General features: G+C 64.8%; 48 protein-coding genes and 5 tRNA genes (1 of these 53 cut by a window edge). 19 read left to right on the top strand and 34 right to left on the bottom strand.

Going from position 1 to position 56,770, the window contains the following annotated elements; all coding sequences use genetic code 11:
- Positions 1-518, bottom strand: partial view of a TerB family tellurite resistance protein gene (locus EJV47_RS19145; protein WP_126694784.1) — the 5' portion only. Its footprint begins 391 nt before the window's first position; the window shows 518 of its 909 coding nt (coding positions 1-518); it begins with the start codon at positions 516-518; its stop codon lies off the left edge, out of view.
- 12 nt (positions 519-530) lie between these two features.
- Between EJV47_RS19145 and EJV47_RS28130 the strand changes: the two genes are divergently transcribed.
- From EJV47_RS28130 to EJV47_RS19115, 7 genes are all read left to right on the top strand, one after another.
- Positions 531-692, top strand: a complete 162-nt coding sequence (locus EJV47_RS28130; RefSeq protein ID WP_165903830.1) for a hypothetical protein — start codon at positions 531-533, stop codon at positions 690-692.
- A gap of 104 nt (positions 693-796) precedes the next feature.
- Positions 797-874: transfer RNA gene (locus EJV47_RS19140), tRNA-Val, on the top strand.
- Positions 875-958: 84 nt separating this feature from the next.
- Positions 959-1,033 (top strand) — tRNA-Val (locus EJV47_RS19135).
- 195 nt (positions 1,034-1,228) lie between these two features.
- On the top strand, positions 1,229-3,328 hold the full coding sequence (locus tag EJV47_RS19130) for a PAS domain-containing sensor histidine kinase (RefSeq protein WP_126694783.1): 2,100 nt from the start codon (positions 1,229-1,231) through the stop codon (positions 3,326-3,328).
- A gap of 103 nt (positions 3,329-3,431) precedes the next feature.
- Positions 3,432-3,851, top strand: a complete 420-nt coding sequence (locus EJV47_RS19125) for a response regulator (RefSeq protein WP_126694782.1) — start codon at positions 3,432-3,434, stop codon at positions 3,849-3,851.
- A 309-nt stretch (positions 3,852-4,160) separates the two neighbouring features.
- Positions 4,161-6,431: an ATP-binding protein gene (locus tag EJV47_RS19120; RefSeq protein WP_126694781.1), complete on the top strand. Its 2,271-nt coding sequence runs from the start codon at positions 4,161-4,163 to the stop codon at positions 6,429-6,431.
- Between the two features lie 231 nt (positions 6,432-6,662).
- A complete protein-coding gene (locus tag EJV47_RS19115) occupies positions 6,663-7,139 on the top strand; it encodes a carboxypeptidase regulatory-like domain-containing protein (protein WP_126694780.1) in 477 nt (158 codons plus the stop codon).
- Between the two features lie 65 nt (positions 7,140-7,204).
- On the opposite strand, the gene EJV47_RS19110 is transcribed toward EJV47_RS19115, so the two are convergent.
- A complete protein-coding gene (locus tag EJV47_RS19110; RefSeq protein WP_126694779.1) occupies positions 7,205-8,503 on the bottom strand; it encodes a hypothetical protein in 1,299 nt (432 codons plus the stop codon).
- Positions 8,504-8,592: 89 nt separating this feature from the next.
- Between EJV47_RS19110 and EJV47_RS19105 the strand changes: the two genes are divergently transcribed.
- A complete protein-coding gene (locus tag EJV47_RS19105) occupies positions 8,593-10,209 on the top strand; it encodes a hypothetical protein (RefSeq protein WP_126694778.1) in 1,617 nt (538 codons plus the stop codon).
- Here the strand turns inward: EJV47_RS19105 and coaE are convergent.
- The 9 genes from coaE to EJV47_RS19060 all read right to left on the bottom strand — a co-directional run bounded on the left by coaE (position 10,169) and on the right by EJV47_RS19060 (position 17,378).
- Positions 10,169-10,804 carry a dephospho-CoA kinase gene (gene coaE / locus EJV47_RS19100; protein ID WP_126694777.1) on the bottom strand — a complete coding sequence of 212 codons (636 nt, stop codon included), beginning with the start codon at positions 10,802-10,804 and terminating at the stop codon, positions 10,169-10,171. The two genes, EJV47_RS19105 and coaE, sit on opposite strands and share 41 nt — an antisense overlap.
- A 3-nt stretch (positions 10,805-10,807) precedes the next feature.
- On the bottom strand, positions 10,808-11,782 hold the full coding sequence (locus tag EJV47_RS19095) for a YbbR-like domain-containing protein (RefSeq protein WP_126694776.1): 975 nt from the start codon (positions 11,780-11,782) through the stop codon (positions 10,808-10,810).
- 36 nt (positions 11,783-11,818) lie between these two features.
- The gene (gene yajC / locus EJV47_RS19090) at positions 11,819-12,139 is read right to left on the bottom strand and encodes a preprotein translocase subunit YajC (protein WP_126694775.1); all 321 of its coding nucleotides are present in this window, start codon (positions 12,137-12,139) and stop codon (positions 11,819-11,821) included.
- A 92-nt stretch (positions 12,140-12,231) separates the two neighbouring features.
- On the bottom strand, positions 12,232-12,756 hold the full coding sequence (locus EJV47_RS19085; RefSeq protein ID WP_126694774.1) for a DUF1573 domain-containing protein: 525 nt from the start codon (positions 12,754-12,756) through the stop codon (positions 12,232-12,234).
- Positions 12,757-12,968: 212 nt separating this feature from the next.
- Positions 12,969-13,970 (bottom strand): isocitrate/isopropylmalate dehydrogenase family protein, encoded by a 1,002-nt coding sequence (locus EJV47_RS19080; RefSeq protein ID WP_126694773.1) that lies wholly within the window; start codon positions 13,968-13,970, stop codon positions 12,969-12,971.
- Between the two features lie 111 nt (positions 13,971-14,081).
- Complete coding sequence (locus EJV47_RS19075) at positions 14,082-14,396, bottom strand: YtxH domain-containing protein (protein ID WP_111479524.1); 315 nt, start codon at positions 14,394-14,396, stop codon at positions 14,082-14,084.
- Between the two features lie 165 nt (positions 14,397-14,561).
- Positions 14,562-14,846 carry a hypothetical protein gene (locus tag EJV47_RS19070; protein ID WP_126694772.1) on the bottom strand — a complete coding sequence of 95 codons (285 nt, stop codon included), beginning with the start codon at positions 14,844-14,846 and terminating at the stop codon, positions 14,562-14,564.
- Positions 14,847-14,993: 147 nt separating this feature from the next.
- Entirely contained in the window at positions 14,994-16,184 is a 1,191-nt protein-coding gene (nusB, locus tag EJV47_RS19065) for a transcription antitermination factor NusB (protein ID WP_126694771.1), read from the bottom strand.
- A 102-nt stretch (positions 16,185-16,286) separates the two neighbouring features.
- Positions 16,287-17,378, bottom strand: a complete 1,092-nt coding sequence (locus EJV47_RS19060; protein WP_126694770.1) for a Glu/Leu/Phe/Val dehydrogenase dimerization domain-containing protein — start codon at positions 17,376-17,378, stop codon at positions 16,287-16,289.
- 287 nt (positions 17,379-17,665) lie between these two features.
- On the opposite strand from EJV47_RS19060, the gene EJV47_RS19055 reads away from it, so the two are divergent.
- Positions 17,666-19,450, top strand: coding sequence for an ABC transporter ATP-binding protein (locus EJV47_RS19055; RefSeq protein WP_126694769.1), 1,785 nt, complete (start codon positions 17,666-17,668; stop codon positions 19,448-19,450).
- Between the two features lie 162 nt (positions 19,451-19,612).
- Here EJV47_RS19055 and EJV47_RS19050 read toward each other — a convergent pair whose 3' ends face one another.
- The 3 genes from EJV47_RS19050 to EJV47_RS19040 form a co-directional block, all read right to left on the bottom strand.
- Positions 19,613-20,002, bottom strand: coding sequence for a hypothetical protein (locus EJV47_RS19050; RefSeq protein WP_126694768.1), 390 nt, complete (start codon positions 20,000-20,002; stop codon positions 19,613-19,615).
- A gap of 217 nt (positions 20,003-20,219) precedes the next feature.
- Positions 20,220-21,359: an NAD(P)/FAD-dependent oxidoreductase gene (locus tag EJV47_RS19045; protein WP_126694767.1), complete on the bottom strand. Its 1,140-nt coding sequence runs from the start codon at positions 21,357-21,359 to the stop codon at positions 20,220-20,222.
- Positions 21,360-21,466: 107 nt separating this feature from the next.
- Complete coding sequence (locus EJV47_RS19040; protein WP_126694766.1) at positions 21,467-21,841, bottom strand: T9SS type A sorting domain-containing protein; 375 nt, start codon at positions 21,839-21,841, stop codon at positions 21,467-21,469.
- 218 nt (positions 21,842-22,059) lie between these two features.
- Between EJV47_RS19040 and EJV47_RS19035 the strand changes: the two genes are divergently transcribed.
- The 3 genes from EJV47_RS19035 to EJV47_RS19025 all read left to right on the top strand — a co-directional run bounded on the left by EJV47_RS19035 (position 22,060) and on the right by EJV47_RS19025 (position 23,114).
- A tRNA-Pro gene (locus tag EJV47_RS19035) sits at positions 22,060-22,133 on the top strand.
- Positions 22,134-22,213: 80 nt separating this feature from the next.
- Positions 22,214-22,287: transfer RNA gene (locus EJV47_RS19030), tRNA-Pro, on the top strand.
- Positions 22,288-22,613: 326 nt separating this feature from the next.
- The gene (locus EJV47_RS19025; RefSeq protein ID WP_126694765.1) at positions 22,614-23,114 is read left to right on the top strand and encodes a hypothetical protein; all 501 of its coding nucleotides are present in this window, start codon (positions 22,614-22,616) and stop codon (positions 23,112-23,114) included.
- Positions 23,115-23,125: 11 nt separating this feature from the next.
- Here the strand turns inward: EJV47_RS19025 and thrC are convergent, their stop codons facing one another.
- Complete coding sequence (gene thrC, locus EJV47_RS19020) at positions 23,126-24,448, bottom strand: threonine synthase (protein ID WP_126694764.1); 1,323 nt, start codon at positions 24,446-24,448, stop codon at positions 23,126-23,128.
- Positions 24,449-24,566: 118 nt separating this feature from the next.
- On the bottom strand, positions 24,567-25,499 hold the full coding sequence (locus EJV47_RS19015; protein WP_126694763.1) for a homoserine kinase: 933 nt from the start codon (positions 25,497-25,499) through the stop codon (positions 24,567-24,569).
- A 166-nt stretch (positions 25,500-25,665) separates the two neighbouring features.
- Here EJV47_RS19015 and EJV47_RS19010 point away from each other — a divergent pair, with 166 nt between their 5' ends.
- The gene (locus EJV47_RS19010; RefSeq protein ID WP_126694762.1) at positions 25,666-25,953 is read left to right on the top strand and encodes a hypothetical protein; all 288 of its coding nucleotides are present in this window, start codon (positions 25,666-25,668) and stop codon (positions 25,951-25,953) included.
- 72 nt (positions 25,954-26,025) lie between these two features.
- Here the strand turns inward: EJV47_RS19010 and EJV47_RS19005 are convergent, their stop codons facing one another.
- The 8 genes from EJV47_RS19005 to thrA all read right to left on the bottom strand — a co-directional run bounded on the left by EJV47_RS19005 (position 26,026) and on the right by thrA (position 38,414).
- Entirely contained in the window at positions 26,026-26,436 is a 411-nt protein-coding gene (locus EJV47_RS19005; RefSeq protein WP_126694761.1) for a hypothetical protein, read from the bottom strand.
- 124 nt (positions 26,437-26,560) lie between these two features.
- Positions 26,561-27,136, bottom strand: coding sequence for a helix-turn-helix domain-containing protein (locus EJV47_RS19000; RefSeq protein ID WP_126694760.1), 576 nt, complete (start codon positions 27,134-27,136; stop codon positions 26,561-26,563).
- A gap of 194 nt (positions 27,137-27,330) precedes the next feature.
- On the bottom strand, positions 27,331-28,026 hold the full coding sequence (locus tag EJV47_RS18995; protein WP_243651225.1) for a M48 family metallopeptidase: 696 nt from the start codon (positions 28,024-28,026) through the stop codon (positions 27,331-27,333).
- Complete coding sequence (locus EJV47_RS18990; RefSeq protein ID WP_126694759.1) at positions 28,023-31,208, bottom strand: type I restriction endonuclease subunit R; 3,186 nt, start codon at positions 31,206-31,208, stop codon at positions 28,023-28,025. The genes EJV47_RS18995 and EJV47_RS18990 overlap by 4 nt, the downstream gene beginning before the upstream one ends.
- A gap of 166 nt (positions 31,209-31,374) precedes the next feature.
- On the bottom strand, positions 31,375-32,667 hold the full coding sequence (locus tag EJV47_RS18985; RefSeq protein WP_126694758.1) for a restriction endonuclease subunit S: 1,293 nt from the start codon (positions 32,665-32,667) through the stop codon (positions 31,375-31,377).
- Positions 32,664-34,223, bottom strand: coding sequence for a type I restriction-modification system subunit M (locus tag EJV47_RS18980; RefSeq protein ID WP_126694757.1), 1,560 nt, complete (start codon positions 34,221-34,223; stop codon positions 32,664-32,666). Before EJV47_RS18980 ends, EJV47_RS18985 begins: the two co-directional genes overlap by 4 nt.
- A gap of 221 nt (positions 34,224-34,444) precedes the next feature.
- Positions 34,445-35,890, bottom strand: a complete 1,446-nt coding sequence (locus EJV47_RS18975; protein ID WP_126694756.1) for an ATP-binding protein — start codon at positions 35,888-35,890, stop codon at positions 34,445-34,447.
- Positions 35,891-35,960: 70 nt separating this feature from the next.
- Complete coding sequence (gene thrA / locus EJV47_RS18970) at positions 35,961-38,414, bottom strand: bifunctional aspartate kinase/homoserine dehydrogenase I (protein ID WP_126694755.1); 2,454 nt, start codon at positions 38,412-38,414, stop codon at positions 35,961-35,963.
- A 334-nt stretch (positions 38,415-38,748) separates the two neighbouring features.
- Here thrA and EJV47_RS18965 point away from each other — a divergent pair, with 334 nt between their 5' ends.
- Together EJV47_RS18965 and EJV47_RS18960 are read left to right on the top strand one after the other, a co-directional pair.
- Positions 38,749-39,492 carry a hypothetical protein gene (locus EJV47_RS18965; RefSeq protein WP_126694754.1) on the top strand — a complete coding sequence of 248 codons (744 nt, stop codon included), beginning with the start codon at positions 38,749-38,751 and terminating at the stop codon, positions 39,490-39,492.
- A gap of 160 nt (positions 39,493-39,652) precedes the next feature.
- Entirely contained in the window at positions 39,653-40,360 is a 708-nt protein-coding gene (locus EJV47_RS18960; protein WP_126694753.1) for a hypothetical protein, read from the top strand.
- Between the two features lie 101 nt (positions 40,361-40,461).
- Here EJV47_RS18960 and EJV47_RS18955 read toward each other — a convergent pair whose 3' ends face one another.
- The 5 genes from EJV47_RS18955 to EJV47_RS18935 form a co-directional block, all read right to left on the bottom strand.
- Positions 40,462-40,977, bottom strand: coding sequence for a hypothetical protein (locus EJV47_RS18955; RefSeq protein ID WP_126694752.1), 516 nt, complete (start codon positions 40,975-40,977; stop codon positions 40,462-40,464).
- Positions 40,978-41,094: 117 nt separating this feature from the next.
- Positions 41,095-42,792 carry an ABC transporter ATP-binding protein gene (locus EJV47_RS18950; protein WP_126694861.1) on the bottom strand — a complete coding sequence of 566 codons (1,698 nt, stop codon included), beginning with the start codon at positions 42,790-42,792 and terminating at the stop codon, positions 41,095-41,097.
- Positions 42,793-43,205: 413 nt separating this feature from the next.
- A complete protein-coding gene (truA, locus tag EJV47_RS18945; RefSeq protein ID WP_126694751.1) occupies positions 43,206-44,045 on the bottom strand; it encodes a tRNA pseudouridine(38-40) synthase TruA in 840 nt (279 codons plus the stop codon).
- A gap of 172 nt (positions 44,046-44,217) precedes the next feature.
- Complete coding sequence (locus EJV47_RS18940) at positions 44,218-44,775, bottom strand: GNAT family N-acetyltransferase (protein WP_207895931.1); 558 nt, start codon at positions 44,773-44,775, stop codon at positions 44,218-44,220.
- Entirely contained in the window at positions 44,775-45,974 is a 1,200-nt protein-coding gene (locus EJV47_RS18935) for a thiolase family protein (protein ID WP_126694750.1), read from the bottom strand. The genes EJV47_RS18940 and EJV47_RS18935 overlap by 1 nt, the downstream gene beginning before the upstream one ends.
- A 79-nt stretch (positions 45,975-46,053) precedes the next feature.
- Between EJV47_RS18935 and EJV47_RS18930 the strand changes: the two genes are divergently transcribed.
- Positions 46,054-46,521, top strand: coding sequence for a DUF4293 domain-containing protein (locus EJV47_RS18930; protein ID WP_126694749.1), 468 nt, complete (start codon positions 46,054-46,056; stop codon positions 46,519-46,521).
- Positions 46,522-46,674: 153 nt separating this feature from the next.
- Here the strand turns inward: EJV47_RS18930 and EJV47_RS18925 are convergent, their stop codons facing one another.
- The 5 genes from EJV47_RS18925 to EJV47_RS18905 all read right to left on the bottom strand — a co-directional run bounded on the left by EJV47_RS18925 (position 46,675) and on the right by EJV47_RS18905 (position 53,230).
- On the bottom strand, positions 46,675-47,625 hold the full coding sequence (locus EJV47_RS18925; RefSeq protein ID WP_126694748.1) for a proline and serine-rich protein 1 family protein: 951 nt from the start codon (positions 47,623-47,625) through the stop codon (positions 46,675-46,677).
- 239 nt (positions 47,626-47,864) lie between these two features.
- Positions 47,865-49,916, bottom strand: a complete 2,052-nt coding sequence (locus EJV47_RS18920) for an OmpA family protein (protein WP_126694747.1) — start codon at positions 49,914-49,916, stop codon at positions 47,865-47,867.
- Positions 49,917-50,041: 125 nt separating this feature from the next.
- A complete protein-coding gene (locus EJV47_RS18915) occupies positions 50,042-50,536 on the bottom strand; it encodes a hypothetical protein (protein WP_126694746.1) in 495 nt (164 codons plus the stop codon).
- 264 nt (positions 50,537-50,800) lie between these two features.
- Positions 50,801-51,658, bottom strand: coding sequence for a (Fe-S)-binding protein (locus tag EJV47_RS18910; protein WP_126694858.1), 858 nt, complete (start codon positions 51,656-51,658; stop codon positions 50,801-50,803).
- A 198-nt stretch (positions 51,659-51,856) separates the two neighbouring features.
- A complete protein-coding gene (locus EJV47_RS18905; protein ID WP_126694745.1) occupies positions 51,857-53,230 on the bottom strand; it encodes a 4Fe-4S dicluster domain-containing protein in 1,374 nt (457 codons plus the stop codon).
- A gap of 166 nt (positions 53,231-53,396) precedes the next feature.
- Between EJV47_RS18905 and EJV47_RS18900 the strand changes: the two genes are divergently transcribed.
- From EJV47_RS18900 to EJV47_RS18890, 3 genes are all read left to right on the top strand, one after another.
- Positions 53,397-53,469, top strand: a tRNA-Phe gene (locus tag EJV47_RS18900).
- 360 nt (positions 53,470-53,829) lie between these two features.
- Positions 53,830-54,216 carry a hypothetical protein gene (locus tag EJV47_RS18895; RefSeq protein ID WP_126694744.1) on the top strand — a complete coding sequence of 129 codons (387 nt, stop codon included), beginning with the start codon at positions 53,830-53,832 and terminating at the stop codon, positions 54,214-54,216.
- Positions 54,217-54,312: 96 nt separating this feature from the next.
- Entirely contained in the window at positions 54,313-56,727 is a 2,415-nt protein-coding gene (locus EJV47_RS18890; protein ID WP_126694743.1) for a TonB-dependent receptor, read from the top strand.
- Positions 56,728-56,770 lie beyond the last annotated feature (43 nt).

The raw sequence follows: 56,770 nt of genomic DNA, 5'->3' as shown, positions 1-56,770 counted from the left end.
GCGGCTACGGCCAGCAAGCCGCCCAGGGCCGCCTGCGGCGGAATACCCACCGAACGCAGCTTGTCGCCGAGCGAGTCCATGAGGCCCTGCGGGGCTTCGTCGGGCTGTTGGGCGTGGGCCTGCTGGGTCTGGTGCACCACGTTCTCGATGGTTTGCACCTGCTGCTGATTGACGCCCAAATACTGCGAAATCTTGTTGACCATAGCTTCCTCGTCGTTGGCGTAGCTACCGTCGGCCCGGGCAAAGCTGACCAGGTCCGTCACCAGGGAGTAGCGCAGGTTGCTGCCCTTCAGCTGGTCGAGGTTGGCTTTGATGCTTTCGTTGGAGGCGTCCTGCGCAGCGTGCTGCACCTGCTGAATGCCCTGGGGTGAGAGGCCCATTACCTGAGCCATCTGGCTCAAAAACTCGCCTTCGGCCTGCGAGGCTTGCCGGTCGGCCGTAGCCACGCTGGCAATGACACTGAGGTAAGCCGTCTTTTCGGCTTCGGAATACTGGCTGAATACTTCTTCGGGCTGCATGGTAGTAGGTGTTTGGAAAAGGAGGAAGGAAGCGGCAACGCTGCCTACAACGAAGCCCAACCGCTAAATGTTGATGCGGCGCGTTTATTTGGTGCCGCCCTGCTTCTGGCCGCGCCTTCTGTTTTTCGGTTTTACCCGTATTTTTTAGCCTTGATTCTGAAAACGTTGCCGTAGCATTCAGCTAAAACTTGCCTGGAATTGCGAAGGTGGTATTGTGTTTTCTAAAAACACCTGCCATATTTGCATCCACAAACGGGGTAGCTGCCCCGGATGTAGCCGGGGGATTAGCTCAGCTGGTTCAGAGCATCTGCCTTACAAGCAGAGGGTCGGCGGTTCGAACCCGTCATCCCCCACCACTGAAAGTCAGCCACTTAGTATTGCTACTGAGTGGTTTTTCTTTTCCTTGCGAATCGCGTCCGCTCCGGCTGGCGGTATTCTTCGGGAGGTTAGCTCAGTTGGTTTAGAGCGCTTGCTTCACACGCAAGAGGTCGAAGGTTCGAATCCTTTACTTCCCACTATTGGTTCGGCCACTCCGTTGCAAAACGGAGTGGCTGTTTTGCTTTGTACCACTTGCGGCTCGTACGCGCTCCGCGCCGGCGTAGCCGGGCAGGCCCGCGGCGCCGGCCTGCCCCGCTGCAGTAAAATTCCGGGTCGAATCAGGAACTTGCGGTGTTGCCCGCCATGTACAGTGGTGTCCTTGTCCCGCCGCTATGCCCGCCCGACCGACGCTTTCTGACGCCCCCGGCTTTCCTGACTCGATTTACACCGCTGCGCTGGACCTGTCGCTGGCGGCCATTGTGTACTACACGCCGGTCATCGATGCAGCCGGGGAAGTCACGGACTTTGCCTTTGCCTACCTCAACCCGGCCGCCCAGCAGCTGCTCCGGCTGCCGGCCCGGCCGGCTACCACCTTCGCTCAGCAGTTTCCGCAGGCCCTGAGCAACGGCACCTTCGCGTTTCACCGCGACGCTTACCTCAGCGGGGAGCCGCGCGAACTACGCACCGCCCACCGCGCCGACGACCAGGAGTTTATCATTCAGCTGGCGGCCTGGCGGGTGGCCGATGGCCTGCTGGTCAGCTTTACGGCCCTCGGCAACGTGGCCAGCAGCGCGGTGGAGCAGGCGCTGCGCCAGAGCGAGGAGCAGGAGCTGGCCGCCTACGGCGAAGCCCTGCGGCAGCGGGAGCGGCTGTACCGCATCCTGGACCAGGCCCCGGCCATGATTTGCGTGTTCGACGGGCCGGAGCACGTGTTTCAGTTCGTCAACCCGGCCTACCAGGCGCTGGTGGGGCCGCGGCGGCTGCTGGGCCTGCCCATTGCCCAGGCCATGCCCGAGCTGCACGGCCAGCCCATCTTCGGCCTGCTCGACCGCGTGTACCAGACCGGCGAAACCTTCTACGCCAACGAAATGCTGGTGCAGCTCGACCACCAGAACGAGGGCCGGCGGGCCCTGGCCGAGCTGGAAAAGCGCTACTACAACTTCATCTACCAGGCCCGCCGCAACCACCTCGGCCGCATCGACGGCATTGTCGTCTTCGCCTACGACGTGACGCCGCAGGTGCAGGCCCGCCAGCTGGTGCAGCGCCAGAATGACGAGCTGGAGGCCCGCGTGGCCGAGCGGACCCGCGCCCTGGAAGAAGCCCGGCTGCGGGCCGAGCAGCAGCGCCAGCAGCTCGACCAGCTCTTCATGCAGGCCCCGGCCGCCATCTGCGTGCTCGATGGCCCGGCGCTGGTGTATCAGCTCGTCAACCCCAGCTACCAGCAGGCGTTTCCGGGGCGGCCGCTGCTGGGCCGGCCGCTGCTGGAAGCCCTGCCCGAGTTGCATGATTCGCCTATTCCGGGCATCCTGGCGGAGGTGTATGCCACCGGGGAGCCGTACCAGGCCCAGGAGCTACCGCTGCGCGCCGCCCGCGTGGATGGCGGGCCGCTGGAGCAGATGTACTGGACCTTCACCTACCAGGCCCGCCGCGACAACGAAGGCCGGGTCGACGGGGTGCTGGTGTTTGCCTACGACGTGACCGAGCAGGTGGCGGCGCGGCAAGTCGTCATGGCCAACCAGCAGCAGACGCAGGCCCTGGCCGATGAGCTGAGCGCGGCCAACGCCCGCCTGACCCGCATCAACGCTGATCTGGACACCTTCGTCTACACCGCCTCGCACGACCTGAAGGCGCCCATCACCAACATCGAAGGGCTGCTGCAGGCCCTGCGCCAGCAGCTGGCCCTGCCCCCGGCCGAGGCCGATACGGAGCAGGTGCTGGGGCTGATGCAGGACTCAGTGCAACGGTTTCAGCGCACCATCAAGTACCTGACCGATATAACCCAGTGGCAACACGTGCAGGACCAGCCCGCTACGCCGGTGCCCCTGGCGCCGCTGGTGGAAGACGTGCGCCTGGACCTGGCCCCGCTGCTGGCGGTGAGCGGCGGGCAGGTCATGCTGGACGAGAACAGCTGCGACACCATCATTTTCGCCGAGAAAAACCTGCGCAGCCTCGTCTACAACCTGATTAGCAACGCCCTCAAGTACCGCGCCCCCGACCGGGTGCCCCTCGTGCAGGTGCGCTGCCACACCGATGCCGCCGGCGCGGCCGTGCTGGAAGTGCAGGACAACGGCCTGGGCCTGACCGAGGCGCAGCGCCAGCGGGTGTTTGGGATGTTTCAGCGCCTGCACCGCCACGTGGAAGGCGCCGGCATCGGGCTGTTTCTGGTCAAGCAGGTGGTCGAGAAGGTCGGCGGGCGCATCGAGGTGGAAAGCCAGCCGGGCGCCGGCTCCACCTTCCGGGCCGTGCTGCCCCAGCGCCTGCCCAGCAACTAACCCCGTTGTTGGGGCACAGCGGGCGCGGTTCGGGGTCTTCAAGCCTGGTTTCCGTCGGAGTCGCTACTTGTGCGTATTTTCGCCCCCTACCGTTGCCCAATCTATGCACCAGCTCGCCTCTATTTTATTGGTGGACGATGATCCATCGACCAATTTTCTGAACGAGGCGGCGTTGTATCCCCTGCGCCTGACCGACACCTACCTCACGGCGCACGACGGCGAGGAGGCCCTGGCCCTGCTGCGCGAGCAAACCCAGGCTACCCCCGAGCAACCCGTGCTCGTGCTGCTCGACATGGCCATGCCCGTTATGGGCGGCATGGAGTTTCTGGAGGCATTTCGCGGGCTGCCGGCCAGCATTCAGGCGGCCACCGTCCTGGTTGTGCTGGCCATTAATATGTCCTCGGTAGACATGAGCCGGCTGGGCGAATACCCCATTGCCGGCACCATGAGCAAGCCCCTCACCGGCGACCGGCTTTCCACCATTCTGAGCCTGCACTTCAACGGCCGCGCCGCCGGCCGCTAGTCGCCGCGCCCAGGCCCGGCCAAATCCGGTCCAGGGTTTGACCGCCCCGGCCCACGCTTCTTAGGTGTCTCCCCCACCTCAGTACCAGTCGGGCAGCTTTGGTCGTCGCGTTACGCGCTAGCTCAGCCGCGGGCTCCAGACAAAGGCATTGCCCTATCGTTCAGCCGCTTGGGCTTCGGGCATCTACGCCCGCCCCGGACGGCGGTTAGCCCGTGCCGGCTTGCGCCAGAGCCGCCAAAAGTGCCACCTTTGCAATGGCCCAGCTACCCGCGCCGCGGGCGGACTGGCTTACTTCTCTTTTTCGCCGCTATGGAGCCCTCCGCCGCCCTGCCCGACAACCTGGCTGCCGCCCACGCCGAAATCCAGCAGCTGCGCGCGGCGCTGGCCGAGCAGCAGATGCTGGCCCGGATTCCGGTCCAGAATCCGAACCCGATTTACCGCCTCGGCCCGAATGAAGAGCGGCTGTTTGCCAACCCCGCCGCCGATAAACTAGCCGCCGAGCTACCCCTCGAAGACCAGGCCGCCGCGCGTGAAACCGTGTACGGCTGGGTACGGCAGGCCTTGCTCAGCGGCCTCGAAGCCCGGCACGAGCTGCGCATTGGCCAGCGGTATTTCAATACCTGCGTGGTGCCCTTCCCCGCGGAGCAGTACGTGAACCTGTACCTGGTGGAGGTAACCGAGCGGGTGCAGGCCCAGCAGGAGCTGGCGTCGCAGCAGGCTTTCACCCGGCAGGTGCTCGATACGGCCCCTATTCTGGTGTACGTGCGCGACGCGGCTGGCAACTACCTGTTTCAGAACCAGGCTACCCGTGATTTGGGCGAGTGGCTGAGCAGCGTCACGCCCACGCCCGAGCTGGCCGCCGAGCAGGCCCAACAGATGGCCGCCTACGACGCGGCCGACGCCCAGGTGCTGCAAACGGGCCAGCAGCTTATCATCGAAGACGAGATGACCCTGCCCAACGGGGAGCGGCGCTGCCTGCATACCGTGAAACGGCCCCTGGTGTGGCAGCCAGACGGCGCGGCGCACGTGCTGGGCGTGAGCACCGACGTGACGGATTTGAAGCGGGCCACCGAGGCCGCCACGGCGGCGGCGCGGGCGCGCGAGAATTTCCTGGCCAACATGAGCCACGAAATCCGCACGCCGCTCAACGGGGTGCTGGGCATTGCCGCGCAGCTGGCCAAAACCCAGCTCGACCGGCAGCAGCGCGAGCTGCTGGGCATCATTCGTTCCTCGGGGCAGCACTTGCTAGGCGTCATCAACGACGTGCTGGACATGGCCAAAATCAACTCCGGCAAGCTGGAGCTGGCCCAGGAGCCGTTCAACATCTGTGAGACGATGTTCCAGGCCGCGCAGCCGCTGATTCTGCAGGCCCAGGAGAAGGGCATTACCTTCGAGGGCACCCGCCTGCACGAGTCCTGCCCCTACCCCTGGGTTATCGGCGACGCGCACCGCATCAACCAGATTACGCTGAATCTGCTCAGCAACGCGGTGAAGTTCACGCCCCCGGGTGGCCGCATCGTGGCCGGCGGCTACCTGCTGGCCGAAACCGACGAGACGCTCACCATCGAGTTCCGCTTTCAGGACTCGGGCGTGGGCATTGCCCCCGACAAGCTCGCCCGCATCTTCGACTCCTTTACCCAGGCTTACGCCGACACGGCCCGCAACTTTGGCGGCACCGGCCTGGGCCTCAGCATTTCGCGGGCCCTGGCCGAGCAGATGGGCGGCCACCTCACCGTGGAAAGCGAGCTGGGCAAGGGCAGCACCTTCGCCTTCACCGTGACGCTGCCCCGCTCCCTGGCCGTGGCGCCCCCGCCCGAAAACGCCGCCAGCACCTACGACACTGGCCAGCTGCGCGGCAAGCGCATGCTGCTGGTGGAGGACAACGAAATCAACCGCGTGGTGGCCCGCTTGCTGCTGGAGGAGTGGGGCGTGGCGCTCGACGAAGCCCACGACGGCCCCGCCGGCCTGGCCCAGGCCGCCCGGCAGCGCTACGACGTGGTGCTGATGGACATTCAGATGCCGGGCATGAGCGGGCTGGAGGTGACATCGGCCATCCGCGCCCTGCCTGAGCCGCGGCTGGCCAACGTACCCATTCTGGCCCTGACGGCCAACGCGTTCCAGTCGGATACCGAGCAGTACCTGGCCGCCGGCATGAACGACTGCGTGGCCAAGCCCTTCGACGAGGCCGAGCTGTACGGCAAGCTGGCGGCCCTGCTGGCGCCCCCGGCCTACGATTTGACGGCCCTGCGCCAGATGGCCCGCGGCCGTACCGAGTTTGTGCACCGCATTCTGCGCTCCTTCCTCACCAACGTGCCCCCTACCCTGGCCGAGCTGCAGCAGGCCGTCGAAGCCGATAACTGGCCCGAGCTGGGCCGCCTGGCTCACCACCTCAAGCCCAACCTGAATACGCTGGGCATCCGCGAGGCCACGCCGCTGGTGGCCGAGCTGGAGGTACTGGGCCGCCCCGATGCGCCGCCCATCAATACGGCCCGGGTGCGCAGCACGGCGGCCGCCCTGGCGCAGCTGGTGCAGCGGGTGCTGGCGTCGCTGCCGGCCGAGCTGGCGGCGCCGGTGGCCTGAGCCGCGGCCGCTGGCACAGCGCCGGGCTTCGTTCACCGGGTTAGCAGCCCTAGTCATCGAACTCTGTCTCAATTTGACACAGCATAACGAGGTATTCGTTTGGGTTTTTCCCATTCTGGGATAATTATTCGGCGCGGAGCTAGTGGGTAGAAGTACGTTTGTCATATCAACCGGCCACCACGCAAGCCGCTGACAGTCCAGCCGTCTTTTCCACACCTTACGCCCGCCGCCATGTTCTCGCTCCGCTCCCTTGCTTCCGTTGTTGCTCTGCTTGCTTCGCTGACTTCGGCGCCCCTGGCCCTGGGCAGCACGGGCGTACCGGCCAAGCAATCGGCCAAGCCCGCCACGGCCCGGCCGACGGCGGTGCGCGTCAGTGCGGCCCGCACCACCCGCCTGAAGCCGGTGCTGGTGGCGCCCACCACCGACATCTTCCACGAGCACCGCGCCGTGAAGCTGGCCGGCTGGGTAACGGGCCCCGATGGCATGCCGCTGCCCGGCGCCACGGTGTGGCTGACGGCCACGCGCCAGCAGTTCACCGTCACCAATGCCCAGGGCGACTTTCTGCTCACCCTGCCCAGCAACGCTGCGGTCAGCCTGACCATCGGCTACGAGGGCTACGAGGAGCAAGTGGTAGTGGTGAGCCAGCCCCGCCAGGAAAACGGCGTGGCCGTGACGCTCAAGCCCGCCACTCCCGCCACGCGCCGCTAAGCTTTTACCGCCTCCGCCCGCTACCGGCGGTCTGGGCCATTCCGGCCCGGGCCGCCGGTAGCTTTTTACTCCCGGTCGGCGGCCGAATTAACAACCCCGGACCGCGCCCGGCGCAGCCGCCACCACGTCAGCAAGGGGATGAGCACGAAGGCGGGCTCGGCAAACAGGCGCCAGCGGTAGCCCACGAAGAATACCAGGCTCAGCAGCAGCACCACGGCGGCGGGCAGCAGCAGCAGCGCGTCGGGGCGGCGGAAGCGCAGGCCGCGCCAGCGCAGGGCCGTGGCCCCGAGGCTGAGCAGAAAGGCCAGGTGCCCCAGGGCCGTAAGCGGGTGGTAGCGGGTGTGGAAGTCGTTGGCCACGAAGTTTTCGGGGCTGAAAAAGGCCAGCAGCTTGCGGCCCAGCAGGCGCAGCTCGGCGGCTGGGTGCGCGGCTATCCAGCGGCGGGCCAGCCGGGCGCGGGCCTGGCTTTCCTCGTACTGATTCAGCTGGGGCAGCTCGGGAATCTGCCGCTGCACCCAGCCGCCGAAGGGCTTGTCGGCCTCGTCCCAGTCGAACATAAACCGGCCGCGCGTCACGTCGTTGTGGCCCTGCAGCAGCTCGAAGCCGGCCTGGGTGCTCAGGATGTAGGCCCCGAACAGGCGGTGGTTCTTGACGAGGATGGGCAGGTGCAGAGTTACCGTCAGCAGCAGCGTAAGCAGGGCCGGGCGCCACACGACGCCCCGGCCCGCCGCGCCTGACCGAAGATTTTGCCACAGCAGCCAGCCGAACATCAGCCCGTACACCGCCAGCAGGTAGCCGCGCAGCAGGCAGGAAACGGTAACCACCGCGGCCAACAGCAGGGCTTTGGGCCAGGGCAGCGGGCGGCCCTCGTAGAGGCGCAGCAGCTGGTAGGTGGCCCACACCAGGGCGGGCAGGCAGAGGTTTTCGTACCAGAACCAGGCCCCGATGTACCAGAGCACCGAGGGGTACAGGGTCAGCAGCAGGCCACCGGCCCAGGCCAGCCGCGCGGGCAGCCCGTACCAGCGCAGGGTGCGCTGGGCGTACAGCGCCGTCGCCACCCCGCCCAGGGCCGTGAGCAGGTACACCGCGGCCGTGAAGTAGTGCCGCGGCAGCCCCAGCCGAAACCAGCCCGCGTACACCCACACCGGAAAGCTGGCGTGAAAGGCGTCGGGGCGCAGCTGCCGGCGCACGGCGTCGAAGCTCACGTAGCCGCGGCCCTGCAGCAGGTTTTCGGCAATGCGCGCGTTGCGCACCTCGTCCCAGTTCCACTCCAGGCTGGGGTTGTTGTGCCAGAGCAAGCCCAGGCGCAGCAGTACCAGCGCGGCGGCAAACAGCCAGAACAAAAGGGGCAAACGGCGCAGCATGGCCACTAAGGTACCCGCCCCGGGGCAAAGCCCGACGCGCCCGGCCCGCTACCTTTGCGGCCGCTCCGGCTTTTCCCGCTCTGCTGCCCATGCTCCGCTCCCTGCTCCCTGTTTCCCGCCCCGGCCGCTGGCTGGTTCCGGCCTTCTTCCTGGGCGTGCTGCTGCTGGGCCTGGCCGTGTACCGCGACTACGGCGTATCGTGGGACGAGCCGGTGGACCGGCTCAACGGGGCCGTCAACGCCAAGTACGTGGCCGAGCGGCTGGCCCCTGAACTGGCCCGGCGCCAGGCCAACTACGCCCTGATTCCGCGCCTGATGGACTATCCCGACCAGGACCACGGCGTGGTGTTCGAGCTGCCCTCGGCCCTGCTGCTGAAGGCCCTGGGCCTGCAGGAGCCGCAGCAGGCCTACCACGCCCGCCACCTGATGATTTTCCTGCTGTACTGGGGCGGCTTGCTGGCCTTCTACGGCCTGGCCCGCCTGCGCTTCCGCGACTGGCGCCTGGCCTTGCTGGGCACGGCGGTGCTGCTGCTGAGCCCGCGCCTGTTTGCCGATGCGTTCTACAACGCCAAGGACGGGCTGTTCCTGGCGTTTTTCACCGTGGGCATGTATACCCTGGCCCGGCTGCTGCGTCGGCCCACGGCGGGACGGGCCCTGGGGCACGCGCTGGCCACCGGCGCCACCATTGCCCTGCGCGTCAACGGGGTGCTGCTCGTACCACTCACGCTGCTGGGCCTGGGGCTGTGGCTGGGGCGGCAGCGCGGCCGCGGCGGGGCGCGGGCGGCGCTGGTGCTCGGGCTGTGGCTGGCGGGCAGCGCGGTTGTCACGGTGGCGTGCTGGCCGTTTTTGTGGGAGCAGCCCGGGGCGCACCTGCTGCAGGCGTTCCGGAATTTCAGCCAGTTTTCCCGCGGGGCCGGCAGCGTGCTGACCGGCGGCGGCTGGGTGCCGGCGCGGGAGCTGCCCTGGTACTACGCCCCGCAGTGGCTGCTGATTACCACGCCCCTGGCCTACACGGCCGGCTTCGGGCTGGGCGCGGCCTGCTGGCTGATGCGCTACCTGCCGCGCCTGCGCCGCGTACTGCGCACCTACGCCGGCAGCCTCGACGTGCTGACCGGCGCCTGGCTGCTGGGGCCGCTGGTGGCCGTGGTGCTGTTTGGCTCGGTGCTCTACGACGGCTGGCGCCACCTTTACTTCATCTACCCGGCCTTCGTGCTGGCGGGGCTGCACGGCGTGCAGGGCCTGCTGCGCTGGCGGCGGCAGTGGCGGCGCCCGGCGCGGCGGCAGCTGGCCCTGGCGGCCCTGGCGGCCCTGGCCCTCGGCGCCCTGGAGCCGCTCTGGCGCATCTGGCGCGACCATCCGCACCAGCAGGTGTACTTCAGTCTGCTCAGCCCCGCCACCATCGAGGCGGGCTACGAGCGGGACTACTGGGCCCTGAGCTACCGCACCGGCCTGGAATGGATTCTGGCCCACGACCCGCGCCCGCTCATCACCGTCGGCTCCTACCGGCCCGAGCCCATCTACAACAACCTGCAGATTCTGCCGCCCGCCCAGCGCCAGCGCCTGCAGCAGCGCTACCGCGGCCAGGCCGAGTACTTTATCAGCAACTACCGCTGGCACCCCGAAACCTACGCCGACAGCGTAGGCCGGGAGGTATACCAGCTGCGCGTCAACGGGTTGAAGGTGCTGTCGGTATTTCGGCGGCCGTAGCGGCCAGCTGCTGCAGCGCATCGTGCAGGGCCAGCACCTGCGGCAGCACCAGCTGCGCATCGTCGTTGCGCACCACGTAGTCGGCCCGGCGCAGCTTTTCCTCTTCGCTGAGCTGCTTGCCGATGATGTTGAGCACGTCCTGGGCGGAGCGGTGCGGGTCGCGGTGCAGCACGCGCCGCTGGCGGATGTCCTGCGGGGCGTACACGGTAATGATGCGGTCCAGCTGCTGCCAGGAGCCCGACTCGTAGAGCAGCGCCGCTTCCTTGAGCACGTAGGCATGGCCGGCGTGCTGCCGGGCCGCGGCCCAGCTGGCAAAGTCGTGGCCCACGCGCGGGTGCACCAGGCTATTGAGCCGGGCCAGCTTCGCGGGGTCATTGAAGGCCACTTGCGCCAGATAGGTGCGGTTCAGGCCCTCGGCAGTGTAGGTGTCGGGGCCGAAGGCGGCGGTGAGGTCGGCGCGCAGCAGCGGGTCGTGGTTCATCACCCACTTGGCGCGCGTGTCGGCGTCGTACACGGGCACGCCCAGCAGGGCAAACAGGCGGCACACCACCGTTTTGCCCGAGCCGATGCCGCCGGTTATTCCAATCTTGAGCATAGCCTAATTGTTGGCGGCGCGCCCGGGCAGCACCCGCACCACCGACGCCGGTATGCGGGCCGCGCGCACGGTGTAGGGCAGCGGCCGAAACAGCAGCTGCACGGTGGAGTCCTGGGGCCGTAGCTGCCGGTAGTCGGCAAACACCTGCACCTGGCTTAGGTCGAGCCGGGTCGAGTCCTCGGGAAAGTATTCCACGGCCACCGTCACCTGGGCCGGCTGCAGGCGCAGGGAGCTGTCGGGCGGAAAGTGGTGCAGCGTGGGCGTCACCGTTATTTGGCGGGTCAGCACCTCGCGGGGCTGCAGCTTCACCTGCACCTGCTGCACGTTGGTTTGCACCAGCGCCGGCCCGCCGATGGGTACGATGATGGTGCCGTCGGAGCGGCCGGCCGGGGCCTTGGGCAGGTGCACCTGGTAGTAGTTGGGCCAGACATTGAGCGTGCTGGCGGGCCCCCGAAACGTCACCGTGGCCGGCTCGAAGCGGGCGGCAAAGGGCAGGGCCTTGCCGTCGGCGCCGGGGCTCAGGCGCAGGGGCAGTTCCCGGGTAATCAGCCGGTCAAACTCGAAGTACACCGAGTCGGTCAGCACCGCGTTGAGCTGCAGCCCGTCCATGGCCCCGATCAGGCCAGGCTTGAGCGTGTTGCCCGCTACCACGCCGCTGCCGCCGGGCCGCCGCACGATTACCTCGGCGGGCCGGATGTCGAGCCCCAGGGTATTGCGCAGCAGCTTCCAGCCGCGGCCCGTCACCTGCACGTCCACGCGCCCGGGCAGGGGGCGCACCGGGATATAGCTTGTGTCGTCGAAGCGCCACTCCAGCGGGTAGCTCACCCGCGTGGTATAGGTCTTGTTCAGGGCGTTGAGCAGCCACAGAATTACGGCGGCCAGGAAGCACGCCGTCACCACCCGCCAGAAGCTGCGCTCCGGCTCCGACAAGGGCCGCACAAACCAGCGGGCCAGCGAACGGGCGGTATCCAGGGGCATAGGGCGGGGCGGTTGAGGCGCCTTGAATATAGCAGCTTACGCCGCCGTTTCGCCCGCGGTTTTCGGCCCGATCTGCCGGGCAATGGCCGTGCGGTCGAAGGTCAGGCGGGTGCCTTTGTCTACTTCCAGCGTCACTTTTTCCTCGCTCAGCTCCACCACCCGGCCGTGCAGCCCGCCGATGGTCACCACCTGCGCCCCTTTGCTCAGCCCCTCGCGCAGCTTTTTGGCTTCCGCCGAGCGTTTTTGCTGCGGCCGAATCATGAAGAAGTAAAACACGCCGAGCAGCAGCAGCGGAAACAGGTACTGCAACGGGCTGTTGGCGCCGGCCGAGGCCTGCAGGAGAAGAGAAAGGAGCATTTCTATGATTTAGTGATTTAGCGACTTCGTGATTTAGCGACTTAGCAAAGTATGGTTTGACCCTTCGCTAAGTCGCTAAATCACCACATCACTTACTGGCGTACCGGGCCGTTAGCCATGTCCAACACGTTGCCTTTGATGGCAATGTTGGTGGTGTTGGGCTGGGTGTTGGCCGTGATGGTAATGGTCTTGTTCTGCACGCCTACCTTGCCGGTCGAGTTGAACTCCACGGCGATGGTACCCTTGGCGCCGGGCGCTACCGGGTCTTTGGGCCACTGCGGCACGGTGCAGCCGCAGCTGGCCTGGGCGTTGTCGATGAGCAGCGGGGTCTTGCCGGTGTTGGTGAATTCGAAGGTATGCTTCACCACCTCGCCCTGCTTGATGTCGCCGAAGTTGTACTCCGACTCGGCAAAGGTCATCACCGGGGCGTTGGGGTTGGGGGCAGCGGTTTCGCCGGTCACGTTGGGGTTATCCACTGCGGGGTTGGCCGCGTCGGCGGCCTGGGTAGCGGCCTGGTTCATGCCGGCCTCGCCGACTTCGGTCTTGTTGTCCTGCTTGCAGGCGCCCATGGAGAGCAGGCCGGCGGCCAGCAGGGCGGTGAACAGAGTGCGTTTCATGGAATGAGCTGGATGGAAACTGCGCCGCGGGCGGCAAGCCCCTGGCGGGTACGGCCAAAGATACGGCATAAGCGCGTGGTGCCACGACTCCAAAGCCGTGGCACCACTATCGTTTAAGCTGCAGGCAATTTCTACCCGACGCGCAGCCGCTCGGCTGCGCGTCGGGTAGAACAGTGGAGCCACGACTCAGAGCCCTGGCACCACCGCTCGAATTACTTCAGGTTGTTAATCACGTTCTGGGCAAACTGCTGGGTCGAGGCCTGTCCGCCCAGGTCGCCGGTGCACTGCTCCTTGTGGCGCAGCGTCTCGTTCAGCGCGTTTTCAATGCGGGTGGCGGCTTCCTTTTCGCCCAGGTGCTCCAGCATCAGCAGGGCCGAGCGCAGCAGGGCCGTCGGGTTGGCAATGCCTTTGCCGGCAATGTCCGGGGCCGAGCCGTGTACGGCTTCGAAAATGGCCATGTCGTCGCCGATGTTGGCGCCCGATACCACCCCGAGGCCGCCCACCAGGCCGGCGCACAGGTCCGAAAGGATGTCGCCGAACAGGTTGGTCGTCACAATCACGTCGAACTGCTCCGGCTTGGTCACCAGCTGCATGCACATGTTGTCGATGATCTTGTCCTCGTACTGAATGTGCGGAAACTCGCGGGCGGCCTCGGCGGCGGCGTCGAGCATGATCTTGCCGGGCACCTTCAGGATGTTGGCCTTGTGGGCCAGCGTTACCTTCTTGCGGCCGTGCTTGGCGGCGTAGGCGAAGGCGGCGCGGCAGATCTTGCGGGCCCCGGCCACCGACACGCGGGCGATGGAGTCGCCGATGCCGTGGTGCTCATCCCACAGCTCCAGGCCGGCGTACAGCCCCTCGGTATTTTCGCGGAACAGCACGATGTCGATGCCCGAGTAGCGCGAGGCAATGCCCTCGGTGGTCTTGGCCGGGCGCAGGTTCTGGTACAGGTCGTACTTCTGGCGCAGGCTCACGTTGATGGAGCGGAAGCCCTTGCCTACCGGCGTGGTGATGGGGCCTTTCAGGGCCACGCGGTTCTTCTCCAGCGAGTCGAACAGGGCCTGGGGCAGCAGCTCGCCCGACTGGTCGAACGTGGTCTGGCCGGCGTTCTGCTCTTCCCACTGCACGGGGACCTGAGCGGCGGCGAAGATGTCCTGCACGGCGCGGGTTATTTCGGGGCCGATGCCGTCGCCGGGGATGAGGGTGATGGTATGCATGACGAGGAGAATGGGCAAAAAGCGAATGTGCAGAATGTGAGAAATGTGGTCAATGTGCCGTCAGGGGAATGAGCACATCAACCACATTTCTCACATTCTGCACACTCTGGGTTATAGCGCCGTCCGGCGCGAGTTGATCTGGTTGATGAGCTGGTCCACGTCGCCGAGCAGCTGTTCGGCCTTGTCCTTGGCGTCGCGGATGACGCGCTGGCCCTCGGCGCGGGCCGAGGAGGGGCCTTCTTCGGTGCGGCTGGTCACCAGGCTTTCCGTCAGGTCAGCCAGGATTTCGCGGGTGCGCTCCAGCTGATAGCTCAGCCAGCTGCGCGTTTCGCGGCCTTTCTCGGGGGCGAACAGGAGGGCAACGGCGGCCCCGGCGAGGGCGCCGGTCGTGAAGCACACGATGCCGGTAGTAGTTTTGCTGGCCATAAGGGCGAGGCGAAAGAGGGGGATGGAATGCGCGGGCAAGGTAAGAAACCTACGCGCTCAACGGTAGCCGCGGGCCGGGGGTTTTGCCGGGTGGGTTGGTGAGACCGGAAAATCCAGCACGTCCTGCTGAGCCTGTCGAAGCATCTCTACCGCTTCGTTGCTGAGTTAACTCTTGGTTGAGTTCCTAGGCATAAAGAAGTAACCATATATGCCCAGAAGTAGTGGAGTGAAAACAAAGATGCTGATTAACCAAGTCAGGTTTTCGCACATGAACAAGCCTAACAGCGCCAACACAATAGCTCCTATGAAGCTTATTGCTCGCCATGTAAATGACTTACGGTTTAGCAGCAACGCTAAGAAGCCTATGTACAATCCTGCTGCTGGAATACTGAACACCAAAAGGCCAAATTCAATTGGTGATGTTTCATTCAGCAGAAAAGGAGTAAGCATAGCGCGGTACAATTAGGTCAAGCGCAAGTTTACCTGACAATCGCCGAGCAGAGCGATAGAAAAATCATGCACCTGCAACGAAGCGGTAGAGATGCTTCGGCAGGCTCAGCAAGACGTGCTGATTAATCTGTTCATTCCCGCCCGGCGTTACTGGTTGTCCAGCAGCCCGCGGCCCGACTTGCGGATGGCGCCGCTGGCCATCAGGTCCTGGGCCAGCTTATCGAGGATGCCGTTGACGAACTGTTTGCTCTTGGGCGTGCTGTAGAGCTTGCTGATTTCGATGTACTCGTTGATGGTCACCTTCACCGGGATGGAGCGGAACAGGTGCATCTCGCAGAGGGCCATCTTCAGGATAATCTTGTCGAGCAGGGCCACCCGCTCCACGTCCCAGTTCTGCACGGCCCCGCTGATGAGCTGCTCGTAGCGGGCGTCGTCGGCCAGGGTCTGCTTGTAGAGCGTCTCGGCAAACTCCTTGTCTTCCTGCCAGTTGGCCGAAAGGCTCAGCAGCTCCATCGACTCATCGGCGCCTTCCTCCAGCATCTTCAGCGTCTTGATGATGAGGTTCTTGACGATGCTGCGGTTTTCCTCCCAGTTCAGGTCCTGGGCTTCGAGCAGGGCCGGAATGGCCTCGCCCTTGAAGACGTAGGTTTTGTAGAGGTGCTTGAGGATTTCCTGCTCGGCCGCGTAGTCGCCGGCGGGGGCGGCCAGGTAGCTGGCTACTTCCGGGTCGTTGCGCATCTCGTTGCGCCAAGCGGTGCGCAGGGCCTCCATCTCGTCTTCGCCGGCCCACTGCAGGGTGCGGCGGATGGTCTGCTCCTGCAGCTGCTTGTTGTCGGCCAGCTTCAGGGCCACCGGGTTCTGCTCCAGCTTGGTGGTATCGGCCAGGTTTTCCTTGTTGGGCGTGAAGCGCCGGGCTTCGCGCTGTCGCTCCTCCTCCAGCACCAGGCGCAGGGCCGCGGGCAGGTTGAGCAGGTGCAGGTACTGGTCGTGGATGCTCTCGGTGGCCTGCAGCATCTGGTTCAGGTAGAAGGTGGTTTCCTTCTGCACCTGCTTGCGGTAGTAGCCGATGGCGTCCTTCACGGCGTCGGTTACTTCCTTGTCGTCCAGCTGCTCGGGCTCCTCGGTGCCGCCGGCCTTGTGCCACTCCTTGAAGCCCACTTCGGCCATCTTCTGCTGGCCTTGCAGCAGGCGGCGGTCCTGGGGCACCATGGAGTTGAGGTCAGGCTGAAAAGCTTCGCCAATGCGGTCCAGGGCCAAGTAGTAGTCAGACGACACGGCCTGGTCGTAGGCGTAAAGGGCCTGCATGACTTTGATGCGAAGCGTACGGCGGTTGAGCATGGGTTGAATGGTTGAATGGCTAAATGGCTAAATGGTCAAATGGTTGATTGTTCTTGCGTCGCCAGAACGACCAGCCATTTAACCATTTAGCCATTCGACCATTTAATAAGTCGATTTCACCCGGCCGATGGCGGCGATGCGCTGCTCGGCCTGGCGGATGGCGGCCGCTTGCGGGTGCAAGCCTTCGGCCGCGGCTTTCTCCAGTACCTGGAGGGTGTAGTCGTAGATTTTCTCGGTCTGGGTGAGGGCGCCCTGGCGGGTGCTGCCGGTCACTTCGGAGTAGACGTTGATCAGGCCGCCGGCGTTGATGAGGAAGTCAGGGGCGTACAGGATACCGCGGTCTACCAGGGCCGGGCCGTGCACGTTCTCTTCCTTGAGCTGGTTATTGGCGCAGCCCGCCACCACGTGGCACTTCAGCCGGTCGATGGTGTCGTCGTTGATGGTGGCCCCGAGGGCGCAGGGCGAGTAGATGTCCACGTCCTGGTCGTAGATGGCGTCGAGGCCGACCACCTGGGCGCCGAACTTGGCCCCGGCTTCTTCGGCCCGCTCGCGGTAATAGTCGGTCAGCACGATGTGGGCGCCCTCCTTGGTGAGGTGCTCCAGCAGGTAGGTGCCCACGTGGCCCACGCCCTGCACGGCAATGCGCTTGCCGGCCAGCGAGTCGGAGCCGAACGCCTTCTTGGCGGCGGCTTTCATGCCCATGTAGGTGCCGTAGGCGGTTACCGGCGAGGGGTCGCCCGAGCCGCCCATCGATTCGGGCAGGCCGGCTACGTGCTTGGTTTCCATGCGGATGTACTCCATGTCCTTGGTGGTCATGTTCACATCCTCGGCCGTGATGTACTTGCCGTTGAGGTTCTGCACGAAGCGCCCGAACTTGCGCAGCAGGGCTTCGGTCTTGATGGTTTTGGCGTCGCCGATGATGACGGCTTTGCCCCCGCCCAGGTTGAGGCCCGAAATGGCGGCCTTGTAGGTCATGCCGCGCGAGAGGCGCAGCACGTCGTTGAGGGCTTCGGCTTCCGAGGCGTAGTGCCACATGCGCGTGCCGCCGAGGGCGGGCCCGAGCACGGTGTTGTGGATGCCGATGATGGCCCGCAGGCCGGTTTCGTGGTCGTGGCAGAACACGACCTGTTCGTGCTGATGATCAGCAATCTGGCCGAAGATGCTCGTCTCGGGCAGGGCTTGAATCTCAACCATGGGGAAAAATGTTTGTGGGAATGGGTAGGGAGAAAAGGGAGGCGTATCGGTTATCGACTCGGTTACCTACGTTTTTCCGCACAAAAGGGAGTCATGGCCGGTTTGCAGACTACTGACTTCCCCCTGCGCAGTACCTTTGGCCACCGCTCCGAAACCGGCCACAAAGGTAGCCCGTTTTTCCGACTACGCCCACCGCTAACGTTCGTTCGGTAGGCGGGCGGCTTCCTTTCCTGCCCCACTTTTTCGCCGGCCGCCGGCCCGTCCGCAGCCCCTCTCCCGCCCCGCCCGTGAAAGCCCTCCGCGCAACTGACAAGTACCTGATTCGCTACAAGTGGCACTTCCTCGGCGGGGTGCTGTTCGTGGCCCTGAGCACCCTGCTGGCCATTTTCCCGGCCCAGGTGGTGCGCTACGCCTTCGACCTGGTGCAGGAGGGCATCGTGCTCTACCACCTGTTCGCCGGCACCCAGGCGCAGCAGGAAGTGTACTCCCTGTTCGGGCGCAACATCATTCTCTACGGCACGCTCATCATCGTGCTGGCCCTGCTGCGCGGGGTCTTCCTGTTCTTCATGCGCCAGACGCTCATCGTGATGAGCCGGCACATCGAAAACGACCAGAAAAACGAAATCTACCAGCACTACCAGTCCCTGCCGCTGAGCTTCTACCGCCGCCACAGCACCGGCGACCTGATGTCGCGCATTTCGGAGGACGTGGGCCGGGTGCGCATGTACATCGGGCCGGCCATCATGTACTTCCTGCAGCTGGTCATTCTGTTTCTGCTCATCGTGCCGCTGATGCTGATTGTCAACGTGAAGCTGACTTTGCTGACCCTGCTGCCGCTGCCCATCCTGAGCGTGAGCATCTTCTACGTCAACGGGCTGATTGAGAAGAAGTCCGACGAAATCCAGAAGGCGCTGGCGGGCATGACGACGTTTGTGCAGGAGGCGTTTTCGGGCGTGCGCGTCATCAAAAGCTTCGTGCGCGAGGCCGACTCGCACCGCAACTTCACCGCCGCTTCCGATGAGTACCGCGGCAAGTCGCTGAGCCTGAACTTCGTCAACTCGCTGTTCTTCCCGCTCATCATGTTCCTGTCGGGCATCAGCACGGTCATTACGGTCTGGATTGGCGGGCAGGAAGTTATCCGCGGCACCATCACCACCGGCACCATTGCCGAGTTCCTCATCTACGTGAACCTGCTCACCTGGCCCGTTACGGCGCTGGGCTGGACGTCGTCGCTGGTGCAGCGCGCCGAAGCCTCGCAGGCCCGCATCAACGAATTTCTGGATCAGAAAACCGATATCGTATCCTTGAACCACGTGGAGCGGCCCATTGAGGGCGACATCGTGTTCGAAAATGTCTCGTTCGTGTACCCCGACACCGGCATTCAGGCCCTGCAGGACGTCTCGTTCCGCATCCAGCCGGGGCACACGCTGGCCGTTATCGGCAACACCGGCTCAGGCAAGACCACCGTGGCCAACCTGCTCTGCCGCCTCTACGACGTGTCGAGCGGCCGCATTCTCATCGACGGCGTGGACGTGCGCGACTACGCGCTGACCTCGCTGCGCAGCCAGATCGGCTACGTGCCCCAGGACGTGTTCCTGTTCTCCGACACCATCGGCCGCAACATCGCCTTTGGCCTTGACCACAGTACCCAGGCCCAAATCGAGCAGGCCGCCAAGGACGCCGACGTGTACGAGAACATCCTGCGCTTCCCCGAGGGCTTCGACACGAAAGTGGGCGAGCGGGGCATTACGCTGTCGGGCGGGCAGAAGCAGCGCGTGAGCATTGCCCGCGCCCTCATCAAGGAGCCCAGCATCCTGATCCTGGACGACTCGCTCTCGGCCGTCGATACCAAGACCGAAAACGCCATCCTGGCCAGCCTGCAGCGCATCATGCAGAACCGCACCAGCCTCATCATCTCCCACCGCGTGTCGTCGGTAAAGCTGGCCGACCACATCCTGGTGCTCGACGACGGCCGCATCGTGCAGCACGGCACCCACGAGGCGCTGATGGCCGAGCCCGAAGGCCTGTACCGCGCCCTCTACGAGCGGCAGCTGCAGAGCGAAGAGGCGTAACTAACTGTGCATCCGCCTGGTTCGCGCCGCCCGCGTCGTAGCGCGAACTTTCAGTTCGCGTATCAGTGCTGACGTTGGCACGAATAGCGTCCAGAGGCTTGTCGTTCAACGATACGCGAACTACAAGTTCGCGCTACGGTGCGGACGAAGCGGGCACCGCGCCTAAAACGGCCGGTAGCGGAAGTATTTGGTTTTCAGCTGCCGGCGCACGTACGGCGGCAGCGGTTCCCCCTGCTCGTAGGCGGCGGTAATTTGCTCGAAACGCTCGGCCCCGTAGCGGCTCAGCCGGGCGGCGCCATAACCGAGCATGGCGCCCCCAAACAGCCAGCCGCCCCTGGTCGACTGCTTTTCAATCGCCGGCACCCATTCGTCGGGCTTGGGGCGAAACAGGGAAGCGGAAACGATGGAGGCCCCGGCGCTGGTGTAGCCCACCGCGCCCTTGGTGCGCTTGGCAAACAGGTGCCCGACGGCCCGCAACGTATCGGCCCGGGAGTAGCGGGCATCGGCCAGCGAATTGGTAGTCTGAGCCTTGGCGGATGACAGGCCGAGCATACATAGCCCACTGCCGATAAGAAGTAGAGAAGTAACGCGCATTGCTATCGAGCTGCTGTTGCTACAAAAGAGGCCGTTGAGTTATGCAGGGGTTGCAAGCGGTCAAGTCCCGGCCTGCGCCGGTTCTAGTAGTGCCTGCCCGGTGCTGGCCGGTCAGTGACGCCCGGCCAGGCAGCAGAAGTCAATCCGTCTTCAACGCTGAGCAAGTTATGGAGCCTCAGCCCACCAGCAGCTCCGCCGCGCGCTGCCCGCTGCGGCTGCCCATCGCCACGCCCATGCCGTTGCAGCGCAAGGCCCCGTAGATGCCCGGCGCCAGCTCCCCAACGAATGGCTCCAATTCCTGGCCAAAGCCCATGACTCCACTCCAGCGGTGCTCGATGGCCACCTCGCGGCCGGGCAGAATAACCTCCCGTAGCAGCTGCTCCAGGCGCTCCTGCACCAGTGGCGTCAGACCGGGCTCGGTGGTGGCTTCGGCGGCGAAATCGAGGTGGCGGCCCCCGCCCAGCAGCAGGCGGCCACCGGGCAGGGGGCGGAAATAGTAGTAGCCCCGGTCGTAGTGGAAAGTGCCGGGCAGGTGCAGACCGGGCACGGGCGCCGTCACCAGCACCTGCCCGCGGCCGGGCGTCACGTCGAGGTCGGGGAAGAACTGCCGGCTGAATGCGTTGGTGGCCAGCAGCACCCGCCCCGCTTCGATGTCGGCCAGCGGGGTGCGCAGCGTCACCGACGCGGGGCCGCTTTCCAGGGCGGTGGCCGGCACGCCGTGCAGCACCGTCACGCCTTCCTGCCAGGCCAGGCGCAACAGGGCCAGCATCATGCGGCCGGTGTCGAGGGCGCCCTCGGCCACGTTTTCGAGTATGCTATGCACGCCCGCAAAGCCAAACTCGGCCCGGCGGTGCTCGGCCGGACGGAAGATTTCCGGCTCCCCGATGACGGGCGCCAGCAGTTGGTTGTAGTAGTCGAGCCGGGCGCGGCAGCGCTCGGCCAGGGCGGCTTCCTCGGCCCGAAACAGCTCAAAGCCGCCCAGCGGCTCGTAGCCGATGGCCGCGTCGCCCAGCAGCTCGCGCAGCAGGCGCAGGCCTTCCCAGCGGTAGCGCACCACCGCCAGCAGCGCCGCCGTGCCGCCGCGCTGCTCCTGCTCCATCAGCTCCGACACGCTGCCGAAGCAGGCGAAACCGGCGTTTTTGGTGCTGGCGCCGTTGGGCAGCACGTCGCGCTCCAGCACCAGCACCCGGGCGCGGGGCCGGAGCCGCTTGGTGAAGATGGCCGCCGTGAGGCCCACCAGCCCGCCGCCCACCACGGCCACGTCGCAGCCCTGTAGAAAAGTTTGTTGTTCCCAGTACGAAAGCGGTGCGGGCATACGAGTGGCGGCGGAGGCAAACAAAAGCCTCCCGGCCAGAGCTTGACCGGGAGGCTGCAAATATTGACGGTTCGAGTGGTTCGGGCAGCCTGCGCGGCCCGGGCCGCTTACTGGCCCACCGTGATGCGGCGCATAAAGGTTTTATCGGCCACCGAGCAGCGCACCACGTAGCTGCCGTCGGGCAGGTTGCCGATGGGAACCGACAAAACCGAGCCGTTGGCCGACAAGGACTTGGTCAGCACCGGACGGCCGTCGGAGTCGTTGACTTCCAGCTGCATGGGGCCCTTGGCGTTGGTGCGTACCCGCATGGTTTTGCTCACGCGGTTGGCCTCCACGCTGAAGGTAATGCCGGGGCCGTCGACCTTCTTCTGCACCGTGTCGGAGGTGATGAGGGACTGGCGGGCCGGGGCGGCGGGAGTGGTTTGGGCGCGGCCAACCAGCGGCAGCGCCAGAAAAAAAGCAGAGTAGATAAACGCTTTCATAGGTGGAAGCAAGACGGCGTTTCGGGGCGCAAGATACGGATTTTCCGCACGTTGAGCGGTTGGCGTTCAGCGCGTAGCCCCGACAGGCCACCTGCTGAACGCCGGCGGGGCCAACATTCGTGCCATGATGCCCGGCCCCGGCCTAAAGAAATTTTCTCGCTTCGTAGTTGCATCAGTCCAGAATATGCGTGTACATTTGCACCCACATTATCCGAAAACGGGGTGTAGCGCAGCCCGGTAGCGCGCTACGTTCGGGACGTAGAGGCCGTAGGTTCGAATCCTGCCACCCCGACTACTAGGAAGCAGCCGCTGAATACCAGCAACGGTTGCCGAGGATGATGTACCGGCGCCTTCCCGAAGGGCGCCAACGCTCGGGGTGTAGCGTAGCCTGGTATCGCGCCAGCATGGGGTGCTGGAGGTCGCAGGTTCGAATCCTGCCACTCCGACGACGAAAGCCCGCTGAACTACGGTTCGGCGGGCTTTTTTGCGTTTTGGGGCTGAACACTTCAGCTTGTGTTGCTGCCTGCTATCCAGCTCCGATACACGACGAGGCCCGACGGGCGCGTTGCGGGCGGTACTTCTATTATTCTCGTTCTCCTGATGAAAAAAGGTCTTGTCTTAGCCGGTATTCTGCTTGCGGCAACCAGCGCCGCCCACGCTCAACTGGCCGCCGGGCGGCAGCGCGGGCTACAATGGTTCCCGCAACGAAGCGGAGAATCCCTTACAGTCTGCCTCCGCGCAAACCATTAGGCAGCTGCAGCTGGGCCCGAATGTGGGCTATTTCGTCACCGACAAGCTGGCTCTTGGCCTGGGCGGGGGCTACATCCGCTACCGATCCGTCAACACACAGACGGCCACGCCGGGCGGACCGCCGGCAACGACGGCCGCATCGACGAGCAACCGGTACGGCATCGGGCCGTTTGCGCGCTACTACTGGATGCTCACCGACAAGCTCGGCTTCTACGGGCAGTTGGACGCCCGCTACGGCCACACCACGACCGACTTCACGCTCGAAACCCCGACCGGGCGTAGCGGCAGCACCAGCACCATGCAGGGCGGCACCGCCACGCTGATGCCGGGCGCCGTGTTTTTCCTCGGCCGTAAAGTAGGCCTGGAAGTGTCGGCGGGCAGCGTTTCGGCCAGCTCCATGCGGGGCAAAACCGTGCCGGACGACCCCAGCATCGGCTCATCGACCAACAAGGAGCAGTACGTAACGGCGTCGTTCAACCTGGTCCAGTTCCGCTTCGGCGCCTCGGTTTACCTGGGACAATAACCGCAGGCGGACTACCCGCCCGCGCCCGCCAACAGATATGCTTTCAGGGCCTTAAAGTCGACCGGCAGGGGCGTGGCCTGCCGGGGGCGGCCTGCCAGCTCCCGCACCTGCGCGGGCACCTCGATGCGGGCGGCTACTTCGGAGTCGAATACTTCCGGGAACTTGCAGGGGTGAGCGGTGGCGAGGAAAACGCCGGCTACGCCATCTGCCTGCGGGTGCTCCTGCTGCCACTGCTGCCAGGCCCGCCAGGCAATGGCCGTGTGGGGGCACAGCACGTAGCCGTACTGCTCGAAGGCCTGCCGGATGGCGGCGCGGGTCTGCTCGTCGGAGAAGCTGTAGCCGGTGACTAGCCGGCTGAGGACCTCGGGCTCGTCGCGAAACCAGTCGGCAATGCGGGCCCAGTTGCTGGGGTTGCCCACGTCCATGGCGTTGGAAAGGGTGGCCACGGAGGGGCGCGGCTGGTACACGCCGCTGCGCAGAAACGCGGGCACTACGTCGTTGGCGTTGGTAGCGGCCAGAAACTGGCGCACCGGCAGGCCCATCTTCCAGGCCAGCAGCCCCGCGCCGAGGTTGCCGAAGTTGCCGCTGGGCACCGAAAACACCACCTCGCGCCGCCCCTGCCGCAGCAGCTGGGCGTAGGCCCCGACGTAGTAAAACGTCTGCGGAATCAGCCGGGCAATGTTGATGGAATTGGCCGAGGTCAGGCGCAGCTGCCGGTTCAGCTCGGCGTCGGCAAAGGCCTGCTTCACCAGGGCCTGGCAGTCGTCGAAGGTGCCGCCGACGGCCAGGGCGCGGATGTTCTGGCCGTTGGTGGTCAGCTGCTGCTGCTGAATGGGGCTGACCTTGCCGCGCGGGTACAGAATGGTGACGCGCACGCCCGGCACGCCCAGGAAGCCCAGGGCCACGGCCCCGCCGGTGTCGCCGGAGGTGGCCACCAGCACGTCGAGCGGGCGGCCGCCCTCCTGCCGCAGGTAGTAGCCCATCAGCCGGCTCATGAAGCGCGCCCCGAAGTCCTTGAAGGCCAGCGAGGGGCCGTGAAACAGCTCCAGCACGTAGGTATCGGGCCCCAAGGGTACGGCGGGCGCCGGGAAGTCGAAGGCTTCGTCGATGATGCCGCGCAGCACCGCGGCGGGCAGGGCGTTCTGCAGCAGGGCGCGGGCCATTTCGTAGGCTATCTGCGGCAGGCTCAACTCGGTCAGCCCGGCCCAGAACGCGGCGGGCAGCCGCGGAATCGTCACGGGCAGGTACAGACCGCGGTCGGCGGGCAGGCTGTTGAACAGGGCCTCACGGAAAGGCACGCGCAGGGCGTGGTCGTTGGTGCTGTAGAGAAGCATGTTTTCGTAATTAATAATTAACAATGAAGAATTAATAATTGATGACAGCTCACTGGTATCCTGCTGGCAATTAGCAGCCTGGCCGCACAATTATTAATTTTTAATTCTTCATTATTAATTAACCCCAAACCTTCGGCCCCCGGGTATTGATGGCTGATACGTAGCCCCGACTGCCGACGCCCAGGCCGGCCAGGTGGCGCCGCAGCTGCTCCACGATGCGGGCGGCGGCGGCTTCGTCGGGGGCGAAGGCGAAGACAGAGGGGCCCGAGCCGGAAATGCCGAAGCCGACGGCGCCCGCCTGCAGGGCCAGCTCGCGCAGCTGGTAGAAATCGGGGATGAGCAGGGCGCGCACGGGCTCCACCAGCACGTCTTGCATGCTGCGGCCGATGAGGGCCGTGTCGCCGAGGAACAGGCCGCTAACCAGGCCGGCCACGTTGCCCCACTGCGTCACGGCGTCTTGCAGCGGCACGGTGCGGCGGATCAGCCGCCGGGCGTCGCGGGTGGGCACTTCCACCTCGGGGTACACGATGGCGCAGTGCAGGGCGGGCACGGGCAGGCGCACCACGTCGAGGGGCTGGTAGCTGCGAATAAGCACGAAGCCCCCGAGCAGGGCCGGGGCCACGTTGTCGGCGTGGCCGGCGCCGCAGGCCAGCTCCTCGCCCTGCATGGCGAAGGGCAGCAGCTCCAGGGCCGTGAGCGGGCGGCCCAGCAGCTCATTGATGGCCCAGAGGCCGGCCACGGTGCTGGCCGCGCTGCTGCCCAGCCCGCTGCCGATGGGCATCTGCTTGTGCAGCTCGATGTCGACGCCCACGTCTTCGCGGCCCAGGTGGCGCAGCAGCATCTGCACGCTGGCGCTGACGGTGTTGCGGTCGGCGTCGAGCGGCAGGCGGCCCTGGTCGCCGCTGATGCGGCGGATGCTGACGCCGGGGTCGGGCCGCAGGGTCATCAGCACCTCGTCGCCGGGCTGCTCGACGGCGAAGCCCAGCACGTCGAAGCCGCAGACCACGTTGGCTACGGTAGCGGGGGCGAATACGCGGATGGAGTCAGGCATAAAGCGGAAAAGCAGCGGCTGGTGGAAGCGGTAAATATAGGTGGGCGGCGCACCCGGCCCGGCGAGTGGCCCACGCCGCCACTTTTTTCAGTGCTGGCACTGATGCGCTTGCGCCGAATTCGCGGCAGCTTACGCTCCGTCTTTCACCTTCACCACCTACCAGCCCATGCGTACCCCCGACCTCTACTCCCGCCTGCTGCTGACGCTCATTGCGGGCAGCCTGCTCTACATTGCCGGCACGCTGCGCACCCTGGTGCAGCAAGCCGATGCCTACGCGGCCCAGCCCGCCCGCCCGGCGGCGGTGCCGGTGAGCTGGCACCCGGCCCCTTCTCCCCCTGCCGAACCGACTCGCGTGTACATTGCGGGTTTCAGCAGGTATAATGGCGGCTGGCAGGATCAGGCATTCGACTACCATCAGGGGAAAATGGTTATGCCCGTAGTCGTCAAGAAGTAGCCACTCCCCAACACGACAACGCCCGTCCCGGTAGCTACCGGGGCGGGCGTTGTCGTGTTAAATGAACTCCGCTTACAGGCGGGATTTGCGGTCCGTCACGTCGGCAATGAATTTTTCGATTTCGGCAATGCGGGCGCTGGTTTCACCCTTTTCCAGCTCCCGCTTGAGCAGGGCTACGGCGCCTTCTTTGCCCTGCCGGCTCAGCAGCTCGTCGCGGCGGTCGGTGGCTTTGCGCAGCTCGTTTTCGCGCCGGGTGCGGGTGTCGCTGGCCGGCATCGTCGCCAGCCGGTCGTTCAGGAACGTGATGTCCTCGGCCAGCTCGGCCAGCTCAGCGGTGAGCGACGTGGCGTCGCTGGCTTTGGTGTCGCGCTCGTAGCCCGTTACCGATTCGCGGTGACGCAGCACGCGCAACCGCTCCTGGGCGTGGGCTACCAGCTTGTCGCACTCGGCTGGGTCGGTCAACAATTCAACGGTGTATACCATTGTAGTAAAAGGGTTTTGGTTGGTGGAAATGGACTTGCGGGGTAAGCTAATGGCCGAGCTTACCCCGCGCAAGCGTTGTGTCAAAATGGGATATAATTTAGCCTATATTCCCAAAATAGGATACTTACTCCGCCAACAGCGCCGCCAGCAGACCGGCTTCGTGCTCCAGGGCGCTGAGGCGGACTTCCAGCAAAGCCAGCTGCGCGTAGCCGGCCGCATCGGGTAGGGCCGCGGCCGTATCGGCGTCCAGCCGGGCCAGCCAGTGGGCGGCGTGGGCCGCATCGAATGTGGGGTCGGGCACGCCGGGCGGGGGCGTGGGGGGCAGCAGCGCCGCCCGCAGCTGGGCCAGGGCGCGCCGCCGGTACTCGCCCGCCGGCAGCCGCTGCCGCAGCCCGTGCAGCTCGAAGCGGGCCTGCCCGGCCAGGTGGCGGCAGCGGCGCAGGCGCTGGCGCAGCGGGTCGGGGTCGGGCGCGGCGGGGTCGGCGGCGGGCGGTAAGGGCGGGCCGCCGCCGTGGGGCGGAGCAAGCAGCTCGGCCAGGTGCAGCAGGCGGCGCTCGGCGGCGGCGGAGAAGTTTGTCCGGCCGGTTTCGACATTGGCTACCTGGGTGCGCGTGAGGCCTAGGTAACGGGCCAGCTCCTGCTGGGAAAGCGCGAAGTGCCGCCGTACAGCAGCGGCTAGGGTGGTAGAGTCAGATGGCATCGGCAGAGCGGCAGCGGGGTATAAGTTCGCTGACACGTCAAGAAAAATAATTTCTGACGTCAGTCGACACTGACGCCTCCGAAAAAAAAGCAAGGCGCGTCAGCAGGCACTGACGCATTGCAATTTTTTTTTGGAGGCGTCAGCGGTGTCTCTATCCTATAACCAGAAGTTCTTTCACTGGCATGGCGGGCGGCCTACAACCGAATGTCCTTCACCCGCTTGTCCAATTCCTTCCAATCGGGACAATGCCGGGCCAATTCGGCCCAGAATTCTTTGTTATGGCTCTTTACCCGTGTGTGGCACAGCTCGTGGACAAGCACGTAGTCAATCAGGGTAAAGGGCAGCTTCATTACTTCCGGGTTGAGCATAATCACGTCCTGCGCGGTGCAGCTCCCCCAGCGCTTGGGCATCTGACGGATTTTCAGGGCGGCGTAGGTCAGGCCGGTCTGAGCGGCGCACTGGCGCAGACGGGGAGCCAGCTTGGCACGGGCCTTGGCCCGGAAGAAAGCGGCCAGGGCCTGCGCAATGGCCGCCTGCACGTCGCCTTCGGGGGCTACCTGGATGCGGAAGCTGGAATGGTTGAACGTGACCTGCGCTTTGGGCAGACCGGGCACGAATACGACCTGCGTGTAGTAGCTGCGGCCCAGGTAGCTGATGCGGGAGCCGGTGACAACATCCTCGGGCCGGGGGGCGCGCACCAGGGCCAGCTTGTCCAGTATCCAGCGGGCTTTTTTCAGCACCAGGCTGTCGGCCTCCGCGGCGGACAGGCGCGGGCCTTTCAGCACCACGCCCTCGTGCTGGGCCACGCTGAGGTAGTGGGCGGCCAGCTCGGGGCGCTCCTGGATGGTGTAGCTGATGCGGTGCGGACCGTACTGGACGTGGTGAATCACGCGTTTTTCTGAATGAGCAGAATCAGTTCCCTGGCTTTCTGGCGGGCTTCGGGGCCGGGTAGCTGGGCTTTGAGCAGGGCGTAGAGCTTGTTTTCCATCTCCTTCTTCACTTCTCCCTTATCCTTCCAGCCCACGATGTCCAGCTCGCCGCTGATGTCGTGGAACAGCTGGCGCGTCAGGCCGGCGGCCTGGCCGTCAAAGATAGCCTTGAGGGAGTTGAACACGGCCGTTTCGTACTCGGTACGGAAGCCTTCCGCTTGTCCTTCGCGCTGCTCGTTCACGATGGCATCGAGCAGGCCCTCGTAGGCGAGCAGCAGCTGGGCCTGGGTGATACGGCCGGCGGCCTCGTCGCGGATCAGCTCATCGAGGCGGTCCGACAGGGGCTGGTAGTAGGCGGGGCTGCGGCCCAGGCCCAGCTTGATTTCGTACTTGAGCTGGTGGCGCATCTTCAGCTCCTTGGTGGTGGGCGAGGCGTCGAGGATATCGGCCCGGAACTTCTCCCGGTCGATGATGGACACCGGCTCGGCCAGCAGGTTATCGACGCCCCGGGCGCGCAGGTGCTCGTCGATAAGCTGCTGCAGGTGCCGGCTTTCCTCGGCCGTCACTTTGAACGGGTCGCCGTCGGGGTAGGCGTTGCGGGCTTTGCGGCGGATTTCGTTGAAGAGCGCGAAATCGTACTGGTAGGGCATGGTGGCCACGTTGGGCAGCACGATGTGGATGGACTTGTTGAAGGCCTTGAGCAGCACCTTGAACTCGTCGCGGCGGTAGAGGGGCTCCAGGTAGGGGATGAAGGCGTCGATGAACTTCTCGCGCTGGTAGTGGCGGTCCAGCTTCAGGGGCTTGCTGAAAGCCAGCAGCTGGCCGTGGTGCAGGGCCAGCTTGGGTATTTCGTCGTTGAGGTTGCGCAGGATATCGTCGGGGCGCACGTCGCCGCTGAAGATTTCCAGGGCGTGCAGCAGGTCGGCGGTGATGCCGCTGTAATCGAGGATGTAGCCTTCGGCCTTGCCCCGGTAGGTGCGGTTGACGCGGGCAATGGCCTGCAGCAGACTGTGCTCTTTCAGGGGCTTATCGAGGTAGAGGCAGGCGGCAATGGGGGCGTCGTAGCCGGTGAGCAGCATGTCCGACACGATGAGGATGGCCGTGTTGTCGAACTGCTTTTTCTTGCCCGATTTGTCGCGGGCGGCCTCGTCGCCGAAGGGCAGCTTGAAGTCCTCGGTTACCTGCTTCACGTCCTCGGGCGGGGTAAGCAGCAGCGGTACCGGGTCCTGCGGATGCTCCCGGTTCCAGGCCAGGCGCTCGGCCTGCTCGGCGGCCAGCTTATCCGACTTCGCGGCGCCCAGGCTCACCACCACGCGGGTGCTGAAGTCGTGCACGCCTTCGTCGCGCAGCTTGTCAATGGCCTGCTTGTAGAGCACGGCCGCCCGCCGGCCCGCACACACCAGAATGGCCTTGTAGCCGTCGGGCCGGATTTTGGCGCGGTAGTGGTCGAGCAGGTGGCGGCTGATGGCCTCGATGCGCTCGGCCGACAGCTGGTACTGGCGCAGGGCCTCGTCCTTGAGCCGGGTCTTTTTCTCCTCGGGCTCGTGGCCGTACTTCGCCTCAAACTCGGCGTCCAGCTCGGCCTTGCGCACGTCGAGACGGGCAATACCGGCGTCGTAGAGCAGGGGCACGGTGGCGCCGTCGTCCACAGCTTCCCGGATGGTGTAGGTATCGAGGTAGTCCCGCCCGTAGAACTCGGCCAGTGTCGACTTATCCTCTTTGGAAATGGGCGTGCCGGTGAAGGCCACGAACTTGGCGTTGGGCAGCACTGAGCGCATGAACGCGGCCAGGAAGCCGTACTGGCTGCGGTGGGCTTCGTCGACCAGCACGTAGAGGTTGGGCTTGGCGGATAGCACCGTCAGCGGAATTTCCTCGCGGCTCTCCTCGGTCCACTTACCGCTGCGCAGCGCCTTGGTCACCTGCACCAGCAGGTTGTCCATGATGTAGCGCTCCGTGCGCGTGATGCCCTCGGTGTCGGGCGTGTCGGCCTCCGCGGTATCAGTATCGGGGGCCTCGGCGTCAGGCTGCTGAAACTTCTGCAGGGTGCTGGTGATGATGCCGCCGTAGTCGTTGCGCAGCAGCTCGGCCAGGCTTTTCACCGAATGGGCCTGCTGCACTGGGAGGCCCACGCCGCGCAGGGTGGTGGTAATCTGCCGGTCGAGGTCGGTGCGGTCGGTGAGGACGAGCACCGTGGGGTTGTCGAAGCCGCTGCCCGCGGCCTGCAGCCGGCGGATGAGGTAAGCCATGGTGAGCGACTTGCCGCTGCCCTGGGTGTGCCACACCACGCCGCCCTGGTCGTGGGCGCGCAGGTTGGCAATGGTGCGGTTGACGGCCCGCACCTGCTGGTAGCGGGGTAGTTTCTTGACGGTGCGGCCTTCCTCGCGCTCAAACAGCACGAAGTGGCGCAGCAGCGCCAGCAGGCGGGCGGGGGCCAGCAGGTGGTAGAGCAGGCGGTCCTGCGGGGTGGGCTGCCGCCCCCCGGGCAGCAGGGCGGCCAGCGCGGCGGCATCGGTGCGCAGGTCGTTGTAGCTGGCGTAGAAGGGCTGGGGTGTACCGATGGCGCCGTACTTGGCCCCTACCTGCCAGAGGCCGGCGCAGAGCACGTTGTAGTGAAACAGCCGCTCGTTGTTGTGCTGGTAATAGGCCAGGTCGTGGTAGGCACTGTCCCAGGCCCCGGTGGCGCTGCCAGCCTTGCACTCCAGCACGGCCAGCGGCAGCCCATTCACGAACACCACGATGTCGGGCTCGGCCACGGACAGGCGGCCCTGAAAGCGCGGCTGGCTGACCACCAGCCAGTCGTTGTTGGCGGGGCGCTGAAAATCGAGGTAGCGCACGGCCGGGAAGTCGTTGTCCTGCTTCAACGACAGATCCGTGCCGAGCAGCAGCTTCCACCCCTGCTCGTTGGCTTCCAGCAGCTCGCCCGTTACCGCGGCCAGCCGGTCGTAGGCCCGGGCCTGGTTGGCGGCGTCCAGGGTGGGGTTGAGCCGGGCAATGGCGGCCCGCAGGCGCCCGGGCAGCAGCACCTCGCGGGCGTCGGGCCGCTCGGCGCTGAGGGCGGGGCCGGGCAGGTACTGGTAGCCGAGCTGCTGGAGCAGCTGCAGGGCCGGCTGCTCCGACTGGAGATATTCGGGGGTCGGGCTCATAAGCACGTAGGATACTGGTAGCGCCGCAGCCGGGCGGCGCGGGCGGGGAGCAATAAAGGGAAAAAAGAACGTCATGCTGAGCCCCGTCGAAGCATCTCTACCGCACGACGCAACGAAGCGGTAGAGATGCTTCGACGGGGCTCAGCATGACGTTCAATCTAGTGGGCTAGGCCAGCACCGTTTCGGCCGGGACCACCCGCACCCGCCGCTGGCCGGTGAGCAGCTGCTGCATCAGCCCGCGCTTGAGGGTCTGGTACTGGGCTTTCTTGTCCTCCAGCACCTGGATTTTGTCGTCGACGGTGGTGAGGATTTCGGCTATCTGTTCTTGCTCCGCTATAGGAGGAACCGGGACGGAGAATTTTTTAAAAAAGGGCAGACCTATCGTCTTGATAGTCGAGCCTGACGCTATTCTTTCAAACAGCGGCTTTTGCAATTGTAGATAATAGTAGAGGAACCAGTTGTTAAGCTTCCCATTACAAGTCCATGTAATGAAATGCTGGCTAACAGCCATATCCTCGTGCATAACCGCACTTTTACCAACTCCTGCATCTCTTGAAAGCAGGACAGTGCCTTCTGGATGAAGCGTAGCAGAGGAGTTTTTAATACCAAGGCTGGATATTTCTGTTTTTGTCTCCTTAATCCAGCCGTTGTCTAATCTAAAAGAATCAGCTAACGAAATCCATTTTATTCCACCGTTGTAGTATTCTGGAAAATTCTTGCTGGGAGTATGCCCACTGCCGCGCTCAGCTACCTCATCCAGCAAACGAACCTCCCACCCCACCGGAATCTGCCCCAGCGGCGAATCCTTGAACTCGGTATGGCCGATGCCGCGCGTCAGCAGGCGCTGCATCAGGCCCTTTTTCAGTTCCTGGGTTTGGGCTAGCTGCTCGTCTATCACGGCCATCTTCTCATCCAGCGTGGAGAGGATTTCGGCTATTTTCTGCTGCTCAGGCAGCGGGGGAAAAGCGAAAAGCAATCCATTGATTGACGAATCCTTTAAGTTATTGATAGCGGAACCTGCCAATTCTAAATCAATCTGCTTTTGATATAAATCAGACTGAAATAACTGGAATAAAAAGTTCTTATCAATGTCTGTATTCGCTCGAAAAAGTGAGCAGAATGCACCAATAGATACCTCATAGCCTTTTTGAGAGTATCGTGCTGACTTCCCAACGAGCCGTTTACTACCATTGGACATACATATAGCAATATCACCATCTTGAAGAAGCTGCTTCTCGGCTACATTTTTTCGAGTTACAAGCTTTACATCATCATAATTCAGGTTACCGTCGGCAATATTATTCGAACGCAGAATAATTATTGCGTTAGTCAGTTCGTCTACTAAATCGTCAGGCTTGTAAGAAACTCCACGGATACAACTTCCAAATTTTCCAAGCTTCGTAACCTCCCAATCCGCCGGAATCAGCCCAAGCACCGTTTGCTTCATCTCGTTCTTCATAGCCCAATTTCCTCCAGCAAGCGTTCCAGTTTCTCGTCAATCTCGGCCTCCTTGGCTTCCAGTTCGCGCAGGGCCACGTGCACGGCGGCCAGGTCGATGGCGGCGGCGGCTTCGCTGCGGTCGATGTAGCGGGAGATGTTCAGGTTGTAGTCGTTGGCCTTGATTTCCGAGAGCGGCACCACGCGCAGGTACTTGTCCACGTCCTGCCCGGCCTCGTAGGCGGCCAGGATGCGCTGCACGTGGGTTTCTTCCAGCTCGTTCTGGTTTTTGCCCGCCTTGAACTCCTGGCTGGCGTCGAGCACCAGCACGTTGCCGCGCCGCTCGGGGGCTTTGGTTTTGGTCAGCACCCAGATGGCAGCCGGAATCCCGGTGTTGTAGAACAGGGCCGAGGGCAGGCCCACGATGCCTTCCACCAGGTCGGCCTGCAGCAGCTTCTCGCGGATAGTGCCTTCGGCCCCGCCCCGGAACAGGGTGCCGTGGGGCAGCACCACGCCCATGCGGCCCTCCTGGCGCAATACGGCCAGCATGTGCTGCAGAAAGGCCAGGTCGGCGTAGGAGCGCGGGGGCGTGCCGTAGAGCAGGCGGCCGAAGGGGTCGGCCACCACGCTGGCGTAGTTGGGGACTACTTCGGTTTCCTTGCCGTTGCGGCCCAGCTTCTTGGTGGGGTTGGTTTCGGCCGGCGTCCACCACCGGTCCTGGGAGAAGGGCGGGTTGGCAATGACGCGGTCGAAGAGCATCAGCTCCTTGTCGCCCGTAAGGTGCCGGGGGTCGGTGAGGGTGTCGCCCTTGCGCAGGTCCGCACTGTAGTTGTGCAGCAGCATGTTGAGCTTGGCAATGGCCCAGGTGCCCAGGTTCTTTTCCTGCCCGGCCAGCTGCACGTTCACAAACTTGGTTTTGCGGTCCTTGGAGTGCTCATCGATGTAGCGCGCCGCCTCGATGAGCATCCCGCCCGAGCCGCAGGTGGGGTCGTACACCGAGTTGCCGGGCTGGGGCCGGATGAGGCCCACGATGAGCCGGACCACGCCGCGCGGGGTGTAGAACTCGCCGCCCTTCTTGCCCGCGTCGTCGGCAAACTGCTTGATGAGGTACTCGTAGGCGTCGCCGAGCAGGTCGGGGGTGTAGAGGTCCTCGTTACGCAGGGAGTGGAGGTTGAAGTGGCGCAGCAGGCGCTGCAGCGTCTCGTCCGAGAGCTTTTCCTTGTCGCCAAACTTGGTGGCGGTCAGCACGCCTTCCAGCTTCAGCTCGGTGTTCTGGTATTCGATGGCGGCAAAGGCCTTGTCGAGGGCCACACCAATGTTTTCGGTGACTTTCTTGAGGGCCTCCCAGCGGGCTTCGGCCGGCACCTTGAGGTAGGTAGCGTCCTCGGCCTCGGCGCGGGAGTAGCCCTCCTCCTGCATGAGCTTGTCGACTTCCTCCTCGAACACGTCGTTGACGCGCTTGAGGAAGAGCAGGCCGAAGATGTAGTTCTTAAAGTCGGAGCTATCGATGGAGCCCCGCAGGATGTTGGCCGAATCCCAGAGCCAGGATTCAAGGGTATCGAGGTCGAGTTGAGGCATGGAAGCGGGTGGAGTAGGCGCGGCCGGCGTGAACAGGGGTAGCTGAGACATTCAGTAAAACAAGCCAGCGGATTTGCGGTGACATGGCATGTCACTACAAATGTCACCATAAATGTCACTGCAAACCACGGCGGCGCGGCGGTGATTTTACTCTGACATTTATAGTGACATTGGAATGTCAGAGTAAATCAAAGCCGGTGTGGCAGCCGGCTCCACCGGGTCTACTCGTCCTTAGTTAGCAAGATGTAGCGCCCCGTTTTGGTGGAGCCGACGAAGACGATTTTTTCCGCGTCCTGCAGAGCGGCAATGTCGCGCTTGGCCGTGCGCTCCGTCACGCCGAACCGCTCACTGAGGGCATTGGGGCGCACGTTCACGCCCCGCGCAATCTGTTGCATGAACCATTGCTGCCGCTCATTGGCACTGAAGTTTTCAGTGACATTTGCGGTGACATTTGCAGTGACATCGGGTGTCACTGCAACTTCCTCCCCTACCGGAATCCGCAGTTCCGGGTGCGGCAGCAGCTTGGCCCGCAGCACGGTGCCCTTGTCTTCCCACTGCGGCAGCGGGTAGCCGTGTTCCCGGGCGTCGGTTTCGATGCGCTCGAAGCCCGAGCCCCAGTTTTCCATGATGGTGAGCTTGTGCAGCACGCCGGCAATGACGGGGTTGCGGGCCCGGCTCACCCCATTGCGAAAGTCCTCCTCGCTCAGGCCCAGCGGCCAGCCGCCAGGGTTTTCCACCTCGATGCGGTTGCTGTACACCGCCACCTTAATGGTCATGCCGTGGCGGCTGTAGTCGGCGTGGGCCAGGGCATTGACCAGCACTTCGCGCAGGGCCACGGCCGAGTACTCCGGAATGTCCTGCCGCCGCAGTGTCTCGCCGGTAATGCGGGAGGCCGTGCGGGTGTTGCGGCGCACGAAGCGGGGTACCTCGTCGAGGGCCGCCATGATGGATACGCCCCGGTTTTCGGGCTCCAGCTGGTCCAGAAATTCGGCCTTGGTGGTGCCAGCAAAGCGGGCTGCCTGCACCCGCGCATCGGGGAAGCAGCGGGCCCGGGCGGCAGCCGTGCCAAAGAGGATAATGGCCGCATTAGTGGGCAGCCAGGTGTCGCCGGAGCGTTCGAGTAAGTGCAGGGTTTCCATCTTGGCCGTGGTCAGTTCGTGGCCGGCCGCCTCAAATACCCGCCGGGCAGCCTCCTGGTCGAAATCGGCCAAAGTTGCGGGCACGCACACCTGACTGTCGAAGGTGCCGGCCTGCGCCTGGCGCTGCAGCTCGGCGCGCTGCTCGGGCGTAGCGCGGCGGTTGGTAGAGCCGTGGCGCAGGTACACGCCCTGTTCAGCCCCTTCCTGCCTGACGTAGAACATGCCCGGAAAGCGCGGCACCCGCACCACCAGAAAATCCCGGCCGCGCTCGGTCACCACCTGAAAGTCGGGCGAAAAAGCCGGCTCGATACCGTTGGCTATCAGATTGGCCAACCGCTCTTCCTCCGTGGCGGCGTTGGCCAGGCCAATGGCCTGCCGCTCATCGGTAATGCCAACTACCAGCGTGCCGCCCGTGGTATTGGCAAAGGCCACAATGGCCTTCAGCACCCGTTCAGGCGAGGACAAATCCTGCTTGAACTCCAGCGTGCGGCTTTCGTTGCGGCGCAGAAAATCGGCAATGGCGGGCATGAGCGGAGCAGTTACAGTACGGCGAGTCTCAAAGGTAAGGTGCTGGCCCGGCGGATGCACCCGCCTCCCCCTACCGCGTCCCCACGTTCACCAGATCCGCAAATACCCCGGCGGCCGTGACTTCCGCGCCGGCGCCGGGGCCTTTCACCACCAGGGGCCGCTCCTTGTACCGCCCAGTGGTAAAGGAAATGACGTTGTCGGCGCCGCTGAGCTGGTAGAAAGGGTGCTGCTCGTCCACCAGCTGCAGGCTGATGCGGGCCCGGCCGTCTTCGAGCTGGCCGATGTAGCGCAGCACCTGGCCGGCCGCGGCGGCCCTGGTTTTCAGCTCCTCGAAGTAGGCCGCGTGGGCCTGCAGCTGCGCGTAGAAGGCTTCCACCGTGGGCGCGGCCAGGCAGGCTTCGGGCAGCATGGGCTCGATAATAACGTCCTCGGGTTCGAGCGCGTGGCCGGCGTCGCGGGCCAGGATGAGCATTTTGCGCATGAAGTCCCGGCCGTTGAGGTCGTCGCGGGGGTCGGGCTCGGTGTAGCCCAGCTCCTGGGCGCGGCGTACCACCTCGGCAAAAGAGGCCTCGCCGCGGAAGTTGTTGAAGATGTAGGAGATGGTGCCCGACAAGATGGCCTCGATGCGCTCCACCCGGTCGCCGGAGGTGCGCAGGTCGCGCAGGGTGCGGATGATGGGCAGGCCCGCGCCCACGTTGGTTTCGTAGTAGAAGGCGGCCCCGTGCTGGCGGGCGGCTTCGCGCAGCTGCCGGTAGCGGGCGTAGGGGCCGGAGTTGGCTATTTTGTTGCAGGTCACCACCGAAATGCTGTGGGCCAGCACGTCGGCATAGTGCTCGGCCGGCTCCGGGGCGGCCGTGTTGTCGACCAGCACGCAGTTGGGCAGGTTCAGCTGCTTCATGCGGGCCAGGAAGGCCTCCAGATTGGCCGGTTCCGCCTGCCCGTTGTCGAGGGCGGTGGCCCAGGCGTCGAGGGCAATGCCGTTGGGGGCAATGAGCATGCGGCGGGAGTTGCTCAGGCCCACCACCCGCACCTGCACGCCGTTCTGCTCGCGCAGAAAGTCCTGGTGGGCGTGCAACTGCCCGAGCAGGGTACGGCCGATGCTGCCGGTGCCCAGCACGAACACGTGCAGGGTCTTGGTCAGGGCCACGAAAAAGGCGTCGTGCACCGCGTTCAGGGCCTTCGCGAGGTCGTCGTGGCCGATGATGACGGAAATGTTGTACTCCGAGGAGCCCTGGGCAATGGCCCGCACGTTGACGCCGTTGCGGCCCAGGGCCTGAAACAGCTTGCCGGCAATGCCGGGCGTCTGCTTCATATTCTCGCCCACGATGGCCAGCACCGCCAGCCCGTCCTCGATGCGCGGCCGCTCCAGCTTGCGCGCTTCCAGCTCCAGCTCAAACTCCTGCCCGATGAGCTGCCGGGCGCGCACGGCGTCGGGCGGGGCCACGGCGAAGGTGATGCTGTGCTCGGAGGAAGCCTGGGTGATGAGGATGACGTTGATTTGCTCCCGGGCCAGCAGCGAGAACAGCCGCCCGCTGAAGCCGGCCTTACCCACCATGCCCGAACCCTCCACGTTGATGACGCTGACCGCGTCGATGGAGCTGATGCCCTTGATAGGCAGCGCCGTCGCCCGGCAGTCGTGGCGGATGGTGGTGCCGGCAAAATCCAGGTCGAAGGTGTTTCGGATGACGATGGGAATGCGCCGCAGAAACGCCGGAATCATCGTGGGCGGGTAGATGACCTTGGCCCCGAAGTACGACAGCTCCATGGCCTCGGTGTAGCTCAGCTCGGGCAGGGAAAACGCCTTCTGCACCAAGCGCGGGTCGGCCGTCATCATGCCGTTCACGTCGGTCCAGATCTGAATTTCGCGCGCCCCCAGCGCCGCCCCGAAGATGGCGGCGGTGTAGTCGGAGCCGCCGCGGCCCAGGGTGGTGAGGCGCCCCTCCGCGTCGCGGGCAATGAAGCCCGTCACGAAGAGCAGGCGGCCGGGGTGCTCGGCCACGAAGCCGCGGATAAGCTGCTCGGTCAGCTCCGTCTCCACCCGCGCCTGCCCGAAGTGCGAGTCGGTACGAATCAGCTCCGTGGCATCGACGAACAAAGCCGCCGGAAAGCGCCCCGCCGCCAGCGCGCTGACCAGGAAGGTGGAGCACCGCTCCCCGTAGCTCAGCACCCGGTCGCGGGTGGCCGGGCTCAGCTCGCGCAGGCTGCTGATGCCTTGCAGCAGGTCTTCCAGCTCGTGAAAGAGCAGCTTGAGGCGCGTGAGCACCGGGTTCTGGCGGGCCGCGTCGAGCAGGGCCTTCACCACCTCGAAGTGCCGCCGCTCCAGCTCCTGCAGGTGCCCGGCCACGGGCAGGCCCCGGGCCGCCTCCTCGGCGGCGCGCACGAGCAGGTTGGTCACCCCGCTCATGGCCGACAGCACCACCACGGGCGCCTCGCCGGCCTGGATTTCGCGCCCCACGATGTCGAGCAAGGTGCCGATGCTGGTTATGGAGCCGACGGACGTACCGCCGAATTTGAGAACGTTCATAGGGGGTTGGACAGAAAAAAACGCCTTCCTGCGGGAGCGGGAAGGCGTTGGCTATGGATTGAGGCGAAGAAAGGCTAGTCCCCCGCGCGCACGCCGCCGTCCCACCCGCAGCGGGCGGTTGTGGTAGTAGTGGCGGTAGTGAACAGGCCGAAGCGCATGGCGGGGAGTGAGGATTGAGCCTAAAGAAAGGTACTCAGCGGGTTGTACGCAAATTTTTTACGGCCGGCGGCTATGAATATATCCACACGGAATAGTATTTGCAGCGGCAGCGGTCCGGCCGTTTCGCTTCGCCGCGGCCTTTTTTCTGCCCATCCCACCCAATTTTCCGCTTGCTATGCTCAAATACCTACTTGCCCTGTCTGCCCTTTCGCTGGCCTGCAGCCCCGCGGCCACCGCGCAGCGCGGCGCCCGCTGCGTGCCGTACTCGGCCCTTTACACCACCATGCTGCTGGCCAATGGCCACTACTGGCATTGCAGCAGCCCCGACACCGTGGAGCGGCCCTTCGAGCCGAGCCGCTGGGGCTTTTTCTTCGGGCTAGCCGGCGCCCAGACGCGTCACGGCTACTTCGGCGGGGCCGAGCTGGAGGGCACTTACCGCCTGAGCCCCGCGGCGCAGACCGGGCTGGTGGCCAACGTGCTCGTGCCGCAGCGCATCGTCTCGAACCTGGGCGTGCGTGACGCGGCCAAGCCCATGCTGGGCCTGTACACCCTGTCGAGCCGCACCCGCCTGTTCGTGCTCGACAACTCCCGCCTGCGGCTGAGCCTGCTGGGGGGCGTGGGGGCCGGCGTGGCCACCCTCGCCGACCGCGCCCAGCAGGTAGCCGACCGCGGGCAGGAGGCCGACTGCGGCTGCGAGCCGAGCACCCACGCCAAGACGCTGGCTACCTCGGTGGGGCTGGTGGCGCAGGCCGGCTCTTCGCTCACCTACAAGCTGCGCTCCGACCTCTGGCTGACGGCCAATGCCTACTACCAGCAGTGGGCCGGCGCTACGCGCTTTGGCCGCCAGGCCGATTTGTCGCCCTGGATGCTGAGCCTGGGCGTGACCATGCCCGACCACTGGAAGCCCGCGGCACGGTAAGTTTCTGCCCCTCAGCGCCGCCCCCGGCTTTTGCGCCCCCGCCGCCCCGTTTGCCGGGCGGCGGGGCGTTTTTTTTCGGTGCCGGGCAGCCATACTGCCGGCCGTCATCTGCCGTTATTGCGCCGTTATTCCCCTTTAATAGCTCGTTGGAGCGTATTGCATGAAGCATCTTTTTCTTTCCGCCGCGCTGCTACTAGCCGCGGCCGGCACCCAGGCCCAAACGGCCCCAGGCACCTTCCTGCTCACCGGCAGCCTCGGCTACGACAGCCGGGTAGATGAAACCTCAGCCACGCAGAGCAGCCCGATCAAGCGCACCGTAAAGAACAGCCAGCTGAACCTGTCGCCGCGGGTGGGGGTGTTTGTGGCCAACCGCCTGGCCGTGGGCGTGCAGGCTGATTTGAGCTGGCAGAAGGCCGAAATGCCGGATGCTTATTACTCCTCCCCCTCAGGCCTGCCGCAGTTTGCCGACCGCACGGACCGCTCCAAGGGGGCCAGCATCGGGCCATTTGTGCGCTACTACCAGATGCTGGGCGAGAAAATGGGCTTTTACGGGCATTTGGCCGGGGGCTATACGCGCGCACAGGGCAGCACCACCTACGAGGGGCCGGCCAGCTACAACAACGGTAAGTACGTGACCAAGGGGGGCTTTGCCAATCTGACGCCGGGCTTGGTGTACTTCCCCAGCAACCGCATTGGCCTGGAAGTTTCCCTCGGCAACCTGAGCTATTCCTCCAACACCGGCAAGCAGGAAGAGCCTGCGCTGCCCGACGCGCCCCAAACGCGCACCTCCTACTTCGGGGCCCGTTTTGGCCTGTCGCAGCTGCTGCTGGGCGTTTCCTGCCACCTGGGCGGCGGTAGCAGCAACTGATTAGGTTGCGGCACGCGGCTAAGAGCTAGCGGCGAGTTTCCCTCCTCAGCCGAGGAAGGCAACTCGCCTTGGTCTTTAGCTCCTAGCTAGCCGTACGGTACTCACTGCACCGTCGCCAGCACTTCGGAGGTGCCGTTTTCGGGGTACTGCTCCACAAACACGTTGCGCAGCTTCAGCTTGCGCTTCTCCGCCTCGTCCTTCACGGCCGAGTACAGCTGGCCCGGGGCGAGCATGAAGCTGGCGTCGGTGCGGGCACGCAGCACTTTCTGGCCGCCCGCAAAGACGCGGTACCGGTAGCCAATGGGCAGCCGCTGGGTGGTATCGGGCACGACCAGGCCCACGAAGGCCTCTACCGGCTGGCCCTGCTTTTCCACGTCGTTGTAGAAGATGTTGCCCAGCACGCCCCGCACGGTGCCGCGGCGCTGCAGCTCGGCCACTTCGCCGGTGAGCTTGCCAAACTCGGCGTTGGGTACGCCCTTGAACGGCTTGCCGGCCAGAAACACCGGCTGCTCAGTGGTCAGCAGCTCCACCGTGGGCGGCTTCAGCCCGCCCAGCCACACGTAAACCCCGACGAAAACGGCCACCAGCGCGCCGCCAATGATGAGAAACCAACGCATTAGAAAATGGTGAAATGGTGAGATGGTGAGATGGTGAGGTTGATGGTCGGGAGGCGTGGGGCTGCGCATTTCGCGCAAGCCGAACGGCACTCACCAATTCACCATCTCACCATTTCACTAAACCGCATACTGCATCTGGTACAGTTCGGCGTAACGGCCGCCCAGGCGCAGCAGCTCCTCGTGCTGGCCGCTTTCCTTGATTTCGCCGCGGTCGAGCACGATGATGCGGTCGGCTTTCTGGATGGTGCTCAGGCGGTGGGCAATGACCAGGGAGGTGCGGCCCCGCATCAGCTTCTCGATGGCCTCCTGAATCATTTCCTCCGTCTCGGAGTCGACCGAGGACGTGGCTTCGTCGAGGATGATGATGCGCGGGTCGTACACCAGGGCGCGCACGAAGCTGATGAGCTGCCGCTGCCCCACCGACAGCGTGGAGCCGCGCTCCATCACCTTGTACTGCAGCCCGCCCGGCAGCCGCTCGATAAACTTATCGGCCCCGACGAGGCGGGCGGCCTGCCAGATCTGCTCCTCCGTGATGTCGTCGTTGCCCAGGGTAATGTTGTCCTGAATTGAGCCGTTGAACAGGAACACGTCCTGCAGCACTACGCCGATGTGCCGGCGCAGGGCTTTCAAATCATACTCGCGCAAATCGTGGCCGTCGACGCAGATTTCGCCCTTCTGAATGTCGTAGAAGCGGCTGAGCAGGTTGATGATGCTGGTTTTGCCCGCGCCGGTGGCGCCCACGAAGGCCACCGTCTGCCCCGGTTTCACCTCGAAGTTGATGTCCTTGAGCACCCACTCCGGCTCGTTATAGGCAAACCAGACGTGGCGGAAATCCACCGCGCCCTTGAGCGTGGCCGGCTGCCGGGTGCCCTCGTCGGGAATGAAGTCCTGGCTGTCGAGCAGCTTCAGCAGGCGCTCGGTGCTCACGAGGCCCAGCTGCAGGGTGTTGAACCGGTCGGCAATCTGGCGGATGGGCCGGAAAAACAGCGCGTTGTACATGATGAAGGCAATCAGCGCGCCCTTGGAGATGGTGCCCTCAATCTGCCCGTGTGAGGCGTACCACACCAGCAGGCCCACGCCCACCGCGCCCAGCACCTCGGCCACCGGGAAGTACACCGAGTAGTAGAGCACCGAGCGGATGTTGGCGGCCGTGTGCTCCTTGTTCAGGGCCTCGAACTTGCGGAACTCCCGCTGCTCGTTGTTGAAAATCTGCACGATGTTCATGCCCGTCAGGTGCTCCTGCACGAAGGCGTTGAGGTTGGCCACCGCCGTGCGCACCTCCTGGAACGACTTCTTGACCTTCTCCTTGAACACGTAGGTGCTGAACAGCAGCGGCGGAATCACCGAGAGGCTCACCAAGGTCAGCCGCCAGTCGATGTAGAACATGAAGGCCATGATGAACACCAGCTGCAGAATGTCGCCAATCATGGCCGCCAGCCCTTCGCTGAACACGTCCGAGAGGGTTTCCACGTCGGAGATGTTGCGCGTGACCAGCACCCCGATGGGCGTGCGGTCGAAGAACTGCAGCCGCAGATTCAGGATGTGGCGGTAGAGGTCCACCCGGATGTCGCGCACGATGTACTGGCCCAGCCAGCCGCCGTAGTAGGTCTGCAGGTAGCTCACGCCGGTATTCAGGGCCAGCAGCCCCAGCAGCAGCGCCACCATGCGGTTCAGCCCCGGCCAGTCCTCGTTGCTGATCTGCACATCGACCATGCGCTGAATCAGGAAGGGGCGCACCGTGCCGAGAATGGCGGTGGCAATGGTCAGGAAAATCAGCAGCACGAACACGCTGCGGTAGGGCCGGATATAGACCATCAGGCGCCGCAGCACCTGCCAGTCGAAGATGTTGCCGGCTTTGGCGGAGGTAGCGGCGGGCGCAGCAGATTCCACGGGCAGCAGGTGGGGGGTTAGGTGGGCGGAGAATGGGTACGGAGGTAAACCGCCCAAGCGGGCCGCAAGTTACGGCGGCCCGGGTAGCCCCGCAGCCAATGGCAAAAAGAACGTCATCCTGAGCATGTCGCGCATCAAGCGAGGACGAAGGACCTTCCTCTTACCCAGCCAGAACGATAAAAGCGCAGCCACCAACGCCCAATCGTCCGGGCCGCGGTAGCTGCGCTTTTATCGTTCTGGCGACGTAACGTCTGCACGTTGTTATCAGCGGCAGTGCGGGGTAAGAAGAAGGTCCTTGGCTACGCCTTCCTGCGGTTCGCTCTGCTCAGAATGACGTTCTATCTATCCTTTTCCGGCTGCTGCCAGTAAAACGGCTGCAGCTCCGCATCCGTCACGAAAAACGGCTTTTCGGCCGACTCCTGGCCCGGCAGCAGCACCTCCGGCGGATACTCTACCCGGCTCAGAAACAGCCCGTGCGCTGCCGCCGCCCCGCTGGCCGCAATGCGCTGCTGCCGGTGCAGTACGTCGGCAAAACCGGCGGGCGTGAGCTTGCCCCGGCCCACGTCGAGCAGGGTGCCCACCACCAGCCGCACCATGCCGCGCACGAAGCGGTTGGCCCGGATGCGGAACACCAGCCCGTGCGGCGTGGGGTGCCAGCCCGCCTCGTGCACCCAGCACACGTAGTGCGTCTCGGCGCCCTTCACCTTGGAAAAGGCCGTGAAGTCGCGCTGCCCGACTAGGTGCCGGGCCGCCTCGTTCATAGCCGCCACGTCGGGCGCTTTGTCGAGCCACAGGGCCTGGTCGCGGCGAAACGGGTCCCGGCGCAGGGCCACGTGGTACTCGTAGGAGCGGGCCACGGCCGAGAACCGGGCGTGGGCGTCGGGCTGCACCGGCGTGAGGGCGTAGGCCCCGATATCCGAAGGCAGGGCGCGGTTCAGCCGGTACAACAGCTGCTCCGGGCTCAACCCCTCCGGCAGCTCCGCGTCGAAGTGGGCTACCTGGTGGCTGGCGTGCACGCCCGAATCGGTGCGGCCGCTGCCGAGCGAGTACACCGGCTGCCGCAGAATCTGCGAGAGGCGGCGGTCCAGCTCCTGCTGCACGGTCGGCATGTTGGGCTGAATTTGCCAGCCCTTATAAGCCGTGCCGTCGTAGGCGAGTTCGAGAAAATATCGTGGCATACACTTCAGTGTGTGCTGCGGCCAACGGCCGCAATCCGGTTCTGCCTGTCAGCACGACGCCCGGCGGCGCGGTTTCGCCTTGCAGCTTTCAAGCATGATGGTCAACGGCGCGGTTCCGCCTTGGCGCCTGCGGCGCCAGCACAAGCTAAACCGAAGGTCGACGGAGTCAAGCTTATGCTACCACCAAGGCGTACAGCAGGCCGTCGACCGTCTGCCCGTCCTTGGTAATGCTCTTGCGCAGCCGGGCCTCGAAGCCGAAGCCGGCCTTTTCCAGCACCCGCGCCGAAGCCGGGTTATACTCGAACACCGTGGCGTACAGCCGGCACACATCAAAGTGCGCCAGGGCGTAACCGGCCAGCGCCCTGGTGGCCGCCGACACGATGCCGCGGCCCCAGTAGGCCCGGCCCAGCCAGTAGCCGATTTCGGCTTCGCGGCGGCTGATGTCGTCCTTAAACAGCACGCTGATGCTGCCCGCCGCCTCGCCGTCAACCTCGATGCACAGGTGCAAGTCAGCCGCGCCGATGGTGTTGACGAACAGCACGTAGCCCTCGGCATCAGCCAGGGAGTAAGGGTGCGGAAACCGGTCGCGCAGGTTGCGCCAGATGTCCCGGTCGTTGGCGTGGCGGGCCAGGGCGGGCGCGTCGGCGGGCCCGAAAGGGCGCAGCCGCGCGCCGGCTACCGGCAGGGGCAGCTCGGGCCGCCGCGGGTCGGTAGCCGGCGCGGTGGCCACTACAGCTTCTCGTAAATCACCGCGGCCCCCTGCCCTACCCCGACGCACATCGTGGCCAGGCCGTAGCGCACGTCGTCGCGGCGCTTCATCTCGTGCAGCAGCGTGGCCGTGATGCGCGCCCCCGAAGCCCCCAGCGGGTGCCCGATGGCAATGGAACCGCCGTTGACGTTGACTTTGCTCGGGTCCAGCTCCAGCTCCCGCACGCAGGCCAGCACCTGCGAAGCAAAGGCCTCGTTCAGCTCGATGAGGTCCAGGTCGTTGATGGTCAGCCCGGCGCGCTGCAGAGCTTTGCGGGTAGCCGGAATCGGCCCCACGCCCATCACGGACGGGTCCACGCCCGCCACCGCCGACGAAACCACGCGGGCCAGGGGCTTGAGGTTGAAGCGGTTCAGCGCGTCTTCGCTTACCACCATCACCGCGGCGGCGCCGTCGTTGATGCCGGCGGCGTTGCCAGCCGTAACGGTGCCATTCGCGATGAACGCCGGCTTCAGCGTCGCCAGCTTTTCCAGGGCCGTGGCGCGGGGATGCTCGTCGGTGTCGAACATTACGGCCTCGGTCTTGGGCTGGGCCACGAACACCGGCACGATTTCGCGGCGGAAGCGGCCCTTCTCGAAGGCGCGCTGGTACTTGCGCTGCGAGTCGAAGGCCCACTGGTCCTGCTCCTCGCGCGTGATGCCGTACTGCTTGGCCACGTTCTCGGCGGTTTCGCCCATGGTGAACGGGTGGTGCAGCTTGGCCAGCTTGGGGTTCACGAAGCGCCAGCCCAACGTGGTGTCGTGGGCGGTAAAGTCGCGGCCGAAGGCGGTTTCCGACTTGGCCATGACGAACGGGGCGCGGGTCATGCTCTCGGCCCCGCCGGCCAGGTACACGTCGCCGTCGCCCGAGCGCACGGCCCGGGTGGCGTCGATGATGCTCTGCAGGCCCGAGGCGCAGAGGCGGTTTACCGTTACGCCCGCTACCGACAGGGGCAGGCCAGCCAGCAGGGCGGCCATGCGGGCCACGTTGCGGTTGTCTTCGCCGGCCTGGTTGGCGGCACCGATGATGACGTCTTCAATGGCTTGGGGGTCGACGCCGGGGTTGCGGCGCATCAGTTCGCGCAGCACGACGGCGGCCATGTCGTCGGGGCGCACGGCGCTGAGGGCGCCGCCAAATTTGCCGACGGGCGTACGCACCGCGTCGACGATATATGCTTCAGGCATTGGGTGAATGCGGGTTAGCGGAGTCTTTTGGCTACTTTTGCCGGCCCGTCGGGCCGACCGTTCGCTCATAACAACAAAGATGATACAAAGAATCCAAAGCGTTTTTCTGCTGCTGCTGGCAATCTGCATGGTGTGCGTGCTGTTTCTGCCCCTCTGGACCAAAACCGACCCGCAAACCCAGCAGACCGTCACGCTCACAGCCACCCAGCTGACCTCGTCGGTACCCGGCCAGGCGCCCGTGGGCACCTACGCCATTGCCGGCCTAGCCGTAGCCAGCATCCTGGTGGCCCTGGCTGAAATCTTCCAGTACAAAAAGCGCATGACGCAGCTGATGCTGGGCTCCCTGAATATGCTGCTGATTTCGGCCACGCTGGGCGCCAGCTTCTACTACTCGTCCATGGGCGAACAGATGCTGAACGTGAAGATTCCCGGCGAATTTCAACCCGGCTTCTACCTGCTCACGCTGCCCCTGCTGCTGAACCTGCTGGCCAGCCGCTTCATCCGCCGCGACGAACGGCTGGTGCGCTCCATGGACCGCCTCCGCTAAGCGCGGAAATTGCCCTGAACGCCGTGGTGCCACGACTCCCAAAGTCGTGGCACCACTTTTTTTGCGCAAAAGGGTAATTGCTTTGCGGCTAAACAGCCGGTAATGGATGGTGCCACGACTTTGGGAGTCGTGGCACCATCCATTACCGGCTGTTTAGCCGCGGTTCTGCTCGATGTACTGCTGCATCTCGCGGATGCTGCTGTCGAAGCTGAACGTGTCGTACACGCGGTAGAAGTTCTGGCGGTCGGCCACCCGGCTGTAGGCGTATTTGGCCAGTTCCAGCTTGCCCTGGTCGAAATCGAAGCCGCTCTGCAGCAGGCGGCGCAAATCTTCGCTGCGGATGTCACTGTCGGCCAGCGCCTGTTTGGCCAGCAGCACTTTCTGGTCGCTGAAGGAGCGCGCCCGCACGGCCTGAATCAGCTGGTCGGTTTCCTGCGTCGTCAGCAGGTGGCGGTAGTTGTTGCCGTAGCCGACCTGCCCGTAGCCACCTTGTCCGTAGCCCCCATTATTGCCCGGCTGCGGGTAGCCGTTGTTGCCAGGCTGTGAGGGGTAGCCCTGGTTGCCGGGCTGCGGCGGGTAGCTGTTCACCGGCGGCTGCGGATACGGCGCGCTGCCACCGCTGCTGTACGGGCCGTCATCGTCGCGGCCGTACCAGTCGTCGGCGCGGCCGGGGGCGGGCCAGCTGTTGGCCCCACCGAAGGGCGTGGGCTGGCACTGGTAGCCGTAGTCGTCGGGGCGGCCGGGGCCGCGGCCGCCGGCCCAGCCGGGCAGCGGGGCTTCGCTCACGCGCTGCAGCAGGGGCGGGTAGCCGCGGCGCGTCACCAGCACGAAGCGGGTTTCGCGGCCGGGCAGCAGCTGCACCTGGGTGCGGTAGTTGAGCACGCCCCCGTTGGCCGGAATCTGGAACTCGGCCCAGTGCGTGCCGGGCGCCAGGCGGTTGAAGCGCACGTCGGTCATGCCCGCACGGCCCCCGATGCGGTAGCCGTCGAGGCGCAGGCGGAAGGGCAGGCCGCGCTCGGAGCGCACCACCAGGCCCGCCGGTACGGCCAGGGCCACCTGCGCCATCAGCAGCAGGCTCAGGCCCAATAGTAAGATTCGTTTCATAGCTGTAGGAGCAGAAATGCGGCGCCGGAATAGCCCCGCGTTTCTGCCCTAAGCCAACTACTGTGCCAAGCCGTATACGCTGCGGTAGCGCGAAGTTGTACTTCGCGTATCGTTGCTGCCGCTCGGACGATTTTCATTCACCCGTACCGTTCCACGATACGCGAAGCACAACTTCGCGCTACAAAAAAGCCCCTGCATCGGCTGATGCAGGGGCTTTCTGATTTACGCTGTTACCGAACTTAGTTGCCGGCCGGAGCAGCGTTGATTTTGGTCACCTTGAACTCCGTGCGACGGTTCTTCTGGTGCTCCTCCTCGGTCTTGGCAGTCTTCACCACCGGACGGGTCTCGCCGTAACCTTTGGCCGTGATGCGAGCCTTCGGAATACCCTTCGAGATGATGTAATCCACGGCCGACTGAGCACGCTTCTGCGACAGGTCCTGGTTGAACTTGTCGTTGCCGCGCGAGTCGGTGTGCGAGCTAAGTTCGATGTTGATGTCCGGGTTGTCGGTCAGCGTCTGCACCAGCTTGTCCAGCTCGGTAGCAGCATCCGGGCGAATATCGGCCTTATTGTAGTCGTAGAAGATGTTTTCCACGACGATGGCCTTGTTCACGACGATTTTGTCGAGCGTCAGCGTCACGGGGATGCTGATGTCGTTCATCTCGTTGGGCAGCTGATCCTGCGCCGGCACGCGGCCCACGGTGCTCACGCCCTGACGGGCCGTAAAGTAGCCGCTGCGGTCAGCCACGAAGGAGTAGGTAGCCGAAGTGTCCAGCTTCACCTTGAACGAGCCATCGGCCCCGGCCTGCACGTCCTGCACTTTCTGGCCGTTGGCGCCCAGAATCGTGACGGTTTCGCCGGCCAGCGGCTCGGTGGCGCCGGTTTTGGCGTCCTTGCCCAGCACTTTGCCTTCGGCGTAGAAGGTCACGAGCTTGAGCGGCTTCTTGCGGAACATGTACAGGTCGTCCGAACCTTTGCCACCGGCGCGGTTAGAGGCGAATACGCCCATGTCCTTGCCCGTCACGTAGGGGGCGAAGTCGTCCCCGGTGCTGTTGATGGGGGCACCCAGGTTCACCACTTTGCCTTTCTCCACGCGGAACAGGTCGAGCTTGCCCAGACCGGGGTGTCCATCGGAGGAGAAGTACAGGGTGCCGTCGGGGCCCACGGCCGGGAAGTTCTCGTTGCCGGCGGTGTTGATCTGGTCACCCAGGTTCTCGGGGGTCGAGAAGCGGTTGTTGGCGCCCAGCGTCGACTTGTACAGGTCGTTGCCGCCCTGGCCGCCGGGGCGGGAGGAGGCGAAGTACAGCGTCTGGCCGTCGGGCGAGAGAACCGGCGAGAAGTCGTCGGCCTTGCTGTTGTTCACGCCGCGCACCAGCTCGGGCTCCGTCCAGGTGCCGCCGCGGAAGTACGATACGAACAGGTCCACGCTCATCAGGCCCTTTTTGGAGCCGTCGTTCGAGCGGGCGAAAATCATCATTTTGCCGTCGGGCGAGAAAGTCGCCGAGGCTTGGTGCATGTTGGGCTTGTTGAACACCGGCTTACCAGCGTCCTTGTCGCTCTTGGCCGGAGCCGGGGCCGGCGCAGTGCCGGTAGCACCCGCGGCCGGAGCCGGCGTAGCAGCGGCGCCGCCGCCCATGGCCACCGATTCGTAGGGCATCACCGTGCCGCCGGTCATCTTCTCGGCGTCATCGAACTTGATGGCGTACAGGTGGTTGAAGCCTTCCCCGTTGCCGAGGTACTTCTTCCCGTCGCGGCCGGAGGCGAATACCAGCTCCTTGGTGTCGGGCTTGATGGTAGCGCTGAAGTCCGAGGCGGCCGAGTTGATCTGGTCCAGGGGCATCACCTCGTTGTTGTTGCGCTGGGCCAGCAGGGTGGTGGCGGCCTGCGCATTCTGGGCTTCGCGCTCGGCACGGGCTACCAGCGTGCGGTTGGTGCCGCTGGTGGCGTACTGCTGAAACTGCGTAGCGGCTTCCTCATACTTTCCGTTTGCCTTGAGAGCCTGCGCGTAGTAGAACAGCGCGTCGGCATTTTTCACCCCACCATCCAGTGCGGCCTTGTAGTAGGACTCGGCCTGCTCAATGCGGTTCGACACGCGGTACGCCTCGCCGATTTTGTAGTTGGCCGTGGCAACATCCTTGCCCTTAGCCACGTCGGCCTTGTAGAGTTCGATGGCGGTTTCGTATTCGCCACGCGCAAAGCGCTTATCGGCCTTGCTCAGGCCGCCCGACGCGGCGCAGCCGCCCAGGACGGCTACCGTGCCAGCAGCTGCGCAAGCAACGATGAGGTTCTTCATAAGGTGGTAGAAAGAGAGAAGGGTGGTGGTTGGGGTGGAGGCTCGGGTGAACCCTCGATGCCCAAATTGGGGCTAGCAATAATACTAAGTTTGGTTAGGATTTCGCCGGTACCCCCTTTTTTTTCCTAGTTGCCAGCAAAATAACGGGCCAGCCAGGTCGTTGCGGCGGGGGCCGGCCAAGCCGTTTCCAGCGCCCCGCGCTGGGCCACTGTGTTGTCGAAATACGGCGAATCGGGCCGCAAAACGCCGCTGGCCACGGCTTGCTTCAGCTCCCGGCGCGGCACGAGTTGTACCTGCCCATCGGGCGTGAGAAAAGCCAATTCTTCCTTGGCCAGCAGGCTCAGGCCCAGCCGGGCTTCCAGCTCGCGCACGAAGCGCACGGAGGCGTCGATGGAGCAGCCGCTGGCGTCGGCCACGGCCTCGTCGAGGCCCAGGATGAGAAACTGGCGGTGCCGGAACTCGGCGGAGGCGCGCAGGGTGCGGCCGTGGCTGGTCCAGGCTTCGCTAAACTGCTGCAAAGCGGGCTGCACGGCGGTCAGCTCCGCGTCGGTAAGGGGTCGGCTGGCCTGGTATATCCAGACGCGGGCCGTGGCGGGGAGTTCGTGAAAAGCGACGAACATATAAAAGTGCTATTCGGGCATGGCCGCGCCATTCTGGCGGGGCTCGTCCCAAAATGAGAAGGCCCGCGCCCCGGACAAAAGTTCCGGCGGCGCGGGCCTGAAAGATAGACTACAGATTCGGGATGCGAGCTGTAGCGCGGGCTTGGCTACGCCTTCCTTCGGTTCAGCCCGCGTTTGCCCGCACAGTTGTCGTAAAACGATTACCGTGCAGTATCCCGGGCTTACTATCTGACGGATGCGAGATAAAGCCCGCGCTACAGCTGGTTAGGCATTGATGCCCTCGGCAGAAGCTACCAGCTCGGCCAGGTCGAACACCTGCACCGAGCCTTCCCGCTCCTTGTTTTTCACCCCGTCGCTCATCATGGTCATGCAGAAGGGGCAACCCACGGCGATGATGCCATTGTCGGACTTCTTCGGAGCGGGCGTGGCGCCGGCGTTGCCGCTTTCCACGCCGTAGAGGGCGTCCAGAGCAGCCGCGTCGCCCTCGAGGGTGGCCAGGGCTTCCTCGGTGCGCTCCACGTTGATGTCCTTCTTGCCGCGCTCGGGCTCCTTCCACATCTGCGCGCCGCCGGCGCCGCAGCACAGGCCGTTGGCTTTGCTGCGCTTCATTTCCACCAGGTCGGCGTCGAGGGCGGCCAGCACCTCGCGCGGGGCCTCGTAGATGTCGTTGGCCCGGCCCAGGTAGCAGCTGTCGTGGAAGGTGATGCGGCGACCCTTGTAGGACTCGCCGCCCTGCACCTTCACCCGGCCCTCGTTGATGAGCTGCTGCAGGAAGGTGCTGTGGTGGATGACCTCGTAGTTGCCGCCCAGCGCGGGGTACTCGTTCTTAATCGTGTTGAAGCAGTGCGGGCAGGCCGTCACGATCTTCTTGATGTTGTAGCCGTCGAGGGTAGCAATGTTGGTGGCCGCCTGCATTTGAAACAGGAACTCGTTGCCGGCGCGCTTGGCCGGGTCGCCGGTGCAGCTTTCCTCCATGCCCAGCACGGCGTACTTCACGCCTACGTGCTCCAGAATGCGCACAAAGGCGCGGGTCACGCGCTTGTACCGGTCGTCGAAGGCGCCGGCGCAGCCCACCCAGAACAGCACCTCGGGCGCTTCGCCGCGGGCGGCCAGATCGGCCATCAGCGGCACGTTTACTTGTCGTTTTTCCATTGGGGTCATGGGGGCTTGGGGTCTTGGGGGCTTATTTCACCCGGCCGACACACCCGCAAGCCTTAAAAAGTAGAGTCTTTGGTTTATAGAGTCTTTAGGCTTCAATACTTGGGACTTTATGTAGTAGGGATGGTCGAACATCAGCCAAGACCCTAAGTCCCCAAGCCCCTAAGACCCTTTTTCAGCCACGTACAGGTCGTCGGCCCAGTTGAAGCGGTCGGAGGGCGAGAAGGCCCAGGGGGCGCCGTTGTTTTCGATGTTGGAGAACATCACGTTCAACGACTGCGGGGCGGCGGTTTCTTCCAGCACCAGGTAGCGGCGCATCTCGATGATGCTGTCCAGCGGGTTGATGTTGACCGGGCAGGCTTCTACGCAGGCGTTGCAGGTGGTGCAGGCCCACAGCTCCTCGGGCGTCACCCGGCCGTGCACCAGCGTGCCTTCCTCGCTCACCTGCATGCGCTCCTCGCCCTGGTAGTTGTTGGGCGCGAAAATCAGCGGGGAGTTGAATTTCTCCTCCATCCGGTCGCGCGTGTCCATGATGATTTTGCGCGGGGAGAGCAGCTTACCGGTGATGTTGGCCGGGCACACCGAGGTACAGCGGCCGCACTCGGTGCAGGAGTAGGCGTTGAGCAGGTTGGTCCAGGCCAGGTCTTCCACGTCCTTGGCCCCGAACCGCTCGATAACCGGGTTGCCCTCGGCGTCGACGGGGGGGGCAGGCACCTGGTAGCTCGGGTCCATCATCGACTTCACCTCGTGGGTGATGCTGTCCACGTTCGAGAACTGCCCCTGCGGCACCAGCCGCGAGTAGTACACGTTCGGGAAGGCCATGATGATGTGAAAGTGCTTCGACGAAGGCAGGTAGTTCAGGAAGGCCAGAATGCCTACGATGTGAATCCACCAGCCCACGCGCTCCAGCACGTGCAGGGCCGTCACGTTGTCGGACATCAGCCCCACCAGCAGGGCGCTGACGGGGAAGGTACCGGGCATTTCCCGGCCTTCGAGCTGGTGCAGCTTGAGGTCGGCCGCGTTCATGGTGAACAACGCCAGCATCAGCGCCACTTCGATGTAGAGGATGATGTTGGCGTCGAGCTTGGGCCAGGCGCGCAGCTCCACGCCGGTGAGGCGGCGCACGGGCTGCTGCCGGTTGCGGCGCCACCAGAAGGCGGCCACGGCCACGATGACCAGCGCGCCCAGCACCTCGTTGGTGGCCATCAGCACGTCGTAGCCCGGGCCGAGCACCTGCAGGATGCGGTGCGAGCCGGCCAGGCCGTCAATCATGATTTCGATGACCTCGATGTTGATGACCAGAAAGCCCACGTACACCACCATGTGCAGTAGGGCGGGCGTGATGCGCTTGAACATCTTCTGCTGGCCAAAGGCGACGAGCAGGGTCTTGTTGATGCGCTCGGACACGGAGCCGCCCATGCGGCGGTCCTTGCCCTGCATGATGTTGGCGCGAATCTTTCGCACCTGCCAGACGAACAGCCCGATGCCCAGGGCTGCTACCAGCAGAAAGAGAATTTGTTGAAGCACTTGTACCACGGAACGGGGGGGAATGGTGGGACGGCAAGATAGTAGGCATGCCGAATACTTTTGCTACGCACACAAAAGTATTCCGTTTTCGCGGCAAGATTTTTTTTGTTCGAAAACTTGCATTGTGAATCTGCGTTTGTAGTTTTGCGTCCCAATCAGCCACCAAGGCTGCCCTGGTGATGTAGCTCAGCTGGTAGAGCAAAGGACTGAAAATCCTTGTGTCGGCGGTTCGATTCCGTCCATCACCACAGAAAACCCACTCCGCATTGTGCAGAGTGGGCTTTTGCTTTTTCGGCGGTTTGCTTTCAGGTCCAGCCAGGGCTGCTGGCCGGGCCCGCAGCGGCAGCCGGGCCCCACAAAGGACTGCTAATCAACACTGAACCAGCAGCGCCCGAATAAGGTCTACCGCCTCACCGTGGTGGACTATGACCTTTGACAGTGGTATCTGGCCCCTAATGCCCGCAACAGGGCTCCACCCGCCGCAATAGCTGCTTGATGAGTTGCGGGAACCCGGAACCGGCCGGGGTTTGGGCAGCGGCTGGCTTGGCTTTCGGGCGCGCAGACCGTTCCTTTGTGCTTTCGTGGCCCTGCCGGCCCGGCCTTTGCCCATGCGCCAACTCGTTGCCTGGTTACTGCTGCTTTCCCTCTCGGTGCACTGCGCCGGGCGGCTGGGCATTGTGGCCAGCTGGTGGCTAAACCGCGACTACGTGGCCCGGGTGCTGTGCATCAACCGCGCCAAGCCGCAGATGCGCTGCAACGGCAAGTGCCACCTGCGCAAGCAGCTGCAGGCCGCCGACGCCCGCGAAGCCAAGCAGCAGCCGGGCAGCAGCAAGCAGGCCTTCCAAGAAATCGTGCTGGCCTGCCCGGGCCTGCCGACGGGGGCACCGCAGGAGCCCGCCTGGTTTGCCGACGCCCCGCCCCGCTACGCGGAGCTGCGCGTGCCGGTCTACGCCTGGATTGGTCCGGGCCTCGACCACCCGCCCCTCCGGGGCTGATAAACCCCTGATTTTCTCGGAATCAGGCCGCTGGGTGCGACTGGCTGGGGCGGCTGCCCGGGCCGGCGCCCGGCGGCCCTCATCAGCCTTTGTATCATGCAGAAATTATCAGCCCTGCTGCTGGCCACTACGGTGTGCCCGGCGGCCTGGGCCCAGCAACCCGTTTCGGGCCGCGTCTTCGACGCTACTACCAAAGAACCCCTCGTCGGGGCCACCGTGCGCACCCTGGACGGGGCCACCGGCACGGCTACCTCGGCCACCGGCGCGTTCAGCCTCCCCGCCCCTGCCGCGCAGCTGGTGGTAACGGCCGTGGGCTACGAGTCGCAAACCATTGCCGTACCGGCCGACGGCAGCCCGCTGCGCGTGGGGCTGGCGCCGGCGGTGCAGGACCTGCAGACCGTGGTGGTGACGGCCTCGCGCGAGGCCCAGCTGCGCACCGAAGCGCCGGTGGCTATCAGCAAGCTCGCGCCCACCATCGTGCAGGACACCAAGCCGACCTTGCTGGCGGAGCTCATCAACAAGGTGCCGGGCGTGGTGATGCTCAACTACGGCAACGAGCAGCACGGCATGGGCATCCGGCAGCCTTTCGGCACTTCGGCCTACTTCCTCTACCTGGAAGACGGGGTGCCGCTGCGGCCCATGGGCGTGTTCAACCACAACGCCCTGCTGGAAACCAACCCACTGGCCATCAACTCCATCGAAGTAGTGAAGGGCCCGGCTTCGTCCTTGTACGGGCCCGAGGCAGTGGGCGGGGCCGTGAACGTGCTGACCAAGCGGCCGACCAGCGTGCCCACGGCCAGCCTGGGCGGGCAGGGCGACCAGTACGGCTACCGGCGCCTGCAGTTCGGGGGCGGCGGCATGATTACCAGCAAGCTGGGGGCCTACGTGAGCGGCTACCTGGCCCGGCAGCGCAATTCCTGGCTGGCCTCGTCGGACTACGACAAGCAGGCCGTGAACGGGCGGGTGGAATACGCCCTGACGGCGCGCCTGCGGCTGACGGCGGCCGCCTCGTACAGCAACTACGACTCGCAGACCAGCAGCGCCGTCGACAGCGTGGCCTACTACCGGCGGGAGTACTCCTCGACTTCCGACTTCACCTACCGCCGCACCTACGCCCTGCGCGCCCGCCTCACGGCTAAACAGCAGTGGAACGCGCAGCACGCCACGACGCTGACGGCCTTTTTCCGCGACAACCGCATCGGGCAGAACCCCAGCTACGGCATCCGCTGGAACCCCACGCCCTCGGCCACAAACGACCCGACCCAGGCCCGCGGGGAAATCAACGTCAGCGCGTTCCGCAGCTACGGGCTGATTGCCCAGCACAGCGTGCGGTTCAACTGGCTGAACTCGCGCCTGCTCGGCGGGGCCAGCTTCGACCTCTCTCCTACCCGCTACGACGCCCACCAGCTGGACCTGGCCGCCCAGCTGCGCCCGAACGGCCGCTCGGTGGCGAAGTACACCGTGCTGGCCGAGCGCCCCGACCTGCCCATTGCCGACTACGACACCCAGCTGCGCAACGCGGCCGTGTACGCCCAGCTCGACGTGCACCCCATCGGCGCGCTGCCGCAGCTGCAGCTGACCCTGGGCGGCCGCTTCGACCGCCTGGCCTTCGACTACCGCAACTACCTGGACCAGTCGACGGGCCAAAAGGCTTACCAGCAGGCCACCCCGAAAGCGGGGCTGACCTACGATTTGGGCAAGGGCCGCGGGCTGTACGCCAACTACTCGCAGGGCTTCGCGCCGCCGGGCCTCACGGCCATTTTCCGCAAGCGCCCGGGCACCGGCGTGGCGACGGGCGGGGTGAGCGTGCCGGCGGATTTCTACTACAACCTGCGGCCGGCGCGCTTCTACAACCAGGAAATCGGCGGCTGGGCGTCCTTGTTCGACAGTAAGGTGTACGTGGACGTGGCGGTGTACCAGCTCGATGGCCGCAACGAGCTGCTCAGCATCCGCCAGCCCGACAACTCCACCGACTACCAGAGCGCCGGCAAAACCCTGCACCGGGGCGTGGAGTACGGCCTGACCTACCGCCCGACCCGGGAGCTGCTGTTTCGCTTCGGCGGCACCAACGCCGTGCACCGTTTCGAGCGGTTTGTGCTCAGCACCAACGCCCGCGACGCGGTCCAGAACGTGGACGGGAAGCAGATGCCCCAGGCCCCGCGCTGGGTGGCCAACACCGAGCTGACCTACAAGCCGCAGTGGCTGCCGGGTCTGCGCGTGGCGGCCGAGTATCAGCGCATCAGCGCCTGGTACCAGGACCAGGTCAACCGCGTGAAGTACGATGACCGGGGCCTGTTCGGGGCCCGCGGGGTGAGCGTGCTCAACCTGCGCACCGGCTACAGCTGGCGCGAAACGGTGGAGGTATTCGTGAACGTGCTCAACCTCACCGACGAGCTGTACGCCACGGCTGCCACCCGCGGCAACAACGCTACCGACCGCAGCACCTACACGCCCGGCGCCCCGCGCACGGTGGCGGTGGGCCTGCAATACAACTTCAGCGGCAAGCAATAAGGATTCGTCCGGCCCGCTGGCCGCCGCGCCGCGGGCCGGACCA

The organism is Hymenobacter gummosus (genome assembly GCF_003970915.1).
Taxonomy (GTDB): Bacteria; Bacteroidota; Bacteroidia; order Cytophagales; family Hymenobacteraceae; genus Solirubrum; species Solirubrum gummosum.
This window is presented reverse-complemented; position numbering and strand designations above follow the sequence as displayed.

Bases quoted from the DNA above. Each gene is read 5' to 3' on its own strand.
- EJV47_RS19130 (WP_126694783.1), top strand. From the start codon at position 1,229: ATGCCCGCCCGACCGACGCTTTCTGACGCCCCCGGCTTTCCTGACTCG.
- EJV47_RS19000 (WP_126694760.1), bottom strand. From the start codon at position 27,136: ATGCCATCTGACTCTACCACCCTAGCCGCTGCTGTACGGCGGCACTTC.
- EJV47_RS19110 (WP_126694779.1), bottom strand. From the start codon at position 8,503: ATGCTGCGCCGTTTGCCCCTTTTGTTCTGGCTGTTTGCCGCCGCGCTG.
- EJV47_RS19015 (WP_126694763.1), bottom strand. From the start codon at position 25,499: ATGCCTGACTCCATCCGCGTATTCGCCCCCGCTACCGTAGCCAACGTG.
- EJV47_RS18965 (WP_126694754.1), top strand. From the start codon at position 38,749: ATGCTCAAATACCTACTTGCCCTGTCTGCCCTTTCGCTGGCCTGCAGC.
- nusB (WP_126694771.1), bottom strand. From the start codon at position 16,184: ATGCTCAACCGCCGTACGCTTCGCATCAAAGTCATGCAGGCCCTTTAC.
- thrC (WP_126694764.1), bottom strand. From the start codon at position 24,448: ATGCTTCTCTACAGCACCAACGACCACGCCCTGCGCGTGCCTTTCCGT.
- thrA (WP_126694755.1), bottom strand. From the start codon at position 38,414: ATGAACGTTCTCAAATTCGGCGGTACGTCCGTCGGCTCCATAACCAGC.
- EJV47_RS18935 (WP_126694750.1), bottom strand. From the start codon at position 45,974: ATGCCTGAAGCATATATCGTCGACGCGGTGCGTACGCCCGTCGGCAAA.
- EJV47_RS18985 (WP_126694758.1), bottom strand. From the start codon at position 32,667: ATGAAGAACGAGATGAAGCAAACGGTGCTTGGGCTGATTCCGGCGGAT.
- EJV47_RS18955 (WP_126694752.1), bottom strand. From the start codon at position 40,977: ATGCGTTGGTTTCTCATCATTGGCGGCGCGCTGGTGGCCGTTTTCGTC.
- EJV47_RS19075 (WP_111479524.1), bottom strand. From the start codon at position 14,396: ATGGCCAGCAAAACTACTACCGGCATCGTGTGCTTCACGACCGGCGCC.
- EJV47_RS18910 (WP_126694858.1), bottom strand. From the start codon at position 51,658: ATGGCCGATCTGGCCGCCCGCGGCGAAGCGCCCGAGGTGCTGTTCTGG.
- EJV47_RS18925 (WP_126694748.1), bottom strand. From the start codon at position 47,625: ATGAAACGAATCTTACTATTGGGCCTGAGCCTGCTGCTGATGGCGCAG.
- EJV47_RS18920 (WP_126694747.1), bottom strand. From the start codon at position 49,916: ATGAAGAACCTCATCGTTGCTTGCGCAGCTGCTGGCACGGTAGCCGTC.
- EJV47_RS18950 (WP_126694861.1), bottom strand. From the start codon at position 42,792: ATGGTCTATATCCGGCCCTACCGCAGCGTGTTCGTGCTGCTGATTTTC.
- EJV47_RS19115 (WP_126694780.1), top strand. From the start codon at position 6,663: ATGTTCTCGCTCCGCTCCCTTGCTTCCGTTGTTGCTCTGCTTGCTTCG.
- EJV47_RS18990 (WP_126694759.1), bottom strand. From the start codon at position 31,208: ATGAGCCCGACCCCCGAATATCTCCAGTCGGAGCAGCCGGCCCTGCAG.
- EJV47_RS18890 (WP_126694743.1), top strand. From the start codon at position 54,313: ATGCAGAAATTATCAGCCCTGCTGCTGGCCACTACGGTGTGCCCGGCG.
- EJV47_RS18975 (WP_126694756.1), bottom strand. From the start codon at position 35,890: ATGCCCGCCATTGCCGATTTTCTGCGCCGCAACGAAAGCCGCACGCTG.
- EJV47_RS19045 (WP_126694767.1), bottom strand. From the start codon at position 21,359: ATGCCCGCACCGCTTTCGTACTGGGAACAACAAACTTTTCTACAGGGC.
- EJV47_RS19105 (WP_126694778.1), top strand. From the start codon at position 8,593: ATGCTCCGCTCCCTGCTCCCTGTTTCCCGCCCCGGCCGCTGGCTGGTT.
- EJV47_RS19010 (WP_126694762.1), top strand. From the start codon at position 25,666: ATGCGTACCCCCGACCTCTACTCCCGCCTGCTGCTGACGCTCATTGCG.
- EJV47_RS19060 (WP_126694770.1), bottom strand. From the start codon at position 17,378: ATGGTTGAGATTCAAGCCCTGCCCGAGACGAGCATCTTCGGCCAGATT.
- EJV47_RS18915 (WP_126694746.1), bottom strand. From the start codon at position 50,536: ATGTTCGTCGCTTTTCACGAACTCCCCGCCACGGCCCGCGTCTGGATA.
- EJV47_RS19005 (WP_126694761.1), bottom strand. From the start codon at position 26,436: ATGGTATACACCGTTGAATTGTTGACCGACCCAGCCGAGTGCGACAAG.
- EJV47_RS18960 (WP_126694753.1), top strand. From the start codon at position 39,653: ATGAAGCATCTTTTTCTTTCCGCCGCGCTGCTACTAGCCGCGGCCGGC.
- EJV47_RS19070 (WP_126694772.1), bottom strand. From the start codon at position 14,846: ATGCTTACTCCTTTTCTGCTGAATGAAACATCACCAATTGAATTTGGC.
- truA (WP_126694751.1), bottom strand. From the start codon at position 44,045: ATGCCACGATATTTTCTCGAACTCGCCTACGACGGCACGGCTTATAAG.
- EJV47_RS18930 (WP_126694749.1), top strand. From the start codon at position 46,054: ATGATACAAAGAATCCAAAGCGTTTTTCTGCTGCTGCTGGCAATCTGC.
- coaE (WP_126694777.1), bottom strand. From the start codon at position 10,804: ATGCTCAAGATTGGAATAACCGGCGGCATCGGCTCGGGCAAAACGGTG.
- yajC (WP_126694775.1), bottom strand. From the start codon at position 12,139: ATGCTCCTTTCTCTTCTCCTGCAGGCCTCGGCCGGCGCCAACAGCCCG.
- EJV47_RS19080 (WP_126694773.1), bottom strand. From the start codon at position 13,970: ATGCATACCATCACCCTCATCCCCGGCGACGGCATCGGCCCCGAAATA.
- EJV47_RS19095 (WP_126694776.1), bottom strand. From the start codon at position 11,782: ATGCCCCTGGATACCGCCCGTTCGCTGGCCCGCTGGTTTGTGCGGCCC.
- EJV47_RS19120 (WP_126694781.1), top strand. From the start codon at position 4,161: ATGGAGCCCTCCGCCGCCCTGCCCGACAACCTGGCTGCCGCCCACGCC.
- EJV47_RS18980 (WP_126694757.1), bottom strand. From the start codon at position 34,223: ATGCCTCAACTCGACCTCGATACCCTTGAATCCTGGCTCTGGGATTCG.
- EJV47_RS19125 (WP_126694782.1), top strand. From the start codon at position 3,432: ATGCACCAGCTCGCCTCTATTTTATTGGTGGACGATGATCCATCGACC.
- EJV47_RS18895 (WP_126694744.1), top strand. From the start codon at position 53,830: ATGCGCCAACTCGTTGCCTGGTTACTGCTGCTTTCCCTCTCGGTGCAC.
- EJV47_RS19085 (WP_126694774.1), bottom strand. From the start codon at position 12,756: ATGAAACGCACTCTGTTCACCGCCCTGCTGGCCGCCGGCCTGCTCTCC.
- EJV47_RS19050 (WP_126694768.1), bottom strand. From the start codon at position 20,002: ATGCTCGGCCTGTCATCCGCCAAGGCTCAGACTACCAATTCGCTGGCC.
- EJV47_RS19040 (WP_126694766.1), bottom strand. From the start codon at position 21,841: ATGAAAGCGTTTATCTACTCTGCTTTTTTTCTGGCGCTGCCGCTGGTT.